General features: G+C 48.1%; 50 protein-coding genes, 1 tRNA gene, 3 pseudogenes and 1 riboswitch (1 of these 55 running past the window's edge). Of the genes and pseudogenes, 9 read left to right on the plus strand and 45 right to left on the minus strand.

Annotated elements, in window-relative coordinates:
• Positions 1 to 270: 270 nt before the first annotated feature.
• The 4 genes from O9H85_RS32095 to O9H85_RS32115 form a co-directional block, all read right to left on the minus strand.
• Positions 271 to 2,001, minus strand: coding sequence for an AAA family ATPase (locus O9H85_RS32095; RefSeq protein WP_269885454.1), 1,731 nt, complete (start codon positions 1,999 to 2,001; stop codon positions 271 to 273).
• A 955-nt stretch (positions 2,002 to 2,956) separates the two neighbouring features.
• Entirely contained in the window at positions 2,957 to 3,667 is a 711-nt protein-coding gene (locus O9H85_RS32105) for an IS6 family transposase (protein WP_269885455.1), read from the minus strand.
• 249 nt (positions 3,668 to 3,916) lie between these two features.
• Complete coding sequence (locus O9H85_RS32110; RefSeq protein WP_269885456.1) at positions 3,917 to 5,338, minus strand: serine hydrolase domain-containing protein; 1,422 nt, start codon at positions 5,336 to 5,338, stop codon at positions 3,917 to 3,919.
• 357 nt (positions 5,339 to 5,695) lie between these two features.
• Positions 5,696 to 6,124 carry a VOC family protein gene (locus O9H85_RS32115; protein WP_269885457.1) on the minus strand — a complete coding sequence of 143 codons (429 nt, stop codon included), beginning with the start codon at positions 6,122 to 6,124 and terminating at the stop codon, positions 5,696 to 5,698.
• Positions 6,125 to 7,076: 952 nt separating this feature from the next.
• Between O9H85_RS32115 and O9H85_RS32120 the strand changes: the two are divergent.
• Positions 7,077 to 7,240 (plus strand): annotated as a pseudogene (locus tag O9H85_RS32120) (IS5/IS1182 family transposase); the annotation flags it as partial.
• A gap of 32 nt (positions 7,241 to 7,272) precedes the next feature.
• Here O9H85_RS32120 and O9H85_RS32125 read toward each other — a convergent pair.
• The 5 genes from O9H85_RS32125 to O9H85_RS32145 form a co-directional block, all read right to left on the minus strand.
• Positions 7,273 to 8,217: a transposase gene (locus O9H85_RS32125; protein ID WP_333474293.1), complete on the minus strand. Its 945-nt coding sequence runs from the start codon at positions 8,215 to 8,217 to the stop codon at positions 7,273 to 7,275.
• Positions 8,218 to 8,235: 18 nt separating this feature from the next.
• On the minus strand, positions 8,236 to 8,751 hold the full coding sequence (locus tag O9H85_RS32130) for a hypothetical protein (RefSeq protein WP_269885459.1): 516 nt from the start codon (positions 8,749 to 8,751) through the stop codon (positions 8,236 to 8,238).
• A gap of 288 nt (positions 8,752 to 9,039) precedes the next feature.
• Positions 9,040 to 11,481 carry a bifunctional YncE family protein/alkaline phosphatase family protein gene (locus O9H85_RS32135; protein ID WP_269885460.1) on the minus strand — a complete coding sequence of 814 codons (2,442 nt, stop codon included), beginning with the start codon at positions 11,479 to 11,481 and terminating at the stop codon, positions 9,040 to 9,042.
• A gap of 767 nt (positions 11,482 to 12,248) precedes the next feature.
• The gene (locus O9H85_RS32140; RefSeq protein ID WP_269885461.1) at positions 12,249 to 13,265 is read right to left on the minus strand and encodes an SDR family oxidoreductase; all 1,017 of its coding nucleotides are present in this window, start codon (positions 13,263 to 13,265) and stop codon (positions 12,249 to 12,251) included.
• Between the two features lie 186 nt (positions 13,266 to 13,451).
• Positions 13,452 to 14,717 (minus strand): CynX/NimT family MFS transporter, encoded by a 1,266-nt coding sequence (locus tag O9H85_RS32145; RefSeq protein ID WP_333474292.1) that lies wholly within the window; start codon positions 14,715 to 14,717, stop codon positions 13,452 to 13,454.
• Between the two features lie 146 nt (positions 14,718 to 14,863).
• Here O9H85_RS32145 and O9H85_RS32150 point away from each other — a divergent pair, with 146 nt between their 5' ends.
• A complete protein-coding gene (locus tag O9H85_RS32150) occupies positions 14,864 to 15,901 on the plus strand; it encodes a zinc-binding alcohol dehydrogenase family protein (protein ID WP_269885513.1) in 1,038 nt (345 codons plus the stop codon).
• A 393-nt stretch (positions 15,902 to 16,294) separates the two neighbouring features.
• On the opposite strand, the pseudogene O9H85_RS37585 reads toward O9H85_RS32150, so the two are convergent.
• The 3 genes and pseudogenes from O9H85_RS37585 to O9H85_RS32165 form a co-directional block, all read right to left on the minus strand.
• Positions 16,295 to 16,756 (minus strand): annotated as a pseudogene (locus O9H85_RS37585) (VOC family protein).
• 23 nt (positions 16,757 to 16,779) lie between these two features.
• The gene (locus tag O9H85_RS32160; protein WP_269885463.1) at positions 16,780 to 17,964 is read right to left on the minus strand and encodes a lactonase family protein; all 1,185 of its coding nucleotides are present in this window, start codon (positions 17,962 to 17,964) and stop codon (positions 16,780 to 16,782) included.
• 185 nt (positions 17,965 to 18,149) lie between these two features.
• Entirely contained in the window at positions 18,150 to 18,761 is a 612-nt protein-coding gene (locus tag O9H85_RS32165) for a DUF1349 domain-containing protein (RefSeq protein WP_269885464.1), read from the minus strand.
• Between the two features lie 586 nt (positions 18,762 to 19,347).
• Between O9H85_RS32165 and O9H85_RS32170 the strand changes: the two genes are divergently transcribed.
• The gene (locus O9H85_RS32170) at positions 19,348 to 20,544 is read left to right on the plus strand and encodes an S-layer homology domain-containing protein (protein ID WP_269885465.1); all 1,197 of its coding nucleotides are present in this window, start codon (positions 19,348 to 19,350) and stop codon (positions 20,542 to 20,544) included.
• 191 nt (positions 20,545 to 20,735) lie between these two features.
• Here O9H85_RS32170 and O9H85_RS32175 read toward each other — a convergent pair whose 3' ends face one another.
• From O9H85_RS32175 to O9H85_RS32305, 27 genes are all read right to left on the minus strand, one after another.
• Positions 20,736 to 21,092, minus strand: coding sequence for a hypothetical protein (locus tag O9H85_RS32175; protein ID WP_269885466.1), 357 nt, complete (start codon positions 21,090 to 21,092; stop codon positions 20,736 to 20,738).
• 434 nt (positions 21,093 to 21,526) lie between these two features.
• Positions 21,527 to 22,273, minus strand: a complete 747-nt coding sequence (map, locus tag O9H85_RS32180; protein WP_269885467.1) for a type I methionyl aminopeptidase — start codon at positions 22,271 to 22,273, stop codon at positions 21,527 to 21,529.
• A 5-nt stretch (positions 22,274 to 22,278) separates the two neighbouring features.
• Positions 22,279 to 22,881, minus strand: coding sequence for a TetR/AcrR family transcriptional regulator (locus O9H85_RS32185; RefSeq protein ID WP_269885468.1), 603 nt, complete (start codon positions 22,879 to 22,881; stop codon positions 22,279 to 22,281).
• A gap of 310 nt (positions 22,882 to 23,191) precedes the next feature.
• Positions 23,192 to 23,959 carry a 3-oxoacyl-ACP reductase gene (locus tag O9H85_RS32190; RefSeq protein ID WP_269885469.1) on the minus strand — a complete coding sequence of 256 codons (768 nt, stop codon included), beginning with the start codon at positions 23,957 to 23,959 and terminating at the stop codon, positions 23,192 to 23,194.
• Between the two features lie 16 nt (positions 23,960 to 23,975).
• Positions 23,976 to 25,448 (minus strand): acyl-CoA reductase, encoded by a 1,473-nt coding sequence (locus O9H85_RS32195; RefSeq protein WP_269885470.1) that lies wholly within the window; start codon positions 25,446 to 25,448, stop codon positions 23,976 to 23,978.
• Positions 25,445 to 26,584: a LuxE/PaaK family acyltransferase gene (locus O9H85_RS32200; protein ID WP_269885471.1), complete on the minus strand. Its 1,140-nt coding sequence runs from the start codon at positions 26,582 to 26,584 to the stop codon at positions 25,445 to 25,447. Before O9H85_RS32200 ends, O9H85_RS32195 begins: the two co-directional genes overlap by 4 nt.
• Positions 26,585 to 26,589: 5 nt before the next feature.
• Positions 26,590 to 27,927, minus strand: a complete 1,338-nt coding sequence (locus O9H85_RS32205; RefSeq protein WP_269885472.1) for a solute carrier family 23 protein — start codon at positions 27,925 to 27,927, stop codon at positions 26,590 to 26,592.
• Positions 27,928 to 28,059: 132 nt separating this feature from the next.
• A riboswitch (TPP riboswitch) is annotated at positions 28,060 to 28,171 on the minus strand.
• A 692-nt stretch (positions 28,172 to 28,863) separates the two neighbouring features.
• A complete protein-coding gene (locus O9H85_RS32210; RefSeq protein WP_269885473.1) occupies positions 28,864 to 30,738 on the minus strand; it encodes a sensor histidine kinase in 1,875 nt (624 codons plus the stop codon).
• Complete coding sequence (locus O9H85_RS32215) at positions 30,731 to 32,245, minus strand: response regulator (RefSeq protein ID WP_269885474.1); 1,515 nt, start codon at positions 32,243 to 32,245, stop codon at positions 30,731 to 30,733. Before O9H85_RS32215 ends, O9H85_RS32210 begins: the two co-directional genes overlap by 8 nt.
• Before the next feature lie 162 nt (positions 32,246 to 32,407).
• Positions 32,408 to 33,370: a sugar phosphate isomerase/epimerase family protein gene (locus O9H85_RS32220; RefSeq protein WP_269885475.1), complete on the minus strand. Its 963-nt coding sequence runs from the start codon at positions 33,368 to 33,370 to the stop codon at positions 32,408 to 32,410.
• A 53-nt stretch (positions 33,371 to 33,423) separates the two neighbouring features.
• Positions 33,424 to 34,266 carry a carbohydrate ABC transporter permease gene (locus tag O9H85_RS32225; protein WP_269885476.1) on the minus strand — a complete coding sequence of 281 codons (843 nt, stop codon included), beginning with the start codon at positions 34,264 to 34,266 and terminating at the stop codon, positions 33,424 to 33,426.
• The gene (locus tag O9H85_RS32230) at positions 34,263 to 35,201 is read right to left on the minus strand and encodes a carbohydrate ABC transporter permease (RefSeq protein ID WP_269885477.1); all 939 of its coding nucleotides are present in this window, start codon (positions 35,199 to 35,201) and stop codon (positions 34,263 to 34,265) included. Before O9H85_RS32230 ends, O9H85_RS32225 begins: the two co-directional genes overlap by 4 nt.
• A 60-nt stretch (positions 35,202 to 35,261) precedes the next feature.
• Positions 35,262 to 36,530: an ABC transporter substrate-binding protein gene (locus O9H85_RS32235; protein WP_269885478.1), complete on the minus strand. Its 1,269-nt coding sequence runs from the start codon at positions 36,528 to 36,530 to the stop codon at positions 35,262 to 35,264.
• Positions 36,527 to 37,579: a Gfo/Idh/MocA family protein gene (locus O9H85_RS32240; protein WP_269885479.1), complete on the minus strand. Its 1,053-nt coding sequence runs from the start codon at positions 37,577 to 37,579 to the stop codon at positions 36,527 to 36,529. The genes O9H85_RS32235 and O9H85_RS32240 overlap by 4 nt, the downstream gene beginning before the upstream one ends.
• 295 nt (positions 37,580 to 37,874) lie before the next feature.
• Complete coding sequence (locus O9H85_RS32245; protein ID WP_269885480.1) at positions 37,875 to 38,660, minus strand: TatD family hydrolase; 786 nt, start codon at positions 38,658 to 38,660, stop codon at positions 37,875 to 37,877.
• A gap of 466 nt (positions 38,661 to 39,126) precedes the next feature.
• Positions 39,127 to 39,891 carry a TVP38/TMEM64 family protein gene (locus tag O9H85_RS32250; RefSeq protein ID WP_269885481.1) on the minus strand — a complete coding sequence of 255 codons (765 nt, stop codon included), beginning with the start codon at positions 39,889 to 39,891 and terminating at the stop codon, positions 39,127 to 39,129.
• Between the two features lie 57 nt (positions 39,892 to 39,948).
• A complete protein-coding gene (locus tag O9H85_RS32255) occupies positions 39,949 to 40,137 on the minus strand; it encodes a hypothetical protein (RefSeq protein ID WP_269885482.1) in 189 nt (62 codons plus the stop codon).
• Positions 40,125 to 40,604 (minus strand): signal peptidase II, encoded by a 480-nt coding sequence (lspA, locus tag O9H85_RS32260; RefSeq protein ID WP_269885483.1) that lies wholly within the window; start codon positions 40,602 to 40,604, stop codon positions 40,125 to 40,127. Before lspA ends, O9H85_RS32255 begins: the two co-directional genes overlap by 13 nt.
• Before the next feature lie 70 nt (positions 40,605 to 40,674).
• Positions 40,675 to 41,754, minus strand: a complete 1,080-nt coding sequence (locus O9H85_RS32265; protein WP_269885484.1) for an FAD-dependent oxidoreductase — start codon at positions 41,752 to 41,754, stop codon at positions 40,675 to 40,677.
• A 12-nt stretch (positions 41,755 to 41,766) separates the two neighbouring features.
• Positions 41,767 to 43,197 (minus strand): dihydrolipoyl dehydrogenase family protein, encoded by a 1,431-nt coding sequence (locus tag O9H85_RS32270; RefSeq protein WP_269885485.1) that lies wholly within the window; start codon positions 43,195 to 43,197, stop codon positions 41,767 to 41,769.
• A gap of 37 nt (positions 43,198 to 43,234) precedes the next feature.
• Positions 43,235 to 43,885: a TVP38/TMEM64 family protein gene (locus O9H85_RS32275; RefSeq protein WP_269885486.1), complete on the minus strand. Its 651-nt coding sequence runs from the start codon at positions 43,883 to 43,885 to the stop codon at positions 43,235 to 43,237.
• Between the two features lie 64 nt (positions 43,886 to 43,949).
• Entirely contained in the window at positions 43,950 to 44,630 is a 681-nt protein-coding gene (locus tag O9H85_RS32280; RefSeq protein ID WP_269885487.1) for a Crp/Fnr family transcriptional regulator, read from the minus strand.
• Positions 44,623 to 44,862, minus strand: a complete 240-nt coding sequence (locus O9H85_RS32285; RefSeq protein WP_269885488.1) for a glutaredoxin family protein — start codon at positions 44,860 to 44,862, stop codon at positions 44,623 to 44,625. Before O9H85_RS32285 ends, O9H85_RS32280 begins: the two co-directional genes overlap by 8 nt.
• 79 nt (positions 44,863 to 44,941) lie before the next feature.
• A complete protein-coding gene (locus tag O9H85_RS32290) occupies positions 44,942 to 46,063 on the minus strand; it encodes a sodium/glutamate symporter family protein (RefSeq protein WP_269885489.1) in 1,122 nt (373 codons plus the stop codon).
• Positions 46,064 to 46,073: 10 nt separating this feature from the next.
• Positions 46,074 to 46,835: a methyl-accepting chemotaxis protein gene (locus O9H85_RS32295; protein ID WP_269885490.1), complete on the minus strand. Its 762-nt coding sequence runs from the start codon at positions 46,833 to 46,835 to the stop codon at positions 46,074 to 46,076.
• 253 nt (positions 46,836 to 47,088) lie between these two features.
• On the minus strand, positions 47,089 to 47,442 hold the full coding sequence (locus O9H85_RS32300; RefSeq protein ID WP_269885491.1) for a DsrE family protein: 354 nt from the start codon (positions 47,440 to 47,442) through the stop codon (positions 47,089 to 47,091).
• Between the two features lie 224 nt (positions 47,443 to 47,666).
• Positions 47,667 to 48,413 (minus strand): hypothetical protein, encoded by a 747-nt coding sequence (locus O9H85_RS32305; protein WP_269885492.1) that lies wholly within the window; start codon positions 48,411 to 48,413, stop codon positions 47,667 to 47,669.
• A gap of 69 nt (positions 48,414 to 48,482) precedes the next feature.
• Here O9H85_RS32305 and O9H85_RS32310 point away from each other — a divergent pair, with 69 nt between their 5' ends.
• Positions 48,483 to 48,923 carry a DUF6789 family protein gene (locus tag O9H85_RS32310; RefSeq protein ID WP_269885493.1) on the plus strand — a complete coding sequence of 147 codons (441 nt, stop codon included), beginning with the start codon at positions 48,483 to 48,485 and terminating at the stop codon, positions 48,921 to 48,923.
• A 94-nt stretch (positions 48,924 to 49,017) separates the two neighbouring features.
• Here O9H85_RS32310 and O9H85_RS32315 read toward each other — a convergent pair whose 3' ends face one another.
• From O9H85_RS32315 to O9H85_RS32340, 6 genes are all read right to left on the minus strand, one after another.
• Positions 49,018 to 49,608, minus strand: coding sequence for a CDP-alcohol phosphatidyltransferase family protein (locus O9H85_RS32315; protein ID WP_269885494.1), 591 nt, complete (start codon positions 49,606 to 49,608; stop codon positions 49,018 to 49,020).
• Between the two features lie 20 nt (positions 49,609 to 49,628).
• On the minus strand, positions 49,629 to 50,726 hold the full coding sequence (locus tag O9H85_RS32320) for an ABC transporter ATP-binding protein (protein ID WP_269885495.1): 1,098 nt from the start codon (positions 50,724 to 50,726) through the stop codon (positions 49,629 to 49,631).
• Between the two features lie 18 nt (positions 50,727 to 50,744).
• The gene (locus tag O9H85_RS32325; protein WP_269885496.1) at positions 50,745 to 51,560 is read right to left on the minus strand and encodes an ABC transporter permease; all 816 of its coding nucleotides are present in this window, start codon (positions 51,558 to 51,560) and stop codon (positions 50,745 to 50,747) included.
• A complete protein-coding gene (locus O9H85_RS32330) occupies positions 51,560 to 52,414 on the minus strand; it encodes an ABC transporter permease (RefSeq protein WP_269885497.1) in 855 nt (284 codons plus the stop codon). The genes O9H85_RS32325 and O9H85_RS32330 overlap by 1 nt, the downstream gene beginning before the upstream one ends.
• 16 nt (positions 52,415 to 52,430) lie before the next feature.
• Positions 52,431 to 53,720 (minus strand): ABC transporter substrate-binding protein, encoded by a 1,290-nt coding sequence (locus tag O9H85_RS32335; protein ID WP_269885498.1) that lies wholly within the window; start codon positions 53,718 to 53,720, stop codon positions 52,431 to 52,433.
• Between the two features lie 117 nt (positions 53,721 to 53,837).
• Positions 53,838 to 54,995 (minus strand): acyl-CoA dehydrogenase family protein, encoded by a 1,158-nt coding sequence (locus O9H85_RS32340; RefSeq protein ID WP_269885499.1) that lies wholly within the window; start codon positions 54,993 to 54,995, stop codon positions 53,838 to 53,840.
• Between the two features lie 266 nt (positions 54,996 to 55,261).
• On the opposite strand from O9H85_RS32340, the pseudogene O9H85_RS32345 reads away from it, so the two are divergent.
• From O9H85_RS32345 to O9H85_RS32360, 5 genes and pseudogenes are all read left to right on the plus strand, one after another.
• Positions 55,262 to 55,450: pseudogene (locus tag O9H85_RS32345) on the plus strand (Rdx family protein); the annotation flags it as partial.
• 269 nt (positions 55,451 to 55,719) lie between these two features.
• Positions 55,720 to 55,833: a TlpA family protein disulfide reductase gene (locus tag O9H85_RS38035; protein ID WP_409348235.1), complete on the plus strand. Its 114-nt coding sequence runs from the start codon at positions 55,720 to 55,722 to the stop codon at positions 55,831 to 55,833.
• A 105-nt stretch (positions 55,834 to 55,938) separates the two neighbouring features.
• A complete protein-coding gene (locus O9H85_RS32350) occupies positions 55,939 to 56,490 on the plus strand; it encodes a tetratricopeptide repeat protein (RefSeq protein ID WP_269885500.1) in 552 nt (183 codons plus the stop codon).
• Positions 56,491 to 56,547: 57 nt separating this feature from the next.
• Positions 56,548 to 56,644 (plus strand) — tRNA-Sec (locus tag O9H85_RS32355).
• 71 nt (positions 56,645 to 56,715) lie between these two features.
• On the plus strand, positions 56,716 to 57,671 hold the 5' portion of the coding sequence (locus tag O9H85_RS32360; RefSeq protein WP_269885501.1) for a phosphotransferase enzyme family protein. The gene runs 37 nt beyond the window's last position; 956 of the gene's 993 nt are visible here — the first part of the coding sequence; it begins with the start codon at positions 56,716 to 56,718; its stop codon lies beyond the right edge, outside the window.

Genomic DNA, 57,671 nt, shown 5'->3' on the forward strand with positions numbered 1-57,671 from the left:
TTGTGCTACATGGGTTTCTTTCGCTATATCGATTCCCACAATTAGGTGAGTGGTGGAAATTCGTTCGATCCGTTGATTTTGAGCGTCTGATTGTTTAAACTTCATAAAAGAGCGCCTCCTTGATGGTGTTGGGTTTAACCCGTTGACAGACCCATCATACCGAGGCGCTCCTTTTTTTTCAAAGTCCATTTCTTAGGACTAACAGGAATGTTTAGCTTAAAAAATTGGCATTCTCAAACCCCGGCACTTTTTTGCCTCTAATTTTTTTATTCACTCATAATCCTTCAAAGGATCAACTACTTCTTGAGCCGGAGCAGCCTGATCCATCGAATCAATATACGTCTTGGGCTTCACCTGAGGCGGCTCAGGCCGGGAATGGCCATACAGCCGAACATAAATCTGCTCAATCTCTTCACCGGTCAGATCGCCCCGCTTGAGCAGTTCCTCCGCAATAGCGTGTACGAAGTCGGCATGCTCCCGTACCAGCTTCTTCACTTGGAGCATTTGATCCTTCAGCAGCACGTTGATCTTGGGCCGGAGCGCTTTAAGAGCATCGGCCCGGGAGCCTCCAGACGCAAGCCAACTGAACAGCTCGTCGCCCATGCCGACCATTCCCAGGTAGGCACCGGCCATCTCTGTAGCCTGCTGTAGGTCGGAGGTGACACCGTTTAATTTCTTCTCAAGGAACTCCTCTTCTACCGCCCGCGCGGCTAGACAGACTTGGATCTCCGCCAAGATCTCGCTGTCGCTGCGGTTATACCGCTCTTGGGTCGGCTTCGTAGCAGCAAGACCAAGTGCGCCGCCCCGACGGATAATCGTCACTTTCCAGACCCGTTCGTGGGGCTTCAGCAGATACTGAGCCACCGCATGACCGGCCTCATGATAGGCCACATTTCGCTTCTCGTCCTGGCTCATGGAGCGAAGAGGCTGTTTAAGGCCCCATTCATATGTCTCCATCGCAGCGCGGAAATCTTCATAGCTTGCAGTCTGCGCCCCCCGCTGGTGCGCGATCACGACCGATTCGTTGACGATATGTCTGATCTGTGCGGGACTGTAGCCGATTGTATCGAGAGCCGCCCGTTCGGGGGTTAGAGTAGGATCCCGCCTCACCTTCTGCAGATAATATTGGAAGACATCCACCCGTCCATCATAGTCAGGAGCATCGACCCAAAGCTGACGGTCAAAGCGGCCGGGTCGGAGCAGTGCATGATCAAGGACGTCCGGCAGATTCGTCGCTGCGACGGTCAGCACAGCCAGCCGCTCAGCCTTCTTACGCCGCAGCCCGAGTGACCGGAGCAGCTTGGCAATTCGTGAATTATCCATATTCGGCGGATCCATCTGCAGAAGCAGCTCGTTGAGCAGGCCGGTGCCGCCGCCCATACCCATACCGAATAACGCTCCTCCTCCGGCCCCCTGCCGGTTCATACCGATGGCGTCAATCTCATCGATGAAGATAATACAGGCGCCGTACACTCTCGCCAATTTCCGGGCCTTCTTGTAGAGGCTCATCACCTTCAAGTTGCCGACGCCGAAAAACATGTTTTGAAAGCTAGGCGCGGACGCATAGGCAAAGGGCACCTGCGCTTCGTTGGCAATCACTTGAGCCAGGTAGGATTTGCCTGTGCCGGGAGGTCCGCAGAGCAGCAATCCCCGGATAGCCTCCCCGCCCATCTCCTTGAATTCCTTCACTCCCTTGAGTAGGGTCACGATCCGCTTGGCATTATCAACAATCTCAGGGTTGCCGCGGTAATCATCCCAGTTGGTTCCAGTCTCGCCAGGCAGAATCCAGTACGTCCGTCCCCTAGCCAAGAACCAGAATAGAGCTACAAATTGAATGATGACGAACAGAATGGCTAAAAACAGCTGCAGTATAACGCCGGCAACACTTAACGCGATATCCCAATAGGTCGGCCCTCCTGCCCACAACAGCACGCCTAAAATAACGAGGGCTGCAAGCCTGAGAAGGAATGTACGCCACCTGATCCATTGATATCTCCTCATGGCCTCACTTCCTTTTCAGATAGCATTGGATTATTCTATGAAAAATCAACATTAGAAATGACTCGAGTTTCGCGTAGGAAGGCGATCGAACGAAAACCTTTCACAATTGTTACAATCCCATATCCGGTGGACCTTCGGTGCGCAGTGAAACTAGGATTACAGCATTAAATCGCGGAAACGGAGTTTTCGCAAATCTTTTCAATCTCCCCTTCCTTGTTTTTAATCACTATAACATTTTTAAGAGCTTTTGTAGAATGGAATAAATATTTCTAATGTTAATAATAGCTGATCCACGGCGTTTTATCGTGTTTACATAATAAATATTACGTATACTAAATAGGTCGAAGTTCCGGATTAAAAACCGACGCTTTTTGAGAAGCGATCTGTGAAAATATAATCAAATGCTTCCATATGCTTAATATGAAGAGTTTAGTGGGAATCCGCTTGATCTGTATCGGTTCCGTCATCCTGTTCCTAATCGGAGTCGTTTGGACGCTTGTCCTCTCCCGGGGTACGTAAGGTCGATGCAGAGTATCTGGAGAAAAGCTGATAACAAAGGAAAACCGCCAACGGGTTCGATTGGCGGGTTTTTATCCTGCTTATTGCTGCTTAGGCGGTTTATTGTAGCCTCTATCTCCGTAGGGCTGCAATTTTTCAAGCCACGGCTTTTATCATCAAAAGAACAATGGTCAGCCAAATCATCGTAGACGCGCCTATTCTAATTGTACAGACGGCACTGACAAGCAAGCCTAACATGAGTAACAGCTGTGGAGCCGCCGGCATCGCCAGACTTCGGTTCCTCCGCGTCACAGGGAAGCGACGATAATACAAGTGACGACCCTAGGGACAGAACTGCCGTCAAGCTCAGAGTACGTTAATTCCACACTGTATAAAATAAACGGTTTTGGTGCAACTATTAAAATGGATCAAAGATAGTCGCCTTATTGTTGTTTGATTATGCTGTTAAACCAAACATTTTATTGATTAATTGTACTGCAGAAAGGACATACGAATGAATGCATTCGACCTGCCCTTTCTTTATCATATGCATGACTTCGATTCCGGCAATTGTTTTCTCTGCAGTATTAAAAGACTTAAATCCCATCATTAGTTTAATAACTTTCTTTATGAATCGATGGTCTTGTTCAATTATGTTGTTTAGATATTTCTGTTGTCGTAGTAATGTTTCTTGATTCAAGGCTTTCTCGTCTTTCAATTGTTGGACTGCGATAGGGTAAGCTGGATTTTTATCGACGGTGATCACACGCGGCGATTGATTGTGTGGTGAGGTCAACGTTTTCTTGAAGAATCGTCTGGCCGCGGAAGTATCTCGATTTTCAGAAAGCATGAAATCAATCGTATTTCCGTTTGAATCCACTGCCCTGTAAAGATATTTCCATTGTCCTTTGACTTTGATGTAGGTTTCATCCGTTCGGTAGGAATCGTTGGTCGGTTTTAGAAAGGGACGAATTCGCTTGTCTAATTCCGGCCCAAATTGGTGAACCCATCGCATGATGGTTGTATGAGCCATGTGTAGTCCTCGTTCTTCCATCATCTCCACTAGATTACGATAACTAAGGCTATATTTTAAATACCATCTTATTGTCAGCAAGATAATCTCTGATTCATACTGCTTCCACTTAAACAAATCTAATTCCGTTTCCAATGTAATATCTCCATCTCATGACTTCATTTCAATCATGTTATCATGGATTTAAGAGCTTTGCACCACAACATCTCTTTTGTCAGCGCCTGCGAATCGTTATCCTTTAAGATGAATACATATTTACCCACTCTAATATCCTCCCTGAACATGAACGATTAATCCGGAAAAATCCGCCTTTCTCTTTAAGCATAAAATAAACATAGTCAAAGCAGCCGCTCCGACTACATTTTCCGAACTCTGAATCGCACTTTACGCTTTTCCCCGAATCGGAGCCGAATCGAAAGCGCCGACATTCTGCTTAATTCCCAGTACGATCCCCTCGTCTTCCATACGGCAAACGACCGAATAGCCGAACGGCGTTTCTACAATACGGAAGGTCAACTCCAAGGTGTCCGGATCGCGCCATGTAAAGCTGGATGCGATACGGCGTTCGATTCCTTGCCGAATGCTGGAAGCTCCGTTCACCCACACTCCCCGCCCGCAACGAATCGCATGCTCGCCATCGTTGTTCTGAATGACGACTGCGGCTTCGTCATTGTTAAACCTGATGGAGAAAGTGTTCCACCCTTCTCCATTGTCGTCAAGCTTGAATACTTTACCGGAAATCGTTTGCTCACGCGGAGAATCGTGCTGCTCACGAGGCAGATTCATCGCCAGGCCCTCCAATTGCGCTTTCAGCGCGGAGGCCGCTTCATCGTTCGCGGGAAGCGAACCCGGCTGCATGGCCGGAAGCAGAAGCTCCCATACCAGATTCAACACGGCCTGCATATCGCTCGTTCCGCTGGTGAACGCTACTACCGCATCCTGCTCCGGCATTACGATACAGAACTGCCCGAGATATCCGTCGCCGCGATAGGCGCCGTGCCGGCACCGCCAGAACTGGTAGCCGTAGCCTTGCGCCCAGTCGGTATTATTGTTGTTGTTCGAGATTTGCTTGGATGTCGCTTCCTCCACCCACGCTTCCGACAGTATGCGGCGTCCGTTCCAGACCCCTTTCTGCAAATACAGTTGCCCGAATTTGGCGATGTCCTCGGTTGTGATGTTTAATCCCCAACCTCCGAAATGAATGCCCATCGGGCAAGCTTCCCACGTCGCGCCTATAATATCAAGCGGCTGCATAAGGCGCGGCTGCAAATAATCCAGCAGCTTTTCTCCGCTTACCTTCTGCAGAATGGCGGACAGCATGTAAGTGGCCGCGCTGTTATAGACGAAATGAGTTCCCGGTTCATGCTCTACCGGCGCGTGTAAGAATGCCTCCACCCAATTGCCTCTTGGATGCTCCCGCATCCGCGGCTCCTCGGAGTGCCCGGTGCCCATCATTAACAAATGGCGAATTTGCATGGCGGATAAATTCGGGGATACTTCCCTCGGCGCCTCGACCGGGAAAAACGAAACGACCCGATCGTCGAGAGTCAGCAGCCCCTCCCCCACGGCGAGCCCGATGGCGGTAGAGGTGAAGCTCTTGCTGAGCGAGTACATCGCATGCGGAAGGTCCGCCGCATACGGAGACCACCAGCCTTCGGCTGCGACATGGCCATGCCTGACCAGCATGAAGCTGTGCAGCTCCATCGTTTGCTGCTTATGTACCGCTTTCAAAAAATCCGCAATGGCCGTTGAAGAAATACCTTGGGCTTCAGGTACGCTTCTAGGCAAAACTTGACGATTTTCCATATTATCTCTCCTCTTTTTTACTTAAACATTGGTAACTGCTCTTTGAGAATCTTAAGATTCAATAGAAATTTGCGAAAGCCACTTGACATTTGGAAAGTCGCCAAATAATCGCGAAGGATACCTTTTTAAACCGGTATATTCATTACTTTCACTCATTGTTTTCGTATATGGCCGTATCAATGATAGCGGTTTCTTTTTATGATTCGAGTTGATGATACCGATATGGATTGAAGCGACGGATTGCGATTCGGGATAACGGTCGGCGCGTTCATTATTACAATATATGCTTCTTCGCACCCGATAAGCATGAACGCGAACCGTTATCCGAATCGCCTTTCGCTGCAAAATGTCCGGTTTTTATTTCACAAATTTTTGAAATGCTTGATCCTGTAAAGACCCCGGTAAAATTTGCACAAATTCCAAGCTGTTGCCGTCCAGATCGCGGGTAAAAAAGAACTTGCTGCCGGATTTGCCGAGCCTCGGCTCTCCGTCCGTATAAACTCCCTTTTCTTTCAAGTTCTTATACAAACTGTCTACATCGTCCGTTTCGAAACAGACATGAATGAAGCCTGCGGTTGAACCGTTTGCCGGAAGCCGTTCGGTTCCGTTTCCAATCAGTTCCAGAAATTGCCTGTCCTTGATCTGTATGGCGACCAAGCCTACATTCCCGTTATCATCCGTCATACGAAAAAGTTCCGTGAATCCAAAATTGTCGGCGTAATATTGCACCGCCGCTTCAATATCCCGTACGCGAATCGCAAGATGGCCAAAAGAAGTCTGCATCATTATCGTTACTCCTTCAAAAAATTGAATTTATTCCTTATCGAACCTTTCATGAAACAAACATATATGAACAACATAATACTATTATACATATTGCTAGCGATGGGATAAAGTACTAGTATTACGTTTTCCTGAATCCGTGAGAAACGCATGGCAGGTTTCGATATTCCTGCTTTCCGCCAGTATCTTCTTCAATTTAAAAACAAGGCTGCTTCGAATTTGGTTTCAAAACAGCCTTGCTCAAGTTCCCAGATCTCTCCTGGCGGCTCGCCTCTCTCTTTCTTCTTGTTTATGCACAGCTGGTCTCAATATTTTCGGCGCGCTAGCTTATGACTGTGGCGATCGCTGGGATCCGGAAGTAGGAATTTGGTTGGTCGCTGCAGCTTACGGATGGAAGTTATGCCGGGGTTTGTGAATTTGTACCGGCTAAGTCACGGCAGGCCCTATTTCAAATCACTAAACAGCTGGTGAGGTCGGAGAATCAGAATTGGTATTATCTCGATCCGCTTATCCGGTGCCGCGTGAAATATCAATGCTTGACCCGATCCGGACTGCTACGAACGCCAAGCTTTGTTGACTTTGTGTTTGAATCGGCAGCCTCGGTTTCTTAATGTATAAATTTTGTCGCCGGTGGGCCATATTGTTTTGACGATATGTACACGAACCGATGTAAATCTGTATTGCTGTCGTGATGGGCTATCTTTATCTATTCTGAATTTTTCTGCTTCAACAACAATTCAAGTTTTCGCTTTGGAACGCTTATGCTTCCAAATTACTGTTGCAAACTTATGCTTACAAAACGAAAAAGTCCTTGGTATATTCGAGGCCACTGAAAAAGTCCGTCTCATGAGAAAGGTATAGTCCCTCAAAAAAATTGAGGAGGCTGTACCTTTTTTCGCTTATAATTAAGGCATAATGGGAAGTGGGTGAGCGAATGATTCGTTAACAACAAACCTTGGTTTTAAGTCCTTATGCAGAACTGTATAACATCGTGGTGCAAAGGACAATATGTTGCGTCAAATCAACGAATTGGTAGATTTCACTTTTATATACGAGGAACTGAAAGATAAATACTGCCTGGATAACGGCCGCAACGCGATCGATCCAATCCGTATGTTCAATATTTACATGAGTTATGCAGTTCGTTTAAATTATTGGAAACTGCTCTTTGAAAACCAGCGCATGTCAAGTTGGTCGGGCCAGAATTGACTGAATAGATTTGCAAATTGCCGTGCTTGTATATCAAAATCAACATAGACTCGCTCTTCTCCCTTATGGGTTTGGATACGTATCTGACAACGAGTGTGGAACAGGCAGCTAACCATTTCGCCGTGGGTGCAGCCTTCATCAACACTCGTTTTTTCTTTATTCAATTGCCATAGCGCGTAAGAAAGCAGCGTCTCAGCAGCAAACAGCAGTTCGAAATGCGCGTGATGATGGGCTTCGGAAGTGGAATGGCATTGTTCGAAACCCAGTTCTTGTTTGATCGTCCTAAAGAAGTCCTCGATTCTCCAACGTTTTACATATGTTTCCAATGCTTTGAATGGAACGTCATGGCGATTGCTGATGATGAGATAAGCCCCGCGGTAGGTTGCGGGAGACTCGTTTTCCGAATCGCTATCACGATGCTCTGTCGTCTTTTCATCTTCTTTTAAACGCATGGCGACCACGGCGGCGACAGAAACAAACCGCATTTTCTTAACCTGCCCCTTCCGATTCGTAACCGTGTAGGGTAATTTCATATAAATGTTAGGTATCGCAATGCCAACATGACCGGACAATCCGAGCTTTAACAAGTCTTTGAAGACAGCCTTGATCAGCATGACCGACGTTACCGGAACAAAACGTTCCCGCCGAGTTCCTGGTTCGATGATTCGTTGATACAATGCCGTGTTCCGCTTGGCTTTGGTAACCCAGTCAAAGCCATTCTCCATGAGAAAGATGAAAAATTCTTTGCATAAAAACCAACGGTCCATCGCAATCCATAGTCGGCGCAAGACGTTTTCGCGAAGCATCGTCAGCATCTGACGAGCTAAATCGAGCTTGGTTAGTCCTGTTTCGTCTTCACCGCGTTTATGCCAAACGGCATAAAACAGCGGATATTCAAGTCCTGACTACAGGACCGCTTGTAAAACAACGAGGTTCATGCCCCATACATGGATTTTGCGAGCATGATCGTATAGCCAACAGAGAAACGGAAGGGCTTTTGCATAGTGATGCGCGGCAAGCGTATCATCCAAGTTGACGACATCACCATCCTGAAGTTTCGTGTCTGCATCTTCCTGAAGCCGGGCGACTCGTTTTTTGCCGAACGTGCGCCAAGCAAATGGTGCAGTCAGAAACCGGCTTAACGCACATTGCGTGATCTTCTGCACAGAAACCATCGCTTTCAGTAAGGCATCTTTCCCCGCCAGCTTAGCTGTCTGAAAAACAGACGAACAATGTGCAATAAGGCCAACCACATAGAGAAAAGCAAGTAACCATGAAGGAGTACCGGAGCGTTTTATAATGCCGGATTGGGTTAACAGCAAGGAAAAATCAAATTGATCCCACAGTTTCCGAAAAATCGGCGCATCTGCGCATTCTCCTTGAGAAAGGTCTTTAAATCGCGGACTTTGCAGCGTTTTCATTGGATAATCACCTATGTATCTTGAAGATATACCGGTTAAAAAGGTATCCTTCGCGATTATTAGGCGAATTTCCGAATGTCAAGTGGTTTTCGTAAATTTCTAGTAATTTTTTGTGGATCTTAAGTTTTCAAAGAGCAATTACCAATGTTTAACTCGAATGCATAACTCATGAAAAACAACAAAGACGCCTAGGAACCTAAAGAACCCAGACGTCAATCCATCAATTAATTCAAATGGTGATTATCTTTCTTGATTGAGTAGTTACTGTTACTCGGACATGCGTTGCTCCTAATTTTTTGATTCTGGATACGGCTGGTCTCCTTTGATCCCTTTCCAAAGTTCACGGTTGTGCGAATCTGCTGATCCGGTATCTGGTTTGGAGAAATCATCTGATGCTTGTGAACTTTGGGTTGCAGCCGGAGCCGGAGCCGGTTGTCCATTGAGCTGATCAAGCGGATATTTTGGTTGCTCAACTGAATACGATTTAAAGTTCGGATGGTTGGTAAATGCGTTAAGCATCGGAATTGCTGCAGCGTCAAATTGAGTCATTGGCTTCATGCCTAAGATCATTTCCACTGTCCTGACCATGGATACTTGACTATATAAGGTACTATCCACTTTTCCTGTTTGGGTATATGGACTGATGACTAATGCTTCCGTGCGAGAAGCGCTCACGTGATCAGGACCATCTTGGGGATCGTCTTCTACTACAACGATCGCCGTATCTTTCCAATACTTCGAGTGACTCACCGTATCTACGAGTTTCCCAAGGGCATAATCATTAGTTGCTACATATGCTTGAGGTGTCCGTTTCCCTGGCGCAGTGAAAGCAGTGTGATCATCTGGTAAATATACCGTCTCGAGTTGAGGCAGGTTTCCATTCTGATCAAATTGTTTAAACTCATTTTCCCATTCGTTGTAGCGTGTCAAGTCGCTTGTATTGATGTCCCAACCCGCATAATTAGGGTCAAAATTATTTCCAATGGAAGGATCATCCGGTGTCCGTCCCTTAGTTTTGTCATAACTCGACCACCAATTGATATACTCGCCATAATCACGGAAGGATACTCCTGATCTATTCGCGTTCGCCCAGATTCTTCCTTCCTTTGTATTGATTGCTTCAGGATCCAATTGTGACTTACGGCTGAAAGAATAATCTATAGGCCACCCCTTTTCCATATGATCATTGGATTGGGCGGCAGTTACCCATTCATGCCCATTATCACTAACCTCTCCATTAGAATAAAAATTATCAAGGAGTACAAACTGATTGGCTAGTTTGTGAAGGTTCGGCGTAACGTCTTTGCCAAATAATGTTAAATTAGGGTCGCCGTTGCCCTTCCCCATATCACCAAATACTTGATCGTAAGTACGGTTCTCTTTGACCACATAAATGACATGTTTTATTGGAGAATGTTGGTCAGCATATTGTGGGATTGGGAAATCATTATTACCATTCAGCTTGCTAAACCATCCTTCGCCTTCTGCCTTGTAAACTTTGTTATTGTCCTCGACTTGTCTTGTATATTCCTTCAGTTGTTGATTATCAGGTAAATCAATAAAGGACATTGTACCCTTTACTAAACTTCCAATATATTGAGACTCGGGAGTCCAAAGATTAAACGTATGCTTCGGATTCGGACCTGCCCCCAGACCTTTTGCATTTAAAACCATAAGTTTCCCATCCCCGCTAAGATAGACGCCGGTTGGATACCATGCTGTGGGAATGAGACCTTTTACCGTCGCTTCTGTACGAGTTGCTCCATCACCGAGATCGACTACGGCAATATCATTATTACCTGCATTTGCTACGTAAAGTGTCTTCCCATCCTGACTAACCGCCAGAGCATCAGGTGTACTCCCTGTTGGTGCATTTCGATATGGAGCAAGGGAGATAGTTTGAACCACTTGCTGCGATTGGGAATCCACAACAGAAATTTCATCAGAATCCGAATTTGCTGCATACACTAACCCGTTTACTGGGTTTTCAGCTAAAGCATTTGGATGTAACCCTACGGAAATTGTTTTTTTAACTGTTAAACTCTTTATATCTAAGACGCTTACACTGCTCTCTCCCCAGTTGGTGACATATAACGAATTTCCGTCATGACTGACAAGCACCATGTATGGATCCTTCCCAACAGGAATGGTTGCAGAGATCTGACCTGAAGAGAGATCAATTTGAGAGACAGATTTATTCATATTGTTAGCTACGTATAAGAACTTACCGTCTGGAGATACAGTAACTCCCGTGGGATAGAAATTCGTATTATTTTGATCCTTCATAAGAATTGGTGATTGTTCTGTAAGGGTGCCATTATCGAAGTTATAAACACGAATCTTCTGGTTATCACCAGCAGAAGCATACAATTTCTTTCCATCAGGACTAAAAGCTACACCAATATACAGAGATTCAGGACTGTTATAAGAAATTGTTTGGACCACTTTTTCTTGTTTTATGTCCACTACTTGTAAAGATTGAGGCCCCACACCATCATTTGACACTATTAAATACTGATGATCCGGACTGACCACACCCCCAAATGGCTTTTCTCCCAAGCTCAGTTGTTTTCCGGCAGGTGTAACTGTCCAACCAAGAGGAGTAACCCCTGTGCCATTCGCTTGCGGGCCTGCTACTACATTATAGGCGGCAAAAGCAGTGCTTGAGCCAAGAAGCAATGTCGCTAATGTAGTTGCAATTAACTTTTTGCTTACTTTTACTTTTTTCATCCTGTTTTCTCCTTTAATAGGTTAGTGTACAACAGATTAAAACCTGATTTTAATAAACCTTCCATTCTAACGGCTTTATACACCTCCCAATTAATACTGCTATATCACTTTCATACTTCACCTGTAATTCGACATCATTTTATAGATGGAATTAGATAAAATACTGTAGAAATGACATTGATAAAAGTCTAACGTTGCTGTCGTTTTCATTAATTATCACTGATGTGACAGAACCGTATTAAATAATTTCGCTTAACTGTAACATTTAAAATGGGTATAATTACATAAGATTTTGTAAACGATCGCCCGTTAAAATTGGAAATACTTCTCTCGTGCTTAAGAACCTGCTGCAACTGAAACAAAATGTTTTGCTATAGCATTCGCTCGATAAATCACCTGTTATTTTGAAGTAATACCTTATGAAAAAGGCGTCCTTCGCAATATTGTGGCGTTTTCCAAATGTCAAGTAATTCTTTGATTCTATTCGTTCTTTTTCATGACAATCTTGAGCTTTACCATAATCTAACTTCAACTGCATAACTCATGTAATATAATAATAAATAAATAAATAAATAAATTTGCCAACTTCGCCACTTTCGCAAGGGCGATTGCATGCGTACGAAGCTGCGGCACCTCAATATCCTTAACGGTTTGAAACAAGCCGCTTTGGTGGTCGATCAACAAGAGAGCAGTGTCGCTCACCTCCAACCATAAAAAGCCATCCCATATGCATATGCGGGATGGCTTTTTATGACTTCAGAATGCTATTATACTGAGATGGATGCTGCAGCCGCTTGTAACGCATGTATCACCTTGTCGCACCAAATATCGAATTCTCTATCTTCCTTTTGATACTCAGGATGCGCTAAGATGTATTTCACCGTTTGCTTTACCCCTTGGTCAAAGCGGGTTGATGCAACAAAATCGGGAACTAGTCTTTTCAGCTTGGAATTATCGAAAACGACAGAGTGCGCCTTATCCCCTAACAATCCTTCCTGATTACCCTCTTTGCTGCATGCAGCCAGAAGCTCCGATGAAACATGGACCGCTTGAAGCTTTACCCCAAGAGCATCGGCTATCGCGTCGTATATTTGATTCCAAGTAAGGCTTTCATCGGAAGTAATGTGGACGGATTCCCCAATTGCATGAATATTGCCCATTAAACCGATGAACCCTTTTGCAACATCGCTATTGTGTGTCATCGTCCAAAGGGAAGTTCCGTCTCCGTGAATGATCACGGGTTTGTTATCCAGCATGCGTCTTGCAACCTGCCAAGATCCATTTCTGCCATGTACGCCAAGCGGTATAGAACGCTCATCATAGGTGTGACTAGGCCTCACGATCGTAATAGGGAAGCCTTCATCACGGTATTTCTTCATCAAATATTCTTCGCAAGCGATCTTGTTTCTGGAATATTCCCAATAGGGATTGGATAGTGGAGTGCTTTCTGTAATCCGATAATCGGACAGAGGTTTTTGGTATGCAGAAGCAGAACTAATAAAGATAAACTGCTTCGTTTTACCCTCAAACAAACGGTAGTCTCTTTCCAACTGCGCAGGATGAAAGGCTATAAAATCCGCAACGACATCAAAGTTCGAGTTTTTGAGAAGCTGTGATACTTTTTCTGCGTCATTAATATCCGCTTGAAGAATGTTAACGTTAGCCGGAAGGCTCTCGTTTCGATTGCCCCTATTCAGGAGATATAGATCACATCCTTTTTCCGATAGCTGCTTTGTGATTGCCGAACTAATGATTCCCGTTCCTCCAATAAATAGAGCTTTCATATCACACCTCCACAAAGAATTTAAAGGTAGCTCATGTCCTTTATACAGACACTATTTATATTCTCTATGGAGTTTCGTACTCCTTTATGCTTCAACGAAAAAGCAGACCCTAGCGGCAGTCTGCTCAATATCACTTTAGATTCTAGGTGAGTATTAACCATCATTTCATGTATTCCGCATAACATTCTAACGTGTAGCCTGTTCATGCCTTCTTCTAACTCTTACGGAATGTTTTCTCCCACCGAAAGAAACAACCTGATTTTGTCCAGCTTTTATTCCAAAAATGATGATTAAAATTGATACAGCAGCGAGAATAAGTTGTGGTATAATCCATTGTTGCGTCACATCATAGATGAAACCAATTAGAATAGGACCGGTGGCGGCAAAGAAATAGCCGATGGACTGAGCCATTCCGGACAACTCGGCTGCTTGATGTGAATTTTCAGTCCGCAACCCGAATAAAAGGAGCGCCAAACTGATGGCGGATCCCCCAGCTAACCCCATCAAGATCATCCACAAAGGTACCAGTACTAACGGACCGCTGATAAGTCCCAGGAATCCAATCAAAAACAACGCTCCCACCATGGCTCCAAGAACCCGTTGGCTTCTAAAACGTACCGCCAGAACTGGCGTAATAAACGAAGCTGGCAAGGTCGAAAATTGGAGAAGCGAGAGCATCCAGCCTCCTTGTGAAATGTTCATACCTTGCTCTTGAAGCATTTCCGGCAGCCAAGCTGCAAGAATATAGTAGACAAACGATTGGAGGCCCATAAATAATGTGACCTGCCAAGCCAGTGAAGACTTCCACAAACGGCTGGACTCTCTATCAGCTTTTCCGTCAATATAAGCTGCAGACCTATGCCGGGATCGCAGCTGCGGTAACCAAACCGCCATTGCGATTATGGAAATGATGGACCAACTGATTAGCGAGCCGCGCCATCCGAATGCTTCTTTTTGCGCAAGAGAAACGCTTATGCCCGATCCGATTGCGGCGGAAAGATTCATGACAATCGCATAAACGCCTGTTATCAATCCGGATTTAGCGGGGAATTCCCTTTTAATAAGACCCGGGAGGAGCACATTCCCCATAGCGATAGCGATACCAATTAAGATCGTCCCGAACATCAAGCCTGCAAACAATGGGACGGACCTCAGAAGAATGCCACCGGTGAGGATCAGCAGCCCGGCGAATAAGGTATGCTCAATGCCGATTCTAAGTGCGACTTTAGGCGCCAATGATGAACAGACCGCGAAAGCGATAAGCGGCAGTGTTGTCAGCATACCGGCCAATGTGTTTGATATCCCCGTATCTTCGCGTATGATATTAACCAATGGTCCGACAGAAGTAAATGGCCCCCTCAGCGTAGCGGCAATAAAAATGATGCCCAGCAATTTTAGCATTACATTTTTGGGTGTTATGTTTCCAGATTCTTCATTTTCAACAGTTATCAATGGTTCTCTCTCCCTTTGCAAAAGTGAAATCGAGTGTTAGAAGAGGTATCTCTAACCTACAATACATGATTTGCGTACTTACACTCATTCAATATATAGTCTATATTGAAGCAGAGTCAATCAAAAGGAAGAAAGGACCGATAATGATGTCTACGAATGAAACGATGAGAGCGGTAGGTCTTTATCAATATTTGCCGGCCGATCACCCGGAAAGCTTGCTCGACGTGGTGGTGCAGAAGCCGGCTCCTGCAGGTCGGGACCTGCTGGTCCGCATTAAAGCGATCTCGGTGAACCCGGTCGATACGAAGGTACGCGCACCGAAGTCCAAACGCGAAGAAGCTCCGCGCGTCCTCGGCTGGGATGCGGCCGGAATTGTCGAAGAGACGGGACCGGACTGCACGCTATTCCATCCCGGCGACGAAGTATATTATGCCGGAAGTATTGTAAGACCGGGCACTAACAGCGAATTTCATTTGGTGGACGAGAGGATCGTCGGACGGAAGCCGCGTACTCTCGATTTCGCCGCGGCTGCCGCTCTGCCGCTAACTGCAATTACGGCTTGGGAAGCGCTGTACAACCGTCTAGGCGTCTCTTCCCAACATGCGGAAAACAGCGGCCGAACGATCCTGATGATCGGCGCCGCAGGCGGCGTCGGCTCCATCGCCATCCAACTGGCGAAGCTGGCTGGACTCATCGTCATCGGCACCGCATCCCGGCCGGAATCGTCGGCATGGGCTAAAAGCATGGGTGCCGACCATATCATCAACCATCACGAAGCTTTCATGCCCCAGCTTCGGGCAATAGGCATCGAGTATGTGGATTATATTTTCTGCCTGTACGATACAGCCGTGTATTGGAGTTCGATGGTGGAAGCGATCAGGCCCCAGGGGAAAATTTGCTCCATTGTCGAGACGGCCGCGCCGCTTCATTTGACGCAGCTGCAGAGCAAGAGCGCCACCTTCGTTTGGGAGCTGATGTTTACGCGTCCAATGTTTCAAACGGAAGATATGGAGGAGCAGCATAAGCTATTGAACCTGATCGCGGACGAAATTGACATGGGACGGCTGCGTACGACGGAAACTAGCCGCCTGTCCCCCATCAATGCGACGAATCTGCGGAAAGCACATGCCCAGTTGGAATCGAAAGGCATGATCGGAAAACTGGTTATTGATCGTTTCGACTGATCCCTCGCTCGAGCAGATGTAGTTTCGAAAATGATCTTCCTGGGTGACCAGTACGGTACTCGTTCCGAACGCAGTATGATTTCACCAAATTGAGCAAAAAAGGATGATCCAAGCTAGAAAGCCCTCCCAGAATTCGGAGGGCTTGGCTTGTTTATGCAAGGATTGCTCGAACAATTATGAATGTCCCCGATTTTACCCAAATCGTCGAAAACAAAAGGCAGCAAGTGCTATGCTAGCTAGACTGCCGCTCTTTAATTGCTATCGTATCCCGTTTGCTGATATATTGCATGATACGATTACGGATTGCGCTCAAAGGTTCTGTCCTTATCAACCAGAGCTCACTTATACCCGATCTGTTTTGCTTTTTTGGCGTGTCGGTCACAAAGCAATTCACTAAATGAATTTGTCTGTATGGATCAGGTTATTGTATTTAGCCTGCACGGCCTTAAGCGCCTTGGCTTGCAAGGAATCCGGAAGATGCTGCATCATCTCGATACGGTTGTTATCCGGAACCAGAATCCAAAACTGCAAGCAGCCGCTGCGGCCCGTCGTGATTTCTTTATCCAACTTTCCGCCTCTTTCCTTAATTTGCCGAACGGTTTCATAGGCGTTGTCCACCTCGTAGCATTGATGGTTCATGCCTACAGCGGTAGGCACATAATGATACTCCTCCTCACCGCCGGGAAACAATTCTATAAAATGATTTCAGCCGATATGCAAATACAAAATCCGTAGCGACCCGTCGTCATTATGTATCCTGAATGCTTCTTCAAACCCGAGAATGTTAGTGTAAAAATCAACGGAACGGTCCATATCCTTTACTTTTACTCCATAATGAGTGATCCCTGTTATCATGGCTTAGCCTCCAAACATATAAATTAGGGTATAAATTTTATGCAAATCGGGGCGGACTGTAAATCCAATCGTTCAGCCAGTTCTAGTTTACCCGACGGATGAATCGCAAAGGTTACGACTTGATTGGAGCCCTCATTCGTTGCCAAAAGGAATCGTCCGTCGGGAGATACCGCGATACTGCGGGGCTTTTCCCCTCCGGATGAAACATGCTCAAGATAAACTAAAGTTCCGTCCCCATTCACTTTATAAACAACGATGCTGTCATGCCCGCGGTTCGTGCCATAAACAAAATTGCCGCACTGGGATAGCTGTATATCCGCGCATTTGCTTACGCCATTAAAACCCTCAGGGAGCGTAGAAATCGTCTGCAGATCTTTCAGCGCGCAAACCGAAGCATCGTACTTATATACGATGATGGTGGAACTTAGCTCATTAATCATATAAGCAAAGCTCATGGCGTGATGGAATATTAAATGTCTCGGGCCAGAACCAGGTGCGATCGGTTGCGTACGCTCTAGCGCCAAATCATGGTTTACATGATCGATCCGATAAAAATAGATCAGATCCGTCCCTAAATCGGCGACGATCGCAAAACGGTTCGAAGGATCCGGTAAAATACAATGTGGATGAGACGTGTTTTGCGGGCCTATAACGATGCTGCTGCCTTCATGGAAAATACAGCGTGATACGCTATCTATACTCCCTCCCGGCTTCAACGGCAGCACGCTGATCGTTTCGCCCCCGTAATTGGCGGCGAACAGCATGGTGAACGACGGATCTGCGCTCACATAGTTAGGGTTAGCCCCCAACGTAGCCTGTTTGCTGATGAGTCGCAGAGAAGCGGTGCCGGGATCGTACGCGTAGCTTACCGCGAAGCCTGTACCTGCCCCCTCCATTCCTACAACATAAATGAGGTTATGTTTGGAATCCATCGTCACATAGGCGGATTTGGAAAGCTCGCTGTAGGACTGCATCACGCTGAGCTTTCCCAGGTCCTCGTCAAAACGGCTTACATAAATACTGGGGGCTCCTTCGGAAGCCACACAGCCTATAAAAACATTCATTGTGTTATCATCCTCTTTCCCCAAAAAATCCTTGCATGCCGCATAACTCCAGTTCACCAAGTTAGATGCAGCCTTGCCGCTCAAATCCCTCAGATCCTTGCCGTATACGAACTCCAGTTTGGTGCCGTTCGGATCTTTAACCATCTCAGCTCATAGCCAAGCCACTTCATGAAAGCGTTAAGAATTATGCATGATCGACGTATGAGCTATACTCAACGGTGATGATTTCGGATTGTCCAGATGATTGTAAAGTTGTCCCAATAAAGAGTCTCTTATTGAAAATCCCCCGGGTTGAAGGCGGCGCCTTCGCCCGGGGGATTAGATTTTATTTATCCCCCCGATCTCAAATTTATCACTGGTTCCTGGGAATATTCGAAGTAATCAAATGAGGTTCTGCAGCCATTGCCCGCGGGGGACTGAGCTACAACGCCAACCTTGATTTCTGTTGGAGCCTCCATACGGAAATACCTTACCAGAGTCCACGATGTTCCATTTACTGAATAAAAGAAGGCGAAGCAATTCCCGAATCTGGTCACTCTCAAGTAAGGCTTCTTTTCGCTGACTTTCTCGGAGTTGCAGTCGTCCGAAGTGCCTTTGGTCACTACACTGACCATCGTCGGAATTTTATTTGGATATTCAAAGCACAGCTTTGCCCAGTTTTCTTCATCTACCATAATCATGATACAAGCGGAATCGAAATCTTCGACCATATCAACCTTGACCCGGGCCGATACGGTAAAATCACCATTGAGCTCGGTATAAAGGTAAGGAGCCGAGTTCCTAGGACTTCCTCCCTTCGGATCGCGGAAGTAATCCGCCAAGGGTGGCGCAATTATCGTTAGCCTGCCGTCACCGTCGAATCCCCAGGATTCAGGTTGATTCATCCACTTAAAGCCTGGTGCTAATTGCTGGCCTTGCCGGTATTGTTCAAAAAGATTCATATTAAGCCTCCTTATTTCTGAAAAGATTCCGGATCGTCTCAACCGATTGCCTGAAGCGAGGGATTTGTCCGGACGGGCTGCTCACCGTCCGTATGAACCGTTTGACCGGTATTCTCCGATATATGAATTCGGCATGAGCTGCCTCAATCCCTTGTTTCCACCAAACTGCTTTTGAAAAGGATTGAACTAAAACCGAGGCATGGATACTTCAGTGAAGGAGTTGCAATAGTCCGGCTCCTTTTTGGTTTATTCAACAAATAGGAATGCTGCCCGTTTAATAAATAGGACGCTCCCGCACCTTCGCTTGAGCTTCGTCCTCCTAATTATATTCCATTTCCAATTATTAATTAAAGTACATACGTGGGTAGCATGTAAGGGGCTCAAACTAATCTAAGCACTAAGAAAACACTTTATTATTCAGTCTATAACTTTATTTTCTAGTCTAAAACTTTATTTACTCCAAACAGCATCTCGTTTTTTTTTGCTTTAGACCGTAACAATATTTTAATAGATTCTTGAATGCAACATTTTCAGCCCGTCTGACGTATGAGGTACTGGAAGAAAAAACTCAACGAGGTGATAGGACTTGAATTCCCCAAAAAAACTTCTCAGCTTTTCCGCTGCCGCCGTATTGTCCCTTTCATTAGCAGGTCAAAGCTTTGCCGCAACGACAGCTTTCACCGATCTGGATCAGGTTGCGGCCAAAGATAAAATTATTTCTCTGCAATCGCAGGGTTTCGTATCGGGAGTCAGCAGTGATCTGTTTCAGCCCAATGCCGCTCTAACGGCCGGACAAGGCATTCAAATGATCGTCAAGGCGCTTGGTTGGAGCATCGACACCACCAAATTTGTAAAAGCGCCCCAGGCAACCGACTATTTTGTGAAAGCGAAAAATGACGCATGGTATTCGCAAAGCTTAATTATTGCGGCGAATAACGGCCTGAACCTTCCTGCCGATCTCGATCCGGACCAGAAATGGACGAAGGAGACCTTTACCAAAGAGTTGGTCCTTGCGTTGGAAGGACACCAAATTTTTCACATGATGAAGCTCCTGCCCATCAAGATCAACGACCAGGATGAAATCACCCTCGACAATCTCGGTCCGATCCAAATCGCCATTTACAAAGGGATTACATCGCTCGACTCCGACGGCAAATTCCATCCACAAACGGATATTACACGCGCGCAAGCCGCCGAAATGATTTATAACACGCTCAAGTACATCCACCCTGCTCCGAATCAGACCCCGGCACCGAAATCAACCGACGCTGTTCCAAGGGTTGGAAGCAGCCAACCGATGAAACGAGTCGCCGGACAAACGGGTCAAGTTGACCAAACCGTTGCAAGCCTGGACGATAAGGTCGGCAAAATGACGGCCGGTTCCATCGTATACGAGAATACCCAATACGGCTTTCGGTTCACTCTGCCGGACAGTTGGGAAGGGTACACGATTGTAACGGACAAGTGGGAGGGGCTTTCGTTAGGGGATTCGCAAGGCGAGAAGGTGGTGGAAAGCGGCCCAAAGATTAGCATCCGGCATCCCGCATGGACCTCCGAACAGCCGAGACAGGATATCCCCATTCTCGTCTTTACCGTTGCCCAATGGAATGCGCTTCAGCAGGGAAAATTCCATATCGGCGCAGCGCCCATCGGCCCAAGCGAACTGATCCACAATGCCAATTACATGTTTGCGCTTCCGGCGCGCTATAACTTTGCCTACCCTGCAGGCTACCAAGAAGTGAAGGACATATTAAAGAACAAGCCGATTCAACCGATTTCGTAATCAAAATCTTTTTCTTCGAGGAGGCGCGAATCATTCGCGCCTGCTTTTTTATGACCATCGAATGCTCTCTGCCTCCAAAGAATATGGCAATTTCCCTGGTGGTGCTGGCGAACTCATTGTTGGCTGAGACCGCCCGATCGATCCCGCGATGTTTGTGTTGAGCTATAGTAATCCGTTAGCCCAATCTTTTTTCAAAGTTTTAGATCATTTTTAGCTAAATCCAAAGCAACTGCTATTTTAATCTGACTCGTCTGACTAAGTCCCTTAGTCAAATTCTCTATTGGATATACATCTATTATTGGAGCTACTTCATCATCGAAGCGATCCAATTCAATCATAATAACTGAATGTGTGTCCACAAGAAAAGTGATAATATCTTCCCCCTGCTCCTGTGTCCAGTATAAGATGTATGCTGTTTTCATTGTGGGAAAAGTCTGACTTATTATGTTTAAAAATCTTCGCATGGATGTATCATTGAAAAGACGAATTCTAGAGGCTTGTAATTCTTTTCTGGATGCTTGTTCTGTCATGGTCCCTCTAAGTTTCATGACTTGCCCTTCTTTCCTTAATGAATGCCGACGATTATTTGTACATTACTCATTCATGAGAATTCCATATTATCCTACCATTTAGCTTAACGAGGCCGCCCGATCGATGGATCGATCCCGCGGCGGCTTGATGATATTAGTCAAAATCATACCTTCGAAACATTAATTTGTAACCAATTATTCTTGATCCTTGTTCTCACAACAAAAGGGTCAAGTTCTTGTCGTCCGACACGACTCCACCAATACTATAAAATTTTATTTTATAGTTCAGTAACACTTAAATACGAACTTCTATAATATTCGCTCATACTAAACACCTGATAGTTCGTATTTACATGTTACACGTACTTCATTTAGTTCGTAGTCAATGTTACAATTTACATTTGGGCCGTTCTAATGATTAGAGCGGCCAGAACAAATAAAAGGATTGAATTCTATTGTGCGGTCAATATAATCGGGCCATCCGCAGTAATGGCGACCGTATGCTCGTACTGTGCGGAAAGCGAGCCGTCAGCGGTTCTGGCGGTCCATCCGTCGGCATCAATCGTCATTAACGCTTTTCCGGCATTTAGCATCGGCTCGATCGTAAAAACCATCCCTTCCTTCAAGCGGAACCCTTTGCCCGGATTCCCGACGTGGGTATAACTAGGTTCCTCGTGCATCTCCCTTCCTACGCCATGACCGAGCAGATCGCGCACCACCGAGAATCCGTTTCGCTCGGCATGGGTTTGAACCGCGTGCATCACATCGCCGATCCGGTTTCCGACGACAGCTTTTTCGACACCAAGATATAAGCATTCCTTCGTTACCCGCATCAGATTACGGGCTTCTTCCGACACCTCGCCGACCGCATAACACCAAGCTGAATCGCCGATCCAGCCATCCGCATCCGCGACGATGTCGATTTTGACGATGTCGCCTTCCTTGAGCGGCTTCCGAGTCGGAAAACCATGCGCAATGACGTCGTTGACAGACGCACATGTCGCAAACGGATAGCCGTTGTAGCCTATCGTATAAGCCTTGGCGTCATTCTCCTTCAGGAACCGCACCGCGAACGACTCGATATCGAGCGTCGTGACACCCGGCCGGATCATACCTGCGATTGCTTGATGAAAAGCAGCGACAATTCGGCCGGCTTTTCTCATTTCTTCAATTTCTGCTCTCGATTTCAGGATGACCATTCCATTCATCTCTCCTTTGACTGTATGCCTGAAAAAATCATATCGACGATCCCTTCCACATCCATCTCGTTCCGCATATTGTGGTGGATGTTCAATGCTGTGCAGCCAACAAGCGAGCCAAATATCAGATTAGCTGTTTTCTCCGGTGATTTGAAACCGATTCCTTCACGAATCATTTCCACAAACGGCAAATAGATCCGTTCCTGAAAATCGGCAAACAGCTTGATGAACCGGTTTCCCGGGAAGTGATGAAAATTATCCGCAACCGTTTTAAGCAAAATAAATACGGAAGGATCCTGGATGCACTTCCGCAGGAGCAGCCTGGAGAACGACTCAGCTTTAAGCAAACTGCCGCCGTCCCCCGTCAAAGCGGGCAGTACTGCCGACTCCGTTCGATTCAGGGCATCCCACAGTAAATCTTCCAAAAGCATGTGCTTATTTTTGTAGTAATGATACACGGTTCCGTAGCCGAGCTCTGCCTTGACCGCAACATCGCGTATTTCCAATTGAATGCCCTTCTCCAAATATACTTCCGCAGCCGCTTGCATAATTTGGTTCATCCGCATCTCCCGGATCGCGTCATTCTGTTCTTTGGTACGTGGTGACATGGCTCCTCCTTTTTTAGACCTGCAGTAATGTCAATGTAAAATTAATATAGTTCATTTGGAAGTAAGGATCAAGTACTTCGATTCGCCTTTTTTTTCGGATAAAGCTTTATCCAGCAAAGGAAAAGAGTCGGGAAAAATGGCGTTTATCGTCGTCGTCGAAGCTGCTGGTGGGTACTATCCTCTTTCTTGAGTTTTCTGTGATATCTTTTTTGTGTCCGGTTTCCAGGTAATACCTTATGAAAAACAAAAAACACCCATTCTACCCAGGAATGAGTGTTTGATCTCTGAAGCCTTTGTCGGGCGTTTGAGCCTATACCATGACCAATCCGCCATCCACCCGCAGACACTGGCCCGTGACAAAGCCCGCCAGGTCCGAAGCGAAAAATAATACGGCTCCCGTAATATCCTTAGGCGAAGCAAGCCGCCCCATGGGCGTAAGTCGGGTCAGGATGTCCCGGACATCCTCCTTCGTATCGCGGCTGGAATCCGTCGGATAGGTCAGCCCCGGGGAGACGCAGTTTACTGTAATACCAAAAGCGCCCAGCTCCGCGGCCAGGTTTCGGCTGAAGCCCAAAAGCGCTGTTTTCGCTGTTGTATAGTCATGATAGGGCACTACAGGAAAATCGGTCAAATTGGACACCATGTTAATGATCCGTCCCTCATGCTGTGCCTTCATGTAAGGCATGGCCGCCTTGCAGACATGAAATGCGCCGCCCAGGCTCCCCTCAAGCTGGGTCTGGTAATCCTTCCACTGCAAGTCCCAGGCGGGTTTGCGGGTTTTGGGATTGAACGTGTAGTGGCTAAGTGCATTATTGACCACGACATCAATCGTACCAAAGTTATCTATAATCTCTGCCATCATCCGCTCCACCGACGCTAGGTCCGTCACATCCGCCTGCAGGGCCGCGGCTTCTCCGCCGGTCAAACGAATCGTGTTCACCACTTCATCGGCCGCTTGCCGATTTCGGAGATAATTCACGATGACGATACCGCCCAGGGCACCAAACGCTTCCGCTATTTTCGCACCGATTCCGCGGCTCGCCCCGGTCACCAAAATTACTTTCCCTTTAAAGTCCATTCGTACCTGACTCCTTTCATTCCACATCCGGGTCGAATTGCTCAGCGGCCTGCTCAACACTTGCTTCAATATCCACCCAGCGGACGAAATCCAGCAGGTTAAACCGTCCGTCATGGTGCCACCCCGCCGGTGTCCGCGGCATGCGCCCGACGGCGCAAATGCGGGTTACCCCAAGCCTGCCAAGCTCATCGGAGAGCGTCAGCAACCGCTCCGGCCCCACCGCGACGGCAGCGGTTTGCAGGTAGTCGCTGAAAGGAGAAATAGATGCTGCTCCCTCTTCTAGCGTATCACAACGGAATACGTGAACCGTCCGATTTAAAGGCGACGGCTCAAAGCCTGTTTTATCATGATAAATGACTGTCCAATCAGTTCCCTGTTTGCTGGTATATACAGCCACCTCGTCACTGCCGAGGGATTGCATTTCATACCGGCTTCGAACAGCCTGAATGGCCATCGATTCTTCATCCGATAACGCCGCCCTGGGCTTCTTCTCCTGGTAATTTTGCATCTCCGCGGCAAGCAGCTGGCCGAATTGTCTTGGGGTCACCGCACCGGCCTCTTCAACCAAAATGCTATGCGGCGAGAGGCAGCCCTGCTGATCATAAACCGAGGCGTCCTCTGCCACGCGGCGGGCGGTCTCCCGGTACCGGTCGGCCGTCAGCGCTTCCCTGCCGATCATTGCAAAGCTGACCTTATGGCCGTAGGTGACGAATCGCTTGGCGCCGCTAACCCGTTGGCGCAGCTGCCGGACCGGTTCTTCGCCGCCGTAGATGACAATCCCGTCAGCCGCTTCCATAACTGTGTCCTCGATCTCAATGGTGCCGCCCTTCCACGGAACAATCGCCATGCAATCGGCCAGCTCCGGGTCTACTTCTGCTAAAGATTCCGCGAACAAAACGGGCATCAACGGCTCGGAGGAGGACGTTTTGCCCAGGTTGGCGGCTTTAAGCAAGAAGCCAGAGACAAGGCTCCAAACGGGAAGTCCGGGTACATTGCCGGAAAAAACATGAAACAGGAGCTCGGGGCCGTAGGCGCGGCTCAGACCTCCGTTTTTTCTTGGGCGGAACTCATCGAGCACCGCCGGATTATCAAACTCCTCATCGAGAAAACGAAGCAGCTCCTTTTTGCGAAAGGTCCGCATAAGCCGCTTCAGCTCCAGCCGGATCATTTCACGGTCATACCCGGTAATGACCGGCAGCCAGGCTTCAGCCAGACGCCGAAGCTCATAATCGGGATCCAGCCATTTTTGTACGGCTTGATCGAGCTTAGCCACAATTTGCCCGGTAGACAATCGGAAGAGATACTGCTTGCGGCGTTCCCGAAGCGTATGCGCGATCTCATTCATCAGCTTGGGTGTCAAGACCGGCAGCTGCAAAACGAGCTCGCATTCCGCGCCTTGAAATCGCCGCTCCGTAAATAACTCCGGCTGAATGCCGCCCGGAAGTTTATAAGCAGGCCGGATGAGCTGTTCACCTTGGACATCCTTCATGTTTGATCCTGCTTTCGTGCTACGCTGAGCAGCTGGTCCACCGCAATCGAACAGCCGCGGGCCTCCGATCCTTTCAATCGTCCAAGAAGATCCAGGCCTTTTTCCGTTTTACGACCCATGTCCTCGGTTAAAATGGCCAGTGCAGAGTTCCAATTCGCCAAATCGATATGCGCCAGCACGCCTGTTTCACCGTCGGGCAGAGGCTGCAGCGTATCGGGATCCAACACAAGCGTACGCACCCAAGCCGGACCTTTTTTAAGACGGTTCAGTACACCCGATCCATGTTTGCTTCGGATGGTTTGATCATAGAATTGAGAGCACAGCTCCGTCATCCCGTACATATTGATACAATCATCACGTTCTACGCCGAAATCACTGGAAAAACGGGCATACAGTTCATCGGCTGTAATTTCCCGGGCTTGTCCCTTCAAGCCGCCGGTATCAAAAACACGGCTTCCCTCCGGTAAACGGAAGCGCAGCCCCCGTTCCTCCATGGCGTCGAGCAGATGCACATAAGCAAACGTTGCACCAAGCAGAAGTAACGGTTCCCCCTGTTTTTCACTCTCCTGAAGCGCCTGGAATACCGCATCCATGTCAAGCCCTTTCGCCTCCGAGAAGAAAAACCGGCTATTCGGCGTACCAAAGCGCTCCACCGCCTTCGTTAAATAACGGGACAGTGACGAGTTCCGGTTCACATCCTCCGCCGGGGAAAGCAGAAACATCGTCATGCGGTCCCGGTCCGGCAAGACGAAATGCTTAAACGGCCCGGCCATCGATTCGTCCCAAACCCGGAAGGTCGGGTGGTACTGCTTGCCCTTTTTATCGGCATTCGTCGTCCCGCTGGTCATGAACACCGCTTCTGCCTCCTCCGGCGGCTCGCAGGACAAAGTCAATTCCTTGAACGCTTGGATCGGAATCGGCGGAAGTTCGCGCCAGTCCTTTACCGTGAACGGCGTTTTGCGCCGGGCCTGGGCATATTTTTTATAGGCGGGATTGAAGGTGAACTGGAACTTAAACAGCTGCAAGGCAAGCTCTTGAAAGGCTTTATTGGTTTCCGTTTCAGTCAGATCACAATCCGAGTACTTTTCGATATAGGCTATTAAGCTTTTGATCATTTCAACCGATTCTTTACGCAACGGGCTTACCCTCTTTCATTAGTGCCGGTAGGCCGTTTTCCAAACCACCCGGGAATATTGACTAGTATAAGCTGTAAACCGATGGCCGATAAAGTTCCTACCAAAATCGCATTCGACAGGAAGTCGCCGGCAAAACCGGACAAACCTTTAAAGTATGACGGCAGCGACGTGGCCAGCAAAATGCATAGGCCTGCGATCATCAGATTGGCATCGGTCTTGTCCATCCTGACCAGCAGTCCGATCCCCGAAAAAATCAGGGAAGCGGCAGCTGGAAGGAAGATCCCGCCGACAACCGCATCCGGCGTAACCGCAAGCAGAGCGCCGGCCTTAGGAACAAAGCCGAGCACAAGGAAAATGATACCCGCCACGATAACGCTGTGTCTTGAGCCCACGCCGGTCAAACGGAGCAGCCCAACATTTTGCGCATAGGCCGTAGTCGGAAATCCGCCGATCAAGGTGGAAAGGATGGAGCCCGCCGATTCCCCGGCAAAGCCGTTGCGGATCCTTTTGCGGTCGAGTGTGATGTTCAGTGCTTCAGCCGCAGCGTGATAAACGCCCATCGCTTCAATCACCGCCACCACGTAGGCGAAAAAGAACGTGGCAAACGCGGACCAACGAAATTCAAGCGGACCATATGGCAGCAGCTGCGGCAGACCGAACCATGCTTTGGAGGCAACCAGTGAAAATTGCGCTTTGCCTAAAGCTACAGCAATCAAATCGCCAATCGCCAAAGCGATTAAAAAGGCGTAGGAACGGTACACACCTCTGCCGAATGTAGTAAGCAGCACAACAACCAATGCCGTCGGAATCGACATCAGAAGCACCGGCTTGCTGAGGAAGGTATCCATGCCCTGGGTGCCTCCCAAGAACTCGAAAAGTGTAAAACTGGACAAAGAAACACCTACGATCAAGATCACGCATCCGGTCACCACTGGAGTAAATACGGATTTCAATCGTCCGAGAACACCCGTAATCGCGAGTATAAAAACGATCAACCCGCTAAGAATAATGCCGCCACCCGCTGCGGCCAGCGTTTTGGATTTTCCTGCTGAGATCATCAGCGCGTCAAAAGCCGCTGACGGCCCCTGTACGATCGGCAGACGCACTAAACGTGTAGCCTGTGTGAGCGTGACAAGGCCAGCCGCAATAAAGATCGCGTTCACCATGTTGGCAGCCAGCGTTAGCGGAAGGCCAATCATCGCCGCGACAAACACGGGATCCAGCCAAACGTTAGATACGAAAACATGCTGCAATCCGTACATAAAAGATCGTACGGGCGGCAGCTTATCCTCCAGCCGTACAGTTAACCGGCTTTCCGCCGATTCATTGTTTACGTTTTCCATGATATTGAGCTCCCTTCGTTATCATTCTTTCCAACCTTCTCTCCTGCCAGGGGGAACTCCCTTCACCCATGCAAAAAAACCGCTGCATTCTGATGAATGGCGGTTTCTCATGTACGCACTAAAGCACTAATGAAACGACATAGCACGCAATTCCTCCGCTGGCATTATCCAGATCAGGTTTAACGGTCGATAGCGAATCAGCTATCCTCTCAGCAGAGTTTCCTCAGCTCCCGTGGATTCAATTGTCGGTACTAGCGTACTCCCATGCTCTCCATTTGTCAACGTTTTGAAATCTTAAGTTTAGTAGCAGAGATCCGTTGGGAATGGAATGTCATTAAGTTCTTGTCAAAACCGGGAATGTCATAAAAAATTCTTGTCATCTAATTTTGACAAGAACTTATACTTAAGATAATTATGCGATTGCCGCCATGAATGGCGATCTGATCTAACTACGATCACGATTAGATCCATTTTATCCCATCGGAAGCCCTCCAATGAGAAAGAAGCGGGATTTGCAAAGGATCTTTTGTTTACACGAATTAGGCCAGATATAGCGATTCCCCCAGCCTAAGCCCGACTTGCTGCAGCTATGTATATGGTTCCAATGGGGCCTTCTAAAATATATATCGATTGCTATTTCCCCAAAACACATCTTTTTGATTTATTGGGTGTCCTTGGTTGTGGTGCTCTCTCCTTTGGCGATGGTTCATTCACGATTATGCGCATATGTTTGTGTCGTGACTTCGCGATACAAACATATGTACTTTCAAATAAAAATCCCCAATTAACGGAGATCTCAAAGCACCTATGTTTGTGTCGCCGGACAGCAACTGATCAAGCAACCTGCCCGTTAGCCATCCATGCAGCGCAAGAGCTTCCAGAGACTTAACGTGTAGGCACTATCTAGGCGAGGATATAACGAAATTCGTTCGTCAACTACTCCCCTAATTTTCCAAGCATAGCGGATTCTTCGATTGTGATACGGATCGTGGTTCCTGTTGGCGGTTCCGTACTTGATTCCAGCGTCATTCGATAATCCTCCCCAAACAGCAGCTTTAGCCGGGAATCCACATTCTTCATGCCGTAACCGGAAGAAGCGATCACATCGTTCCCCCAAATATCCGCTCCCAGGAGCCCGGTCTGCTTTCTGATTTGTTCCGCGGTCATGCCTACACCGTTATCGGAAATTTCAAGGAGAACATGCTCACCCGCCCGGCCGCCCGTCAAACGGATAAACCCCGGCCCGCGCAGGCGCCGGATGCCGTGAACGATAGCATTTTCAACAATCGGCTGGAGTACCAGCTTGCAGATGGGATAACGGGACACGTCCGCATCCAGCTCGACGCTGTAGTCAAACCGATCCTCGAAGCGGATCTTTTGGATGTTCAAATAGATCCGGATCATCTCGAATTCCTCCTGCAGGGAGATCACTTCCCTCCCTTTGCTTAAGATCATCCGGAACAGCTTGGACAAGCCGTTCACCATTTGACTGATGCGAGTTTGGTTATTTTCCAGCGCCATCCAGTTGATCGTATCGAGCGTATTGTACAAAAAATGCGGATTGATTTGATATTCGAGCACCCTCAGCTCAAAAAGCCGCTTCAAGCTCTGCTGTTCTTTTAAATTCTCCAGCAGTTCCTCGATATGGGTAGCCATGGAATTAAAGGTGTCGCCGATTACGCGGATTTCGTCACTCCCTTTCAACTCAATCCGGGTACCCCACTGCTTTTGTCCGAGCGTACGCATTGCCTTGTTCAGCTTGCCGAGACGCTCCGTCAAGATTTTCGCCCCCAGCAGCGATATAAGAAAGGCGAGTGCTAGGAAAAAAGCATAGCCAAAGTACAATTGGCTGCGAATATCGGCTGAAGCTCGGCGGATGTATTCAGCATCGAGGCCAATGAACAAATAATCATCCTTTTCCATCGGCATGACCACCGCCCGCCACGTCCGGCCGTTCAGGTCCACTTCGGTCAGGCGCGAGGACAAATCCTTAAGCGAATATGGAAGAAGGCGTCCCTGCCCGCCGATGATGTTCTTCCGGTCGTAGATCATCCAGGTGCTTTCCCTTTGATCCGCCAGGCCGAAGATCATCTGTCCGTAATAATTATAGGTCTCGAAAGAGCCGCGCACCGCATTCAGCGACAAATTGACCAGCACGTAACCGATGACCCGCTGCGGGTCGCCCACGCCGTAAATTCTTCTCGCGAAGGTAATCATATCGGTCTTCTTCGTCAGCGCGTCATTGACGCTCCAAGCAAGGCCGGTATGGTCAGGGGAAGCCACTTCCTTTAGCAGCAGAGAGCCCTTTAAGTCTTCCGAGGTGATTTGGTAATTTTCCGATGTGTTCAAATATAGCTCGCCGTCATCGGCGGCAAGGATCGCGATGGAAAAAATATTGTTCCACACCAGCCGGTACCGTGATAAAATGCCACGCAATATATCCTGTTTCATATATTTTTCTCTTCTTACAAGCTCGTTTGCATCAGGGTAATATTCCTTCTGGTAAGCCGCCGTTCCTTCTCTGGTACCGGATAAAATTTGCTGAACCTCGGGTTCGATCAGGATTTGATTCGTCAGCGTGGTCACGTCGCCGAATAATCCCCGCAGTTCGCGGCTCGTCGCATGCTCCAGCACATAAAGCGTATTGTCCATCTCGCTCAGCTTCTGCTGGATCTGCCTGTTCATCAATTGGTTGATAATGACAAGCAGCAGCAAATTCGGTATGACAATGAGCAGGATCAGCTTTACGAAAATGCGCCGGCTTAAGTTACGGTACCACCGGGTAACAAAACGCAATGCCCAGTTAAGCATATGTTCCCATCCCATCCTTATAATCGGAAGGATTCACGCCGACCCACTTTTTGAAATAGCTGCTGAAATATAAGGGATTCTCGTACCCGACTCGTTCCGCGATATCGCATATTTTCAATTCCGTCTGATGCAGCAACGCTTTCGCCTTCTCCATGCGCAGGCGGGCCAAATACTGCATGCAGGATAATCCCGTTATTTTGCGGAACGTTTGGGTGAGATAGTTCGGATGGACACCGGCAAGCTCCGCCAGCTGTTGCAACGTAAGGGAAGCCTCGGCATAATGCTCCTCCAGATACGCCGCCACTTTGTCTACTAGTTCGCTGCCGCTCGGGGAAGGCAGGGCGCCCCTTGCGAGCAGGCAGGCATCCAGCCACCTCTCTATCCGCTCCACGGCGGAAGGGAAAGGCAGATGAGACAAACGCGGAGACGGAGGACATGCGACCTGGAGCTCCTCGAGTAGCTGCTCAACAGAGACGATCAGCTTGTAGAAGCCCTGCAGAGCAATGTCCGGGCCTGAGCCTGTGGCAAGCAGCCGTCCCGCAAAATCTGCAGTCACCCTGTGCATTCCGTCGGTATCTCCCGTGCGAAGTGCGACTCGTAGCCGCTGCTCCTCTTGAAACGGATAAACGAACGTTTCGTTCATCCGTGCCTCCAGCCGTTCAAACGCTCCCGCCAAGGAGGACGCCAGTTGCAATAGCCCTTTGGCCGGGTCCCCCAGCTCTACCGCGACGGGAATACCGAGTACGCTTTCGGCCAGCGAGCAGAAGTCTGCCGCCGTTTCCAGCTCGCGGGAATCTCCCTGCATCCCGAACACCAATGTGCCCGTATCTTTAATCATAATAAAGCCTTTCCTGTGAGATAAAACCGCTTCCAAAAACAGCTGTTTCACAGCCACGCTATACAACAGCATATCTCTCTGCGAAGATCCACTGTCCCATTTGCACACGCACATGACTCCGCTAATAAACTCCTCCTCCAACGAGAAAGGAAAGCAGCCCGCAAAATCATGCAGCTCCGCAGCGGAGACCAGCCGCCCTTCCAGCAGATCGGACAGCAGCTTATCCCTGACATACAGCGATGCATTGGCTGTCAGTTGCTCCAACCTTAAAAGATCAGAACGGCGCAGCCGCTCCTTGCGGATATCGGTGCGGATGCAGTCCAGAACGGCGTACAGCTCGGACGGCTCCACCGGCTTTGTGATATAGCGGCACACCTTGAGATCAATTGCTTTCTGCGCCAGATGGAATTCCTCGTGTCCTGACAAGATAGTGCATTTGATTCCAGGGTATAAACGGTTCACCTGCTCGATGAGTTCGAGGCCGTCGATATACTGCATGAAGATATCCGTGATGATCAAATCGGGCAGGCGCTCCGCCCCCTCCAACCATTCCAGTGCCGTCTCCCCGTCGTCCGCCGACCCTGCAACCGTGAACCCTTCCAGCTGACGGATCGCCTTTTCCAGTCCTTTCCGGATAATGGGCTCGTCGTCTACAATCAGGATATTCATACCGGCATCCTCCCCGCTTCGGTGTAAGGCCGTTTGGCCGCTAGCTTTATTGTACTATACCAAGATGAGTTATGGCGTACGGACGTGCATTTCCCTTTCGCCATCAAACAAAAAGACGGCTGGTGCCGCGGCGCGGCGCCCAACCCTCTCTTATGCGTTTGCTTAGGCCCAGTACATTTCACCTGACGTTTCGGTAATCAGGATCTCCTGCAAAAAGCGGACCGCTTTAGTAAAGCCTTCCTGCACCGACATCAGCCCGTCTTCATGCTCAATGCTGACCGCCCCGTCGTAGCCTACCGTCCGCAGCGCGCTGACGATGTCTTTCCATACTTCGGTCCCGTGCCCGTAGCCGACGGTGCGAAACGTCCAGGAGCGCTGCCGCACATCCTTGTACGATTTCGTATCCAATACGCCGTTCAGCGCGTTGTTATAGGGATAAATTGCCGTATCTTTGGCGTGAAAATGATAGATCCTACGCTGCAGAGCGAGGATGGAGGCAACCGGATCCATGCCCTGCCAGAACATGTGGCTCGGGTCGAAGTTGATGCCGACCTGCTCTCCTGCTGCCTTACACAGCCGAAGCGCCGTCTCCGTATTATAGACGACAAACCCCGGATGAGGCTCGACCGCGGCTTTCACCCCGTGATCTCTGAAAAGACGGCCCATCCGTTCCCAGTACGGAAGGACCTTCTCCTCCCACTGCCATGCCACGATCTCCGAGAAATCGTTCGGCCAGGGACAAGTCACCCAGACCGGTCTTTGTGACGTTTCCGATTCGCCCGGACATCCGGAGAAATTGACGACCGTCTCCACGCCCAGCTCTTCCGCCAGCAGAATCGTCTGCTCAAAATCTCGCTGGTGCTGCTCTGCAACCTCCGGATTCGGATGAAGCGGGTTACCATGACAGCTTAGCGCGCTGATTGTCAACTGATAACGTTCCAGCAGCTTCTTGATCCGCTCGATTTCTTTCGGATTGCCCAGCACTTCCGACGGACGGAGATGATGATTGCCGACATAGCCTCCGGTTGCTATCTCCACGGTTTGAATCCCCTGCTTGGACACATAGGCCAGCGCATCCTCCAGGGAATGACGGCGGAAAAGAGTCAGAAATACGCCTAGCTTCATAGGTTGAACCCTAAATGGTTGTAATTCGTTCCGCTTAAGTTCTGTACCTTGCTTCAGTCCTTCATCGCCCCGCTCGTGATCCCGCCTACGATATACTTTTGCATCGTGATAAAGATCAGAATAATCGGAACCGCTGCGATCGTGGCGACGGCCATGAGATGATTCCACTGGGTTCCATATTCCCCGATGAACTTGTACAGCCCCATCGTGAGCGGGCGGATCGCCTCATTGGACGTCAGCGTCAGGGCGAACAGAAAATCCCCCCAGCCCCACAGAAAGCAGAAGGCGCCTACCGTCAGCAGGCCCGGCTTTACCAAGGGAAGAATAATGCGCCGGAATGCGCTGAACTTTCCGCAGCCATCGATCATCGCCGCCTCCTCCAGCCCCCCTGGAACCGATAAAAAGTAAGGACGTAGCACCAGGATCGCAAAGGGAAGCGAATGGGTCGTATTGGCGACGATCAAAGCAGTAAAGCTGTTGATCAGCTGAACCTTGGAGAAAGCGATGAACAGTGGCATGGCTAGCATGATGCTCGGCAGCATCTGGGTGGCGAGCAGCAGAATCAAGATGGCGGCCTTGCCTCTCATCGGCAGCCGGGCGAGCCCGTAAGCGGCCGGGGTTGCGAGTAGCAGCGTCAGCGCCATGGTTCCCGTGGCGATAATAAAGCTGTTGCCGATATAACCGAGCATGGCCCGGTTCTTCAAGAAGTTATCCACATAAGAGCTGAAGGTCGGCTCATGCGGGAAGAGGTGGGGCGGGATGACGAACAGTTCCCCCATCGGCTTAAGCGAGGTTGCAATCATCCAGTACACCGGGAATAAGAAAACCAGGGTAAGAACCCAGCCTACCGTCGACATCGCGTAATCCCGGCCTTTGTATACCGTCTTACCGATCACAATTGCTCCTCCTTCCGCATCAACCAAAGATAGACCCCCGCCAGCACGAACAGCAGCATGAACATGAAGCTAGCCACCGTTGCACCCAGACTGAAATCGAAGTTCGTAAAAGATAAACGGTACGCATACAGCGGAAATACCGTTGAAGCATTCACCGGGCCGCCGCCGGTCATGATGAAAATCAAATCGAACACCTTAAACGTATAAATCACGCCCAGCATCAGCAGTACGAGGATCGTCGGTCGAAGCAGGGGAAGCGTAATATTCGCAAACTGCCGGAAGCGTCCGGCCCCGTCGATTTTGGCCGCTTCGTACAAATGGCCCGGTAGTGCCTGGAGACCCGAGAGCAGGATCACCATATTGAAAGGAATGCCGATCCAAATGTTCGCCACCATCGTGCCGGCCAGCGCGGTGTGCTCTTCCGTCAGCCAAAACTTCGGATGATCAAGTAGACCTATGGCCTGAAGCAGATGATTCACAATACCGTTATCGCCCGCGAGCATCCATTTGAACAGCGTGGCGGAGATGACGATTGGCATCATCCAGGCCAGCAGCATGAGCGACCGCATCGTGTCTCTTCCCGGGAATTGGCGGTTAAAGAACAAGGCGAACGCAAACCCGATGCAGAACTGAAATACGATGCTCCCCACGGTGAAAACGGCCGAATTTTTGAAGGAAATCCGGAATACCTCGTCTTTAAACATCGCGGCATAGTTGCTCCATCCGACAAACTCATGCTCACCCTTCAGGTTCATCAAGGTCACATTTTGAAAGCTGAGAAGCAAATTATATACAATCGGAAACACAAGAAAGCAGATCATAAACAGTACCCCGGGCGCAATGAACAAATAATTGCCCCAGGTGCCCCAACTGCGCCTTCCGGCTACGGTTCTTGCGGATTTGCTCGGCGCGCCGGCCGAAGTTTGGATGTCCATGAGCCTCCCTCATTTTTGGAGAAGATGTGGGAAGGAACACAGGCGTTCCCTCCCTGCGAACTACTGCGCCAGCAAAGGTTTGATTTTGGCATCCGTATCCTTTACGGCGTCCTCCGGCGATTTGATGCCGGTCAGCACCTGCTGAAGCATTTCCTGCACGGCATCTGAAATCTTCGGATAATTCGGGCCGTAGGCGCGTGCTTTGGCTACGTCCATACTGTCGGCGAATATTTTCAATAGCTTGTCATTCTGCCAAATCGGGTCTTGAATCAAATCCTTCCTGGCCGGCAGACGCCCGGCGGCCTTCAGGAAGCTCTTCAAGTATTCAGGCTGCTGTGCGAATTTGACGATATCCCAGGCTACATCCTTATGCTTCGTGGTGGCAGTGATGGCCCAGTTCTCCCCTCCGAGAATCGTCCCCCCCTGTTTATTTGTGGGCAGGGGCACGATGTCCCATTTGAACTTGGCGTCCTTTTGCAGCGCGGGTATTTGCCAGGTGCCGTTCACCATCATGGCTACGTTGCCCGCCGCAAATTGAAGCTCGGTGGCCTGCTGATCCTGGCCAACGATTTCCTTGGACATCGCTCCGCTATCCACGAGCTCCTTCCACAGCTTAACCGCTTCGAGCGTGCCCGGACTGTTGAACGTGTTCAAATCCGATCCGCTCTGCCAGACGAACGGGAGGAACTGAAACGTTCCCTGTTCATTGCGGACCGCGGAAACCGAGAGGCCGTAGACGCCGGGCTTCTTCAGCTTGTTCGCCGCTTCCTTCAGCTCATTCCAGTTGGTTGGCGGCTTAATCCCCGCAGCATTCAGCATATCGGCATTGTAAAACAGCGCAAGATTGTTGCTGCTGTTCGGAATGCCGTAGTTTTTGCCCTTATACTGAGTGGAGGACCAAGGACCTTTGTAATATTGGTCCGCCTGTCCCCATTCCTGCACTTCCTTGGTAATGTCGGCGAGTACCCCGGCAGCAGCGAAGGCTTGATGATCGGGATTATCGAGCCAGACGATATCCGGAAGCTGGCCGGCTGCCGAGCCGAGCAGCAGCTTGTTCTTTAGATCGCCAAAAGGAACATAGGAGCGCTCGATCGTGACGTTCGGATGCGCCTTCTGGTAATCTTCGATGACTTTGTTCAGCGCGCCTACCATCCCGTCCGCATTCATATAATCCCACCACGTAATTTTGACGGGAACCCCGCCGGAATTTCCGGATCCGCCCGATGCACCTGCCTTGGAGTCAGGGGCACCCGGATTCGCTGACGGCGAACAGGCCGATGTAAGACCTAACAATAACGCGGTGAGCAGCAGATATCCTTTCCTTCTCAAACGGATCCCTCCTTGATAGTTGTCGCCGGTTCGCTGCAGTGGCGGAATTCTTCCATGTGAACGGATTGCCCCGACCGCGCGGATGCGATAGCCGCACAGGTCAGCTCAAAGCTGCGAAGGTTGTCTTCGATCGCCGTAGCAGGCGTTTTCCCGGCTTTCACCGATGCGACGAAGTCCTCCAGGGAGGACGCACGGTCTGTATACGGCATCTGTACAAGCTCAACCTCCCGTCCGACCGCAGCTGCCGGTTCCTCTCCGGTCCACAGAGTAACGGCATCGTCGATGATCTCAATTGCGCCTCGGTCGCCTACGATGCGGATATCTCCGTTCCATGTCGTTTCCTTCCCCCAGGAAACCCAGCTGCCGAAATAATGGACATGAATATCGTCCTCGAAGCGGATGGAGGCGCCGGCGGAAGGATTTCCGCTGAACCAGCTCCATGCGGGACGAAAGCTGCGAGCGTTGATGTCCACCGGTTCTTTTCCCAGCAGAAACCGCATGATGTCAAAATGATGGATCGACATATCCTCCAGCAAAATGTCCTGGTAACGGTCGCGCCAGCCCCCGAACTTCATCGCCTTCCGGAACTCATATTCGATATAACCCACCTGCCCGATCGCTTGTTCGTCCAGCAGCTTCCTCACGGTTTGCAGCGCCGGTCTCCACCGATAATTTTGGCTAACGGCCACCTGGTACGCATAATGGCGGCTTCCTTCGAGCAGCTCCAGCGCTTCCTGATAAGTATGCGTCAGCGGCTTTTCCATCAGCACATGGAGTCCGGCTTCCAATGCTTGGAGCGCCAGCGCTTTATGAGTCTGCGGCGGGGTAACGATAAGCGCCATATCGGCCTCAACCTTCGCCAGAGCTTCCTCTGGCGTAAGAAATAGCCGCTCCGGCGGCAGCCCAACCTTCTCTCCGGCCTCCTGTAAATTGGCTTCGGTGATGTCTACCACGGCAGCAAGCTCGACTCCCGCATGTTCCTTTACGATTTGCAGCCAGGACTGCCCGAAGCCTCCCGTACCGATTTGAATCAAGCGAAACGGCTCCAATCATCTTCTCCCCTTTGCACCAATATTAAGTAAAAACGCTTACATGGATAAATATACCTGACCCAACATGCGCTTGAGAATGAATAAAGTTAAGCTGAGAACATGAATAAAATTAATGTGCTCTAAGGAAACGAGATAAGGACGATCTCCTTATGGGAAACCGTCCTTCCGCTGCTTTTTATCGGTCGCAAGGTCCGCCATGGACACAATTCCCAGCAATTTTCCTATTACACCCACATATTGTTATGAAGCCTTCATCCTTTTTTACCCATTATGAAGGGGCTTGTGTCCGAAATCACAACAACATATTATAAAATCGAATTGTGTTCTCAAATAGGATTCTTCCAGCCTCCTCTACTGAAATCTTTTTTATAACGGAAATTTCTCGAATAGAATCCCGAATCATACTTGGATGTGTCCGCCGTCCTTCGAACGGGCCCTGAAATGGCCAAGGGCCGTCTGTCTCTACCATGAGCAGATTAAGCGGGTAAAATTCTACTAGCGATTTAGTCCGTTCTTTATATACTATATCTGGTGTTATTGAAATAGTGTATCCTTTCCCCTTCATCCGCCGCAATGTTTCCACGCTGCCTTTAAACCAATGAAAATGGGCGCGCTTGACTCCATGCTTCTCTAATAAATCGCACACAATCTCTGCATCCTCGTAAACGGCATGAAGTACAATCGGTTTCCCTAGTTCTGCTGCTAGCTTTACAAATTGCTCGAGCAAAAGAACATAAGGTTCAATATCGAACCTTTCTCCTGAAGTTTCCGCCGCGGTCCGCGAATAATAAGGAAGCCCGACTTCTCCTATCGCGGTCATCTCTCCCTGGTTTTCCCGAATCCACCGAAACAACTCGTCCACTTCTTCCTTATCGGGTAAAGCCTGTTCAGGATGAAAACCAAATGCCGCAAAGATCGGATGATTAGAATGCTTTTTCAAATTAAGCAGATTGCGGCAAGACTCCAAATTCATGGAATCCGCAACCAACCCCTTCACTCCATGAAGTTTGAGGGATGTAAGCAGTTGGTCCCTTTCCTCTGGTTCGTATAAATCCAAGTGAATATGTGCATCAATCATAAAAAATCTTCCCATCGTTTTTTGAATTAGAAACTCTTAGACCTCAGATTCCTCAAATTATCTATATTCACCAAAGTATATCAGAACTTTTACTTCGTAATCATAACACACGCCAGAATATATTTAATGTTGAAAAACACATCATTTTTATGTCCATTTACTGAAAACATTACTACTTCTTGTCCCGGAAAAAAGACAAGAAGTTGTATCCATAAAATAATAAAACCGCGCTCGGCGCGGCTTTATATGGATATATGTTCTCGTCCTCTTACAAGAATTGAATGGATTCCTGTACTTCCTTGATGGCGGCATTTAACGAACGAAGGCAATTTTTTCGTTGATGACGGATCACACCCATCTCAGACCCGTGAACGTTCAAGTGTCGGACGACCTCAGCATTGTCAACCTTGATGGACACCCGATGGTACAGGTTTTTTTCGGCATCATATCATTAGACAGATGATGACTATATCTGGTCTATTTTTCTACCTCTGCCTCTTCTCTTTCGAACCCACAATATTCCTATTAGGATAGCAATGAGCCCTCCTGAAATCATCATCATCAAGGTGTTGGACTGAGCTAAACTATTTCCAAAAACGACGCTGACCGTTACCCCCGGCAATATCCCAATAGCTGTAGTCCAACTGAATCTTCGAATGGAAACCGAACTTAATCCTAATACGTAATTGAGTAAATTAAACGAAATCAACGGGATGAGCCGAACGATAATCAGAGTCCAGGGAGAATCTACACTTTTCCAAACAGCAAGATTTTCGATACGCCTGGCGGGAAACATCCAGCGCAGTAATCCCATCCCCCATTTTCTGGTTAAGAAAAAGGAGAGATAGGCACCGATCATTGCGCCGATCCACGTATATATAACTCCCCAAAAAACGCCGAACATCGCCCCGTTTAGCATAGCAATGACCTCTCCGGGAAACGGCAAAAACGAGTGCAGAATCATCAGTCCGATCGAAGCAAAAGGCGCTAGAATCCCCATGGACTGAATTTTATTGTATAGCTTCTCCTCATTCCACTGGATGTCAATGCCACTTTTCCACAAATAAAACAGGGCACCGCCCAGCAAAACAATCGTACCAATCGCTGCAATCACCTTTAGCGTACTTTTTGAAGAGTATGGCTTGATGCCGGAAGAGCTGTTTCCTTCCTTGTCGTCATGTTGCATGCGGATCACCGGCTCCTCACAAATATTATATTTATTGTACTTCATTTTTTTGGTTTGCTCTGTAAGATAGCATACATAAAAATCCCACTAAAGTTAAAGACCTCAAAACATATCAAGCCGCTCTGATGAGAGCGGCTCAAATGTCAACGGATTACCGGATGCTTTGTTTTGAAAAGGAAGCTGATGAATTTGCCTATCAACAATATTTAGACTTGTCATATGAGCGATATCCGGAATGACGAATTCGACTTTTCCGCCCGCCGCTTCAAGGATGTCGCTCATTTTTGCCAACCGCATGAATCACGAGATTTCCCAAAGAGCAACTTGCAGCGATTAGAAACGAATAAAATCAAAAACATGATCGTTCCTGCGCGAATTTCGATATCGGCAACGTTAAAAATGGCCGGCCACCAGCGAAATTGAATAAAGTCTGTAACATAACCGAATTCCGCTCGATTGACCAAGTTCCCTACCGCTCCACTAACAATTAAGGCGAAGCCAGCTTTCATGGCGAACCCCTTCGTATCGCTTTTTACATATAGATAGAAGATAAGCGATATCGTCGCAATACTACCAGCAAGAATGAAATAAGGATGGCTCGCAAGAAGACCAAAACTGGCGCCGGAATTATGAATCACATTCCATGACAACCAGTCAGGGATGACCGGAATCGTAGTGCCCTGTTTGATCGTGGCTTCCGCCACACCTTTTGTGAACAGATCCAATAGCAACAATACGGTTATAAGTGCATAAACCAAGCAATTCCCCTCGCTTTGCAAAAGTCATCTAATCGTAATAAAAATAAATAAGTCGACTCCGCTTAGAGAGTTATCGATAATTATCCATAAACGCTTTATCGATCTCGCGTTTTAGTTTCCAGCACCATCCCCCATGAAAAGCCAGCCCCTTGTACAACAGTAAACCTTCCTGACCGCCAGTGGAGAGAATCGATAAATAAGATCGTTGCGGCTTGTACCGGGCCAGTTGACCGTCATTAAGGAACTGCTTGAGATTATTCCATAATATAGGAGCTTCGCGAACGGCATACACCCCTGCTTTATCCAAACCAGGATGTTCGTCAATTGTGACACAATCCCCAGCACCAAAAATATTCGGATAGAAGACGGATTGGAGCTTGGAATTTAACAACAAGTACCCTGCTTTATCTGCCACCTCACTCCGGGAAAATATAGCGGGAGCTCGAGGTCCGGCTAACCACAAGAGCTGATCAAATGGCAAAGACCCGGACTTTAGTCGAACCCGGTTCGCAGTTAAATCCGTCACAGGATCATTCGTGCAGAGGTGAATTCCTTTTCCCTGTACGATTTCGGTGATTTTCCGGGAAAAAGCCGGACCAGATTTCGACAAAAGCCCCCCTGCGCTGATCAAACTAACCGGAGTAAGCTTGCCGGACTTGCTTCTGCGCGCTTGAATCGCCAAGCTTACTTCCACACCGGATGCCCCTCCTCCTGCCACTACAATCTGCTCGGCCCTATCGATTTTTTCCACGATCTCGGCAACGGCATCATACGGTTTGATCATAACAGCATGTTCGGCCACACCAGTGATTTCGGTATGAGCCGTCAATGAACCAATATCAAATGACACCACATCATAACGGACGGTAGTTCCCTGCTCCGTAAGAACGGTTTGCCGGGCCGGATCCACCGAAACCGCCCGATCTTTCATCCATTCGATCCCGGCCCGGCGCGTCAGGTGATCGAGAGATAACCGGATTTCATCTAATCTGTATACACCTTCTATATACCCGGAGAGCATACCCGAATAATATTGAAATTCGGATGGGGAGATCAGAATCGTTCGTACACCGGGTAAGGCGCCGGTTTGCAGCTGTTTCAAAATGTGAAGGTGGGCATGTCCGCCACCTACAAGAAGCAGTGTTTTCATTCGATCATCCGCCTAACGAAACCATCGTATATACATTTTCAATATTTTCGGAACGACGCCTTCAAATAGTTTTTTTCGCCAGTATTGATCTGCGGCGCGTTGCAACGCTGCGCCATGTGTGGGATACGGGTGAACGACGTTCGATATGTTCCCTATTTTGTGGCCGGACTGTTTCGCATATACGATTTCCTGCATCCAGTCCCCGGCGCCTTTTCCGACGGTATGAGCTCCCAAAATGAGCCCTTTCTCATCCGTAATGACCTTAACCATACCGTTCATCTCTCTATCAGCCACGAACCGGTCGACATCGTCCAGCGTAACCTTGTATACACGAATCTCAACACCGATCTTTTCGCGAGCCTCCTGCTCCGTCAAACCGAGATGAAAAATTTCCGGATCGGTATACGTCACCCATGGCACATGTTCGTAGTTCACTTTTCTTCTTAATCCGAATACGGCATTGCCGACCACGATTTTCCCTTCCATTCCCGCGGCATGGGTAAATGGAAACGCACGAAGCACGTCCCCGATCGCATAAATATGGGGAACGGTCGTTTGCAACGTTTCCTTTACAACAACATAGCCTTTGTCCAGCTGTACTCCCGTATTTTCCAGCCCAAGCTGATCCGTATTCGGCCTTCGTCCGGTTGCAATCAGGATTTCGTCCGCATCCAGCAGGATGCTTTCGTCGCCGCGGAGCACCGTCACTCTTTTTTCGCCGCCAACGAGTTTTTCGATCTTGTGCACCTTGGCATTGAACAAGAAAGTAAGCTCTTTTTCTAACGCTGCTCGGATATACGGAACGATGTCCTGATCTTCCCGCCCCAGAAGTCCGGCAGCATACTCAATCACTGTCACTTGGGATCCGAATCGGGCGAAAGATTGCGCAAGTTCAAGTCCGATCGGCCCAGCGCCGACGACAATCAGCCTTTTGGGAAGACGCTGTAAATCGAATACCGTCTCGTTCGTCAAAAACCCGGTTTCCGCCAATCCCTCGATCGGCGGGATGACTGGCCGGGAACCTGTCGAAATGACGATCCTTTTTCCGTACACCACATCGCCATGGCCGATTTCCACATGATGTTCGTCTTTAAACCGGCCGAATCCCTGAAATACGTCTACTCCCATGTTCCTGAAACGGTCGGCGTCATCATGCTTTTGAATATGAGCGATAGCCGCTTTGACCCGACGGATAGCAGCCGGGAAGTCCAATTCGCCTTGCAAAACAAAGCCAAATTCATCCGCAGCAAATCTCGCGGTATGGATTTTCTTCGCCGCTTCGATCAAAGCTTTGGAAGGGACGCATCCATAATGTAAACAATCTCCCCCAGGTTGTTTCTCTTTTTCAATTAATGCGACTTTGGCCCCCATACTCGCTGCCCCCGCGGCTGCCGTAAGACCGCCAGCACCGCCGCCGATCACGACCAAATCGTATTTCCTCATCATTTGTCCCTCCAATCCGATCCGATTTGGATTTTTTTCATTTGATTTCTGTTGAATCAATAAATCTCTTCCTGAACAGAATTGGGATGGTGAGCGCGGCAAGAAAGACACCACTTGCAATCAAAATGTCTCTTACGCTCCCCTTGGTGAAGCTCGAACCGAGAAAGTTATACGCAAACGTCCCCGGGATGATGCCGATGAACGTACCGTAGATGAAAGATCGGAATCGTATTTTCGATACCCCGGCGACGTAACTGATCAAGTCAAACGGAAACAAAGGGATCAATCGGAGCAGAAGAACGTAGATAAATCCCCGTTCCCTAAGCTTTCGTTCCAATCTGCTCCAACTGCCCGTCCATTTTTTTCGCACCGCATTGTTTCCCAGAAATCTTGCAACGAAAAAGGACAATGCCGCTCCCGTAGTTGCGCCGATGACGGTGAATACGGTTCCCCACCATACGCCGAAGGCCAAACCGCCCGCTATCGACAAAACCGAAGCCGGAAATAATAAAAGCGGCCTGAGCGTATACAAGAAAATAAACAGGAGCGGAGCAATCCAGCCAAAAGATAGAATCCAATCCCGGATGCCTTGGGGTGTTGCATGAATGTAAGCATGGTTGATCCAGTAAAGCATCCCGACCCCGGCAAATAACGCTAACATTTTAACAATCGCCGATTGTTTTTTCATTTCCACCTCTCCAAAGTTCGTGTAGCAAAACTTACATCGTAAGCTCAAGCTTTCCCAAAAAAAATCAATATTGCAGCAGGTTCTTTGCACGCTCCAAATCTACATGGATGGACATTCTTCCGGTTTTGATCACATGTTCTTTGGCCAGCTCGTTCAGAGCCACCGTAACCGTTTCCCGGGTAGATCCGATCATATTCCCTATCTCTTGATGAGATAAGGGGATATCAATTTTGTGAAAGTTTTCTTCCGCAATTCCAAATTTACCAGCTAAAGCGACAAGCAAATGGAGGATTTTTTCACGAACATCACCGAGCGCCAGTTGCGCAAGCATGGCATCCCTGTCTTTCAGGAGAGCGCTGAGCTCTTTCATCAGCTTCACGGCCAAATGGGGACGTTCAATAAGAAAACGCTCAAATTGATCTTTATCTAACGAACAGAGAATCGTATTCTCCATGGTCTCAATAAACGTATCGCGCGTCCCCAGCGAAAACGAATCAACCTCGCCGAAAACGTTCCCCGCGCCCAAAATGCTAACGATAAACTGCTTGCCTTCCGCGTTGATTTTATATAACTTGAGCTTCCCTTCCTTGAGCATATAGAGCCCTTCACGGAACGTATCCGGCGTCTGGATGAGTTCGCCTTTTTTTAATTTGACCATGGGCGACATTTTGTCGATCTCCATGAGATCCTCCATCGGCAATGCATCAAAAAGGCTGATTTGCGATAAATACCAAAGTTTATTCAACTTGGATCCCCTCCAATAGCTTATCTACCTTTTGTCGATCAAACGAATGAATCACTCGCTCCCCGACCACGATGAGCGGCGTGGCGATACCGCCTAGACGCAGCATCTCGTTAAATTTATTCTGATCGTAGGTGACATTGATTTTTTCGATCGGCACCTGCTTCTCATCAAAATAGTCCATGACGGTTTTACACTGGCTGCAATGTTCGCTCCAATACACTTTAATGTTCATTTTCCTCACCTCTCCCTAAGCTCATTATCGCTTAATTTTCCTTTTTATTGCAAAATGTTATCCATCGGCCCGCACCGGTTCAAAAGCGGTATAACCACGTAAAAAGTGCATAATGAGGATAGTTCATTAACCATAAAACAACCGGGGGAACGATGAGAAGGACATTGTCCGCCTCCCCGTGGCGATCTGTAACCGAACGCATCGCGTTCATACAAGCTACCGGAGCGCTTAATGTAAATGACCAGCAAGCGCTTAGCAGCACCAATCGTCGATGATTCTTGGCCCATTTCCGGGCTAACCAGATAAACAGGATGGAAATGACTATAATTTTAATCATCAGGATTGCTGTTACCGCCATCGTCCCGTGAGTCAAAATAGCAGCGGTCGCCCCAAGCATCATCGCAACAATAAATCCGTATAAGGATAAAGTGCCCATCTGTTGAACGGTTTGCAGGAAGTGATGCTTTTTCTCCCATCCGGTTTTTCGAAGCCATACACCGAACATTACACCTATAAGCATGGAAATGACATAATCAAATACAAATAAGAACGAAGAGAACCATGTATGTTTAAGCCATAAAGCCACACCGGTAATCGTGACATGGAGCACGAACGCGGAAAGATTCCAAATTTTGATCGCATTTCTTGTTTGAACCCCTGAATCCGGTGGTGAAAAAGTTTGCATCAGTCGGATCACAAAAGGTGATATTAAAAAAACAATCAATAAAGTGGTTTGAGAGACAACTTGAACGTTCCCACTAACAGGTAAAATGGCCTGAATATGTTCGATCCATTCCGGATTCCAGGCAAGCGTTGATGTACCGATCCATTCACGAAATAAGGGATATCCACGAAAAAAGAACCAGGCCAGACCTTCCAGCAAAAGCATGGGAACGACGGTTATCAGTAAAAAAATGCCCATAACCAGAATGTGCCGCTTTGTATAAATACATCCGATTTTGACGCCAATGAAAAACAGAAAACTTGTAACTAGCCAATGCGTGACTTGTTCGGAAGGCGTCCAGAAAAAACCTGTCGCGAAAAACCCAATGGATAGCAAGAATGCGCCGATGATTCCTCCAGCGAGTGGAGGTGAAATATAAAGTCGTGATAATCCCCACCAACGTTCCATACGAAGGCCTAAATAAACGAAACTGAAAATAACTGTTACACTGACGAACTGCAGGATTACACTCATCATTGTTTTAACGTTATCCGCTCACTTCCATGATTGAAAGCGCAGCGTCCAGGCCTTCCGAAATATATACTCTGTTCATTGCGATCGGTTTGCTGATATGTTGTATCCGGTCGCTGATACCGCTGATTTCAGTAGCTTGTTGATGGAGCTCGGTATTGTCTTCTTTCAGCTCGTGAACCGTCGCCCGGATCGTTTGGAAGCTGATTTTGGTTTGTTCCACTTCCTTGTTGCCTAGTTCCGTATCCGTAACGCCGGACTTCGCTTCCTGTACCAATCCTTCGATTTCGCGGATGATCTGTTGGGCGATGTTTTCAACTCCCTTGGCCGAATTTTCGCTGCTTTCCGCCAGTTTTCTGACTTCGGAAGCTACGACACCAAATCCAAGGCCGTGCTCGCCGGCATGCGCGGCTTCAATGGCAGCATTGAGGGATAACAGTTTGGTTTGGGAAGCTATGTCTTGCAGTACCTCGACAATTTTTAAAATCTCTTTGGAAAACGCCGCGAGTGTATCCATTCTTCCCATGATGCTTTCGGACCGGCTGCTGATCCGCTCCATTTGATGGGCAACGTGGGCAATACGCTGCTCTCCATCCATCGTCATTCCGTCTGCTTGAGCCGATAATTCCGTGATATTTCGGGCATGTTCCAGCATGTTCACGGCATTAGCCGAAATTTGACCCGACATGTCGACAAGCTGTTGCACCAAAACTTCTTGCTCTTCCATGGTCTCTTTCGCTTTTTCAATTTTTGTTGCGGCATGTAATGTCCCGTTCATTTTAAACGCCCCTTGAAATGAAATGCTTTACGATTTTGAATATACCATGCCGAGAGAACAACCATCTGTAAGGTAACATACATAAGTAGCAATTAAAAAAGGCCGCGAGCTTGGATTGAAGATCAGGAATCTTCAGGCTCGCGGTCTTTCTTAGTTGATAAGAATTTATAAGTTTTCGTAGCTTATAGCTTCGCAATCAACCTTGGTAAACGCGCTCGAGACAAGGACAGTGTAGCCGTTTATCCTGGCAGCATTAAAGAGTTATGATTTGATAATCCTCGGCAACCAGCTGCGCCAGACTCGGATGTCCGTTACGCTCTCCCATCGAGGGTAAACCGGATGTTCGCACTTCTTGTTCAACTCCGAAAGCGCCGGCGCAGTATTCACATACCCCTGCGATCACACCAAGATTTTTTACAGCGTTATAAATGGGGTTGTACTTGCCTGCCGGATCCTCGAATTTTTTGACCCAAATGGTTCCGGCCCCATCAAAAATAACTTTTACCTCGTGACCGGCTTCTTTCAATTCTTGCGCATATAACAACGAGTGAAGTGCTTTCGCACCCTCTGCTTCCGATGCATGCACCAAAATCGCAAATTTTTTCATCTTGATTCCTCCATGGGCTTATATTGTTTTAATGTTTGTTTGAAATCGACCAATGTAACTCCCTGACCAATGTGCTTGTTATATGAAGCTTATGTTAAAGCCACCGCTCCCTTGCTTCACACCTCCTTTATTTTGATGGGCTTATCATACCCCAGCCAGTTCGCTTCCTTCTGTAATGTAGCTTACATAAGATAAGAATGAACTGAAATCGATTCTAAACGTCCTCACGACATCATACCGCTCACTTTCTTAACTTCTGTCCATGCCCATGGAAAAAACTCAACACATATGACCCCGGCAATATAAAGCAGCATAGTGATGGGGCCGTTCGGATACGCATGAGATTGATACGTTAGTGCTGATATGGCAATCAAAATCACTCCGATCCGATTGTATCCTTTAAGAAATAAAGCCACCGCGGCGGACAACCCGGCAAACGTCCAAGAGTAGACGGCGATGCGGGATATAGCCGAAACCCCAGGAGCATCCAAATTAAAGATTGAGGTAAACACATTGAACATGGAACCATATGCCGGACTTCCCTCATTAGTTATGCCCATGATTTGAAGCCTATGAATGATGATTCCCGTCGCAATCCCTGCGATGGAATCTAGTGCTGTGTAAAAGATGATGAACAACCATAACGCTACCCGGCTGATGCCTTTTAAAATTCCGGAAATAGGATCCGTAACAAAATACAAGGAAGCAGCAAGCAATCCAAAGAGCGGTAGCTGCATGAGGTGGAGCTTTAGCCACCAATCGGCTTTTGCCGGTGAGACCAACATCTCTCCGAACACAACGGATTCCGGATGCCATAGATCCAAACCGCCAAGCAGAAGCGGAGCTCCTATGATGATCATTCTGCGAAACATTGTCTTCCAGTTCAACATCTCCTTACCTCCAATCCCTGATTCAGTTGCTTTACTCATCGTAGCAAAATGAAAAATTGTTGTTTGTATGATAGCATACATACTTTCTTTCTTGGCCCTTTATATAATGAGCCTGTAATCGAAAGTTCAAAAATTGAAGGAGGCTCACTCATGACAGATGCAGTGCAAGAGAAAAAGTTTTCGTTTAAAGCCGGGATCATAAGCAGTTTGGTAGGCGGGCTCATCTTGGCTATTCCAATGGGCATGATGGGCATGTTCCCGGGACTCGCTTCCATGATGGGAAGCCACTCAGCGGCAGTCGGGTTTATTATTCATCTTATGATCAGCCTGATCTTCGGTATCGCTTTTGCCCTTTTCGCTGGAATGGTGAAACTTCATCCGGCCGTTTCGGGTCTCATTTTCGGGGTCATCATCTGGATTATCGGGCCGATGATTATCATGCCAATGATGATGGGCAGCGGCGGCGGAGCCAGCAATCCTTGCGGAGGCGGCGGCGCGTCCATGTCGATGTGGCTTAGCCTGGCTACTCATTTGATGTATGGTGTTGTTACCAGTATTACTTACAGGCTGGTCAAGGGAAAGGCAGCCTGAAACAAAGAAACTTAAAGACTAAACCTCCAATTCCACCTTTCATCACCGGGTGGAGTTGGAGGTTTTCTCAATTCCAAAGGATCCTTTCACATTCTTATAGATCTTTGAGAATCCTCTTTGCTTCCCACATCCGTTGCAGGGCGGTAAACATTTCAACGGCCAGAAATATCGCTGTGAGCCAAAGCAGCCATTGGGACAGAATAATCATCAGCGAAAACAGGATAAAGCCCTCTGTCCGTTCCGCGAGTCCCGCCTGATAGTAAAATGACTTTATGCCTTTTTTCTCGGTCAAAGCGCCGACTGTCAGAAAGACGGTCATCGAAAAGACGATGGATGCCGTTAACAGTAGCAGTAAAAATCGTGCTTCAGGAAATTTAGCAGCCAGTCCGATTATGACGGAAAGCTCGACGATCCGGTCGAACGTAATGTCAAGCAAAGTCCCCCACGGAGTTGTTTTTTGCGTAAGGCGCGCCATGGAACCGTCAACAGCGTCTAAGTAGCCCGAAATCCACAAGATGAGGACAGCCAAATACGGATGATTGAAAACAACGAGAAATCCCGTTGATAGTCCCAATAAAAATGCCGCCCAAGTGACCTGATTCGCCGATAAGCCCAGCTTTAACAGCCCTTTTGCCATATTCCCGATAATCGGCTGTACATATTTCCTTGCATGCGTATCGAGCATCGGCATTCACTCCTTTCCATTCAATGAACTCTCGGGAAGAAAAGCATCTTTCGAATATTGAAACGAACGGTCACGGTATCCCCTATTTTCGGCTGCTCCTGTTCGGTTGTTTTTTCAAGCACCTCAAGAACTCCATATCCGACTTGGATCCGAAAGCAATAAAGACCCTGGTGAAATAATACTTCCGTAACCCTGCCATCCAAACTTCTCCAATGGGATGCCTCTTCTTGTTTCCTTTCACCGCCCCTTAGAGCAACAGACAAGTATTCAGGCCGAAGAATCAGGCATCCGTGCCCGCAAGACGTATCCATTCGTTCGTCCAACCTAAGCGAGAATCCATTTGCTGAAAAAATCCCATCATGACAATCTCCCTCAAGGACGTTCTTGGCCCCCATAAAATAGGCAACTTCCAGGCTGTTCGGATTCTCGTACAAGTCCCGGGGTGAAGCTACTTGCAACACTTTGCCGCCCTTCATGACTGCAATCCGGTCCGCCAGATGAAAAGCTTCCCCCCGGTCATGTGTGACAAACAGAATCGTGATCGCATATTCCCGATGAATGCGTTTGACAAGCTCTCTCATCTCGTCGCGGAGTCCAGGATCTAAAGCGCTGAACGGTTCATCCATCAGCAGCAGTTTCGGCCTGGTCACGATGGCCCGGGCCAAAGAGACCCGCTGCTGCTGCCCGCCGCTTAATTCGGAAGGATTCCTCGAGCCGAAGTCCTTAAGGCCAACGGCCTCCAGCATGTTCCTGGCTTGCGCCAGACGTTCTTTCTTGCCGACTCCCTGCATTTTCAGGCCGAAGGCGACATTCTCATCCACTGTCATATGTGGAAACAGAAGCGGCTGCTGAAAAACCATGCCGAATCCTCTTTGTTCGGCAGGTAGTGAGGTAATCGATTCTAAACCGAGGCGAATCTCACCTTGATCGGGGGTTAATAACCCGGCAACCAATTTTAGCAGCGTCGTTTTCCCGCATCCCGAAGGGCCCAGCAGCGCAAAAAATTCGCCTTCTTGTACGGATAGATTCACGGACTGCAACGAAAACGCAGGAGCAGCCACTTTCTTATTTTTTCCCGGGTAAATCTTTTCAATGTTCATTACATGCAGGTCTGGCATCGTATTCCTCCCGTCTCCTTACCAATGAAGAGGCATTTGTTTGCGGTAGTATGTTTTTAGTCCCAGATCCATGACCCAGAGCAGGATGACGGAAACCCCCGCAAACAGCAAGGTGTAGGCGGAGCCAACAGCAGGATCGCCGCCGCTGATAAACGGAAAGAGCAGGAGCGGAAGCGTCATGACCTGCCCGCCGCCGACGAGAAACGTAATCAAGTATTGGCTCAAGGAAACCAATATACTGAGACTCGCACCTGCCGCTATGCCCGGCAAAATATGAGGTAGCACGATGTGACGAAACCGAGCGAACCGTTTCGCTCCCAGCATTCGGCCCTGCTCTTCCCACTGAAAGCCGAGTGTTCCGAAACTGACGATTAAAGCCCTAATCATATAAGGAAGCGTCGGAGACAGATGAGATAGGATGACGCCATAAACCGATTCCGTCAACCCCAGCTTGATAAACGTCATATAGAGCCCCATCACCGGGACAAACGCAGGGACGATCATCGGCGCATAGAGTACGCCTTCCACGATTCGTTTCCCCTTGAACTCCCTTCTGGCGAGCGCATCCGCAGCGGGTACGGCAATCACTATATTGATTACTGTGACGAACATGGCAATGTAGACGCTCGTCCAAATAGCCTCCAACGTTCCGGAGTTTGGTGAAAAGACATATTCCCATGAACGCAAGCTATACGAATGAGGTAGCACCTCCGGCCATCTCCATCCGGCAGAGACGCTGGATAATAACAATGGAATAAACGGAAGTATAATCAGAGCGATGACAAAAGCGGTAATCAGCACGTGCAGAACATGCATCATCCGTCCGCTCATCATCACCATCCCCTCCCTTGGGCGGAGAGCCAGCGACTGCTGATCCGATATGCCAGCAGCCCTAACCCGGCGGCGATCAGCGCGAGGATTACATTCACAGCCAGAGCTTCGGGGCGCTGGGATAGCTCTCCACCTGTATAAAGCTCATAAGAGAGTACAGGCAGCATTTTGGGATACGTCACCCCGAGTAGAAAAGGAATTTCAAATGCCGAGAACGTAAAGGCAAATACGATGAAGGAAGAAGACAGCAAAGCCGGAAATACAAGCGGAAGCACGATCTCGCGGACGAATTTGCCGGGGCTTGCTCCGAATACGCGAGCCGCTTCATACCATGAGCCGAGAATCCGGAGCAGCACAGGATACATCATTAAGGCAATGAACGGCGCCTCTTTCCATGCATAGGCCAAAATGATACCTGATCCGAAAGGATCGTTTATCCAAACGGGAAAGTCCTGAATCTCCTTAATCCATCCGAGATGAAAAGCGATTCGGGAGATCCATCCGCTTTGGATAAAAAGCAGCACGATCAAATACGCTCCTGTCAAATGAGGGACGAGTAAAGGGAACCCGAACAGCCGCTGCCAAAAGTTTTTCCAGTCGGAACCGACCGATTTGCCCAACATAAACAAACAAATCGCGGCAATGAGCCCTAATATCCCCGCAGCAAACGTTGACAAAACGGAAATACGCAGGGTTAGCAGAAGCGAACTCCAAAATTCATCCGAACGAAGCAGCTCTTCATAGGCGAATAAGGAAAAACGGGATTGACCCGCAGCCGGAAAATATCCCAGGCTTTGGATCAATCCTTCGATCAGTCCGCCGAAAAATAAAACCAAGATGATAAGGATTGCGGGCATTATAAGAAGGTATGGCCTACTTTTTCGCCACATTTTGGGTCCATTCCTTTTCGAACTCATCGACGTAGGCAGCAGGTGTTTCCGGTACGCGATGGCTGGCTAGCACATCGATCGGAAGCGTAGCTTCCCCGCGGTCGATCGAGGCTAACCGTTTTTGGTCGTCAGCAGATAACTTCTTCGGATCAAGCGCCGTAAAGTCTCCCCAGTTGGCGGGATCCGCTTTGGCGATCTGCGCATCGGGGGAAAGCAGAAAATTGATAGCGGCCATCGCTCCCGCCAGATGCACGGAATTGAATGGGATGGATAAATAATGCGTGTTGGATAAGGTGCCTTTTTCTAGAACGAACGTTCTCGTCGATTTCGGGAATGCACCCTTTTTGACCTGGCTCGCCGCACTCGAAGGGTCATAGCTCATGGTCATCCAGACCTCGCCATTTCCATATAATTGATCCAGCTTCGCCACGCTTTCGGGATATGTTTTGCCCTCTCTCCACAAATAGGGCTTCAGTTCATTTAGAAAATCCCAGGCGGGTTTCGTCTTATCATTCATCGTTTTTTCATCGACATTTGCCTTCATATATGGCTCATAACCGCCGGTTTGTTCGTAAATGACATGACGGATAAACGCACTGCCGGTAAAATCGGGCGGAGCAGGATACGTAAATTTGCCCGGATTTTTCTTCGTCCACTCGAGCAGCTCTTTCATCGATTTCGGCGGATTTTTCAGCTTATCCGAATCATACGCAAAGACGAATTGCGCCTTGCCCCAAGGAGCTTCCGTCCCATCTGTCGGCAGACCGAAATCGCTCGCGACATCCGGCGCCTTCACATCGACGTATTGGTTCTCATTCGGAAGCTTCGAAGCAAACGATCCCCAAAGCAGCGAATTATCCTTGGCTGCCTTGAAATTTTCCCCGTTGATCCACATGATGTCGATGCTGCCGTCCTTTTTCCCGGCTTGCTTATCAGCCAGCAGCTTGTTGATAATATCCTTCGTATCGTTCATCGGCACGCGTTTCAAGGTCACATCCGCTTCTTTTTTCAGCCGCGGCGCCACCCACTCGTCGATATAGCGGTTAATCGAGTCGCTTCCGCCCCACATGTACATATTGACGGTCTGGCCCTTGGCTTGCGCCAGCACGTCGTTCCATTTTGCGTCCAATAAGCTATTCGAAACGGGCTTGGAATCGTCCCCCGTTTTCTGCCCTGCATCCGATTTCGGCGCGTTCGTGTGCGAGCATCCTGCCAAAATAATTCCCGTAAAAATCATAAAAACAAACCCCATCCATAATAACTTACGCTTCAAGCACGTCATCTCCTATCAATTATGAATGATTTATACTTCTTCTACTGTACGGCAAGATTCGATAAAGTTCTGTAGGATAGCTTACATACAAATCGTAATATCGAGACCCGCCTCGTATTAAATGTTTTCAAATGCCCTGTTTGCCAATAATGATAGGGTGCTATCGTCACTTGGGGGGTTATGGATGCCCGCTTGCACGTCTCTGAAATAACGCTGAAGCGGATTCGATGAAAAGAAGCTTTGCCCTCCGACAATGCGCATCGCTTCTCGCACAACCTCTATGGCGGTATTGGTTGCAACCGTCTTGACCGCGGCGAGCTCAGGCTCCATCATATCCCGCTTTTCGGGTTCCTGATCCCACCGTTCCGCTACAGAATAGAGGAAATGACGCGCCGATAACAATTTTAATTCGATGGTTCCGACCTTCCGTCTCACTTCAGGCTCATCTTTAATCGGTCCCTGAAGGCTGTTCGGTTTATATTCGTTAGCAAATCTCACCGCTTCGTTCCTTGCGGCAATGGCAATCCCCAAGTAACAGGCGGGAATATGCAAAAGCCACGCTAGTGGCGATGGTTTTCTTGGCGGAATGAATTCTACAAAAGCTTCATCACCCACGACCACATTGTCCAAAACAATATCGTCGCTTCTTGTCCCTCTCATACCCAGCGTATCCCAATTGCTTTCAACGCGTACGCCCTTTGAAGTTGCGGGGATGAGAAAGCCGCCTACTTCTCCTGTATCGGCAATCGTTGCGGAAACGATCAGATAATCAAGAGCAGGCGCCATCGAAGCGTACGATTTTCGCCCGTTCAGGAGCCATTTGTCATTCTGTTTGAATGCCATTGTCTCCGGCTTTGCGCCGCGCGAGGGGTTTCCGGTTGCAAGTTCCGCATGAACGCGGTTAATCAAACGTTGCTCTTTGACGACCTTCACACAAAGCTCCTTAAAAATCGGCTCCGGCCAATCCCTGCGCACGGATAAATCCAAAAGTACCCCCAAGTGCCACCCTAAAGATAAAGCGGTGGAAGCGTCTCCTTGAGCCAACTGTTCTTGAATCATCACAAACTCATATAAAGATATCTCTTCACCACCATTTTCCTTCGGGATCGTAAGCGACAGAAACCCCGCTTGCTTCAGTGCCTCAAAATTCTCAAACGGAAAGCTGCCATTTTGATCGACAAGGTCGGCCCTTTCTGCAAACTGATTTACCAAATTCCCCGCTACTTTTACGAAATGTCTATGCCTATCGTTCTTTAAGAATATTTCGTCGTTCATGCTCTCATTCCCCTATTGGAAAGCTTTATGATGAATTTTATCATTATTGCCTCTCCCCTTCTATAAGATTCTTTCATTCTAACGCAAGTTGAAAAACAGGTACGGCGTCCTTTTCAATTCCTAGAAGTTAGAACCCTTGTATAAATTCCAGGTAAAAATGTCATTATAAAATAGGTAATTCAAAACCTAATTTTCCAAGGAGGTAAAAAATGAGCAAGCATATCCAAATCAATTATTGTACTTCTTGAGGGAGTTTCTTAGAAAAAGCCACCGGTCTGGCGGCTGAACTTTTAAGCAAGCACCCTGATAAAATTAGCGATTTTACAATGGTACCTTCTTCAGGTGGCATATTTGAAGTCTCATTCGATAACCAGCTTGTTTATTCGAACAGACAAGTAAATCGCTTCCCAAATCCAGGAGAAATTGAACAGTTGTTGACAAGCGAAAAAAGCTAAATTATGGATGACATATTGAGGAAACCCTCTAAATGAATCGAGAAATCTAATTCATTTAGAGGGTTCCTTTTGTGTGGTCAATATGCAAGCGTAATTCAAAAGTGCTTAGAATCCGTGCGGTTCGTGTGTGATAACTAAGTGTGTTATCGTCATTGTAACTTTCCGAATAGGACTCTTCTGTAAGATAGATTACATAACTCTGAGCTGAATTGGTATATACTTAACTATGTTAGAATTAAATACAATGATGAATGATTGGAGGGACTTCGATGCTTCTGCAAAAGATGCCTGATGTTCAGTTGCATGATTTAAAGGGAAACCTGGTTTCTATTCAAGATTTTTATGGAAAGAACACGCTCATTTTTATGTGGGCTTCCTGGTGACGCTGCCGCGAACAACTGCCTGGATGGCAGAACTTTTATGAAAAACATAAGCATGAGAATTTTGAAATTTTATCGGTAGCTGTCGATATACAAGGTGCGGAAGTCGTGAAACCGTACGTTTCCGGAACCTCCTTCCCTACTATGGTCGATACAGAGAATAAGTTAGCCGATCTCTTTGGCTTCAAAATTGTCCCCAATGGAATCTTTATGGATGTGGATGGTACTATTCGGCTTATCAAGCAGGGGTTTCATGTTACAAACGAAGAACATGTGAAATCCGTTGAGCAGTTGCTCCGCGGAGAGATCGAGACAGTGGAATTAAAAGATATTTACTACAAAGTCCATGATGCGTCTTCCGAATTGAAAATCCAATTGGCACAGACGAAATTCAAACTGGGGATGGCATATGCCCAGCAAAGCAGGATTGAGGAATCGTTGAAAGAGTTGGATGAAGCGCTATTGCTGGATCCCGATAACTTTTTAATACGAAAACAGCGCTGGTACATCCGGTATCCGGAGAAGTTTTCTCCTGCTATCGATATAGATTGGCAGCAGTTGCAATTGGAAAAAGAACGTAGGGAGGAAGCGCTCTTGCAGGGCGCCTCGGATTGCGGACCCGATGGTTGTGTGATTCCCGGAACCGTTCAGGATCAATGACGCTTGAAATCCCTTCAAGCTATGGTCTATAATTATATCTGTTCTTTTTAAGTACGTGGGACTGGCTGGGGTACTGGTGTCCCCCTGGGTCTTCAAAACCTTTTGGGAGGCGCGTGACGTCTCTGGTGGGTTCGATTCCCACACGGTCTCGCCAACATAAATTAATGTCAAAGATTAAGATCGACAAATGTTGTTGGTCTTTTCTTTTTTGTTTGAGGTGTTCGCATGATAAAAGAAACCATGGCATTGTATAGCGACAGGGTGTTCAATGAAACACTTAACCGATATAAGGTCGACAAACGAACGGTCCGTAATTTAAACGGGAATGAAAGCTTCGTATATGGCTACGAATTTCAAGATAATGAATACGTCTTAAAAATAAGTCACTGTACCCGCAGAAGCGCCGAGCAAATAAAAGGAGAATTGGACTGGCTGCATTTTTTAGCCGAGCAAGGGGTTGCTGTTTCGCGAGCCATCCCCTCAAAAAATGGCCATTACGTGGAGACGATTTCTACCGAAGATTCCTGTTTCACAGCAGCCGCTTATGAAAGGGCAAAGGGGAATATCGTAGATCGAGCTCCCTATGATCCCGAACTGCTTCGTAAATGGGGGCAAGCGATGGGCCGTATGCACGCGCTGGCCAAAATCTATGAACCTGCCGATCCGGTTCATAGAAGACTAGAGTGGTATGAAAACCAATTTATGAATGCGGAGAAATGGCTACCTGCTGCAGAAATGTCCGTAAAAAAAAAGTTTGACGAACTATATAACCGGTTGATAGTACTGCCGAAAGGAAAAAACGATTATGGCCTGATCCATTCCGATCTCCATCATCGTAATTTTCTGGTCGATAACGGGGAAATCACAGTCATTGACTTTGACGACCTGGAGTATCATTGGTTTATCAATGATATCGCCAAGGCTTTGTATAATGAGGCCTTCACCTTTTCGGTCATACCGCGGGAACGAAACACTTTCGCTCGTTTCTTTCTTGACCATTTTATGATCGGCTATTTGCGGGAAAATGAATTGGACCCCGCGTGGCTGCAGCATTTTCAGGACTTTTTGAAACTAAGACATATCTTTGTTTACATCAGGCAGTTTCAGCGTTTAGACATGGCCCGTCTAGATAAAGCAGGTAAAACTCGTTTAACCGAATACAGGGCCAGTATTGAACATGA

It is taken from the genome of Paenibacillus gyeongsangnamensis (genome assembly GCF_027533625.1).
In the GTDB taxonomy this organism is placed as follows: Bacteria; Bacillota; Bacilli; order Paenibacillales; family NBRC-103111; genus Paenibacillus_G; species Paenibacillus_G gyeongsangnamensis.

What these genes read in the sequence shown, in the direction of transcription:
- O9H85_RS32330 (WP_269885497.1), bottom strand. Translation starts at nt 52,414, where the DNA reads ATGCCCGCAATCCTTATCATCTTGGTTTTATTTTTCGGCGGACTGATC.
- O9H85_RS32315 (WP_269885494.1), bottom strand. Translation starts at nt 49,608, where the DNA reads ATGCTCGATACGCATGCAAGGAAATATGTACAGCCGATTATCGGGAAT.
- O9H85_RS32175 (WP_269885466.1), bottom strand. Translation starts at nt 21,092, where the DNA reads ATGAAACTTAGAGGGACCATGACAGAACAAGCATCCAGAAAAGAATTA.
- map (WP_269885467.1), bottom strand. Translation starts at nt 22,273, where the DNA reads ATGGTCATCCTGAAATCGAGAGCAGAAATTGAAGAAATGAGAAAAGCC.
- O9H85_RS32230 (WP_269885477.1), bottom strand. Translation starts at nt 35,201, where the DNA reads ATGGACATCCAAACTTCGGCCGGCGCGCCGAGCAAATCCGCAAGAACC.
- O9H85_RS32205 (WP_269885472.1), bottom strand. Translation starts at nt 27,927, where the DNA reads ATGGAAAACGTAAACAATGAATCGGCGGAAAGCCGGTTAACTGTACGG.
- O9H85_RS32325 (WP_269885496.1), bottom strand. Translation starts at nt 51,560, where the DNA reads ATGATGAGCGGACGGATGATGCATGTTCTGCACGTGCTGATTACCGCT.
- O9H85_RS32285 (WP_269885488.1), bottom strand. Translation starts at nt 44,862, where the DNA reads ATGAACATTAAAGTGTATTGGAGCGAACATTGCAGCCAGTGTAAAACC.
- O9H85_RS32320 (WP_269885495.1), bottom strand. Translation starts at nt 50,726, where the DNA reads ATGCCAGACCTGCATGTAATGAACATTGAAAAGATTTACCCGGGAAAA.
- O9H85_RS32165 (WP_269885464.1), bottom strand. Translation starts at nt 18,761, where the DNA reads ATGAATCTTTTTGAACAATACCGGCAAGGCCAGCAATTAGCACCAGGC.
- O9H85_RS32265 (WP_269885484.1), bottom strand. Translation starts at nt 41,754, where the DNA reads ATGAAAACACTGCTTCTTGTAGGTGGCGGACATGCCCACCTTCACATT.
- O9H85_RS32095 (WP_269885454.1), bottom strand. Translation starts at nt 2,001, where the DNA reads ATGAGGAGATATCAATGGATCAGGTGGCGTACATTCCTTCTCAGGCTT.
- O9H85_RS32305 (WP_269885492.1), bottom strand. Translation starts at nt 48,413, where the DNA reads ATGTATGCTATCATACAAACAACAATTTTTCATTTTGCTACGATGAGT.
- O9H85_RS32195 (WP_269885470.1), bottom strand. Translation starts at nt 25,448, where the DNA reads ATGAAGGATGTCCAAGGTGAACAGCTCATCCGGCCTGCTTATAAACTT.
- O9H85_RS32310 (WP_269885493.1), top strand. Translation starts at nt 48,483, where the DNA reads ATGACAGATGCAGTGCAAGAGAAAAAGTTTTCGTTTAAAGCCGGGATC.
- O9H85_RS32150 (WP_269885513.1), top strand. Translation starts at nt 14,864, where the DNA reads ATGTCTACGAATGAAACGATGAGAGCGGTAGGTCTTTATCAATATTTG.
- O9H85_RS32245 (WP_269885480.1), bottom strand. Translation starts at nt 38,660, where the DNA reads ATGATTGATGCACATATTCACTTGGATTTATACGAACCAGAGGAAAGG.
- O9H85_RS32295 (WP_269885490.1), bottom strand. Translation starts at nt 46,835, where the DNA reads ATGAACGGGACATTACATGCCGCAACAAAAATTGAAAAAGCGAAAGAG.
- O9H85_RS32290 (WP_269885489.1), bottom strand. Translation starts at nt 46,063, where the DNA reads ATGATGAGTGTAATCCTGCAGTTCGTCAGTGTAACAGTTATTTTCAGT.
- O9H85_RS32300 (WP_269885491.1), bottom strand. Translation starts at nt 47,442, where the DNA reads ATGAAAAAATTTGCGATTTTGGTGCATGCATCGGAAGCAGAGGGTGCG.
- O9H85_RS32215 (WP_269885474.1), bottom strand. Translation starts at nt 32,245, where the DNA reads ATGAATATCCTGATTGTAGACGACGAGCCCATTATCCGGAAAGGACTG.
- O9H85_RS32210 (WP_269885473.1), bottom strand. Translation starts at nt 30,738, where the DNA reads ATGCTTAACTGGGCATTGCGTTTTGTTACCCGGTGGTACCGTAACTTA.
- O9H85_RS32270 (WP_269885485.1), bottom strand. Translation starts at nt 43,197, where the DNA reads ATGAGGAAATACGATTTGGTCGTGATCGGCGGCGGTGCTGGCGGTCTT.
- O9H85_RS32160 (WP_269885463.1), bottom strand. Translation starts at nt 17,964, where the DNA reads ATGGTTAAAGATCCGAACGGCACCAAACTGGAGTTCGTATACGGCAAG.
- O9H85_RS32340 (WP_269885499.1), bottom strand. Translation starts at nt 54,995, where the DNA reads ATGAACGACGAAATATTCTTAAAGAACGATAGGCATAGACATTTCGTA.
- O9H85_RS32220 (WP_269885475.1), bottom strand. Translation starts at nt 33,370, where the DNA reads ATGAAGCTAGGCGTATTTCTGACTCTTTTCCGCCGTCATTCCCTGGAG.
- O9H85_RS38035 (WP_409348235.1), top strand. Translation starts at nt 55,720, where the DNA reads ATGCTTCTGCAAAAGATGCCTGATGTTCAGTTGCATGATTTAAAGGGA.
- O9H85_RS32250 (WP_269885481.1), bottom strand. Translation starts at nt 39,891, where the DNA reads ATGAAGTACAATAAATATAATATTTGTGAGGAGCCGGTGATCCGCATG.
- O9H85_RS32190 (WP_269885469.1), bottom strand. Translation starts at nt 23,959, where the DNA reads ATGGACTTTAAAGGGAAAGTAATTTTGGTGACCGGGGCGAGCCGCGGA.
- O9H85_RS32110 (WP_269885456.1), bottom strand. Translation starts at nt 5,338, where the DNA reads ATGGAAAATCGTCAAGTTTTGCCTAGAAGCGTACCTGAAGCCCAAGGT.
- O9H85_RS32135 (WP_269885460.1), bottom strand. Translation starts at nt 11,481, where the DNA reads ATGAAAAAAGTAAAAGTAAGCAAAAAGTTAATTGCAACTACATTAGCG.
- O9H85_RS32115 (WP_269885457.1), bottom strand. Translation starts at nt 6,124, where the DNA reads ATGATGCAGACTTCTTTTGGCCATCTTGCGATTCGCGTACGGGATATT.
- O9H85_RS32185 (WP_269885468.1), bottom strand. Translation starts at nt 22,881, where the DNA reads ATGTCACCACGTACCAAAGAACAGAATGACGCGATCCGGGAGATGCGG.
- O9H85_RS32130 (WP_269885459.1), bottom strand. Translation starts at nt 8,751, where the DNA reads ATGAAAACGCTGCAAAGTCCGCGATTTAAAGACCTTTCTCAAGGAGAA.
- O9H85_RS32275 (WP_269885486.1), bottom strand. Translation starts at nt 43,885, where the DNA reads ATGAAAAAACAATCGGCGATTGTTAAAATGTTAGCGTTATTTGCCGGG.
- O9H85_RS32140 (WP_269885461.1), bottom strand. Translation starts at nt 13,265, where the DNA reads ATGAAAGCTCTATTTATTGGAGGAACGGGAATCATTAGTTCGGCAATC.